Below are 57,175 nucleotides of genomic sequence, written 5' to 3'. Positions count from 1 at the left end.
GTCCGCCTCCCGCGCCCTCACCGCCGCTGCCCCTCCACCGTGAGGATCCGGTTCCCCTCGCCCACGGTCACGATGCGCGGGCGGTGCCGAGCGGCGGCTTCCTCCGGCACCAGCCCGTAGGTCAGCAGGATCACCCGGTCACCCGGCATGATGTGGCGCGCCGCGGCCCCGTTGGCAACCACCTCGCCGCTACCGCGGCGCCCTTCGATCAGGTACGTCGTCAGGCGCGCCCCGTTATGCAGGTTGAGGACGTCCACCGCCTCACCGGGCAGCATCCCCGCCGCCTCCAGCAGGTCCGGGTCGACGGTCAGGCTCCCCACGTAGTCCAGCCGGGCACCGGTCACCGTGGCGCCGTGGATCTTCGCCAGCAAGAAGCGTCGCCACATGCTCTCACCCCGCCTGGGGCCCGCCGGTGGCCTTTCGCGGCGCGGGCCGCGGGCGGATGCCCCGTCCTGTGGACGCCGGGCCCGTCGCGCCGCGCTCCGGCCCGGCCCTGCCCCATGGCTATGTCCGTCCGGAACTGGACGCAACAGGCACCGGGGTGAGCAATCGCCCAATTTGGACGGTTGACGAGAAGTCACCTGCCGGCTGAAGTCCCCCGCGCCTGGGACGCCACGGGTGCGCGGAAGGACTTTCGGGGCTATCGGGAACCGGGGCGCCGAGGCCGGGGCCGGGCGCTGGGAGGCAAGGCCGGTCCCAGGGGAACGGGGAGGTGGAACCAGAAGAACCAAATGGACAAGAGAACCTCTAATGAAGCGGAGTCTAATGAAGCGGAGAATCAACGAAGGGGCGCCCCCTTCACCAGGGGGCGCCCCACCACGGAGCTGGTGGCCGGACTCGAACCGGCGACCTGCGCATTACGAGTGCGCTGCTCTGCCTGCTGAGCTACACCAGCGTGCCGATGAGCCACAACCCATTCTAGGGCCGGCCCGCGGGGTCGTCAAGCTCGAAGGAGCCGGCGCCGAGGGCATCGTCGGGCTCCGCACCGGGCCCCTCTGAACTGCTGGCCGCCCGTCCCGCCTCCGGCCGCGACCCGCGCCGGCCGCCCACCGCCAGTCCCCCCGCCGGCCACCATCCGGACCCGCCCCCCGCTGGGGCCAGCGCCACCCGGCGCGCCCGCCAGTAACGCCAGCGCAACCAGAGGAACCCGCCCAGGTCGCCGGCCACCCGGCCGGCCACGTACAGCCCGCCCGCCACCCACAGGGCGTACTGCATGAGGGAGTAGGGGTATCCCCACAGGGGGACCCGCAGGCTGCGCCACGACACCCAGCCGGCGGCGACCGGCAGGAGCAACAGGGCCGGCAGGGCCGCCCAGGCCCAGCCGTCGCCGCGCCGTCCGACCCGCCACAGGGCCGCCCGCAGGCCCGCGAAGACCAGCCAGGTCACCACCAGCAGCCAGAAGACGTCCCGCCGGTCCGTCACCAGCCGGCCCCACATGCCCGCGGTGGCCGTGGCCGCCACATGGACCACGTCGGGCGGCGCGGTCCACTTGCCATAGGCATAGCGCCCCTGCGCGGCCGCTTCCCCCGCACCGGTGGAACCAGCCACGGCGGCGGCGAAACCCGGGGGCAGCGAGACGTGGACCTCCACGGGCCCAAAGGCGGGCCAGGCCGACGGGTGAACGGGGATCACCATCTGGTAGGCGGGCGACAGGTACCGCTGGTCGTCCCAGCCCAGGCCGATGCGCGGGAACCGCAGCAGCAGCTGGTGGACCTGGCCCGGGCGCATGGTGACGTCGGTCCCCAAGGCCTGGGCCGTGCCCAAGCGGGCCGCCTCCCGCACCGGATAGAACCGGCCCGTGAGGGGATCGAGCCAGAGGGTCTGGGCCAGGGTCTCCGCGCCCGGCGCCTGGGCCGCACCGAGTCCACCGGCGGCCCCGGCCCCTCGGGCGGCGTCCGCCACCGGCTCGCCACCCAGCGGGCCGCCGCCGGCGGCCGGTTCGTCCGACCCCGCCTCCCCTGGCGCTGCCGGGCTGGCTGGGGCGCCCGTTCCTTCCCCTGTCCCCGGCAGGCCGGGCAGGGCCGCGCTGCCCCCTGCGGCTGGCGTTGGTTCGGGACCCGGGTAGACCGTTGGATACAGGTCCACCGGGCGGCCGTCCCACTGGACGACGGTCTCCGCCGGCGCGAGGAAGCGCAGGGCGACCCGCTGGGGCTCGCGGGCGGAGCCGTCCAGGCGCAGGCTATAACGCGCCTCCAGGGCGGCGGTGACCCGGACCGGCAGGAGGGAGAGCTGGGCCTCTTCCGCCCGCACGTCGACCACCAGAACCAGGCGGGTCACCTCGACGGCGGGCGCGTCCTCTCCGGGGGCGGGCACCAGGCCGCCGGCGGCAATGCCGGCTACCACGTCGGGCGGCTTCGGCCCGGTTCCGGCCGCGCCCACGGGCACGGGGTCGAGCCAGGCAGCCGCCAGCAGGACGCCCACGGTGGTCCCCAGGACGGCGAGCACCGCCACCGCCAGGGCGACGGCGCGCCGGGCCGCGGCCGCCACGCCACCCCGATAGGCGGTCGCGCAGCGCGTGCGGACGCGCCGGCCCCCGCCGGGGACCGGCCCATTGCCCGGGAAATGCCCCGGTCGCCGAACGCCCGCGCCCATGGTCACCACCGCCGTTTCCCCTGCTGGCCGCCGGGCCCGCTCGTCAAGCCGCACCCAGGCTGGCCCATGCAGCCGCCAAGCCCACCAATGGCCTTCGGCGGGATGCCGTTCCGTTCCTGCCCGTCCACAGCGCCCGGGAGCAGGATTCGGGCCGATGGGGCCAAAGGGTGAAAAACGACGAAGCCCGGCTGCGGCCGGGCTTCGTCAGCGCGACGCGATTGTCCGCGCAACGCGATTGTTTAAAACCTTTGCCGTTTTGCCGCCCGCCCGTGCCCTTTGGCGGCGGACGGCCGGCGCGCGGCGGAGGCGACGGGGATCGAACCCGCGATCTCCGGCGTGACAGGCCGGTGTGTTAACCACTACACCACGCCTCCGCGCCCTCGGCGACCACCGGTGGAACGGCCCGGCGCCGCCGGACGCGATGGTCATTCTAGCACCGGTCGCGCCGGGGTGTCAACGCCCCCGCGGTTCGAGCCCGGGCGTGGGCCGCCGGTCAGCGGGGCCGCGGGACGAAGACGTCGGCCAGGCCCAGGGTCTGGGCCCGCTCGCGGCCGATGGACACCAGCGCCACCGGCACGCCGACCAGCTCGCTGATGCGCTCCAGGTAACGCCGGGCCGCCGCCGGCACGTCCTCCCAGCGGGTCAGGCCCGACAGGCCCTCCGGCCAGCCCGGCAGCTCTTCATAGATGGGCCGGCAGCGGGCCAGCCGCCCGGCGCCCGCCGGCAGGTCTTCGATCCGCTGGCCGTCCAGCTCGTAGGCCACGCAGATCTTCACCCGGTCGAGCCCGCCCAGGGTATCCAGGCGGGTGATGGCCAGGCCCGTCAGGCCCGAGACCCGCGCGGCGTAGCGCAGGACGACGGCGTCCAGCCATCCGCACCGGCGCGGCCGCCCCGTGGTGGTGCCGTACTCGTGGCCCCGCTCGCGGATCCAATCGCCGGTCTCGTCCAGGAGCTCCGTCGGGAAGGGCCCGTCGCCCACCCGGGACGTGTAGGCCTTGGCCACGCCGATCACCTGGTCGATGCGGGTGGGCCCGATCCCGGCACCGATGCAGGCCCCCGCCGCGGTGGGGTAGGAGGAGGTCACATACGGATAGGTGCCGTGGTCCAGATCCAGCATCGTGCCCTGGGCGCCCTCGAACAGCACCCGCTGCCCGGCGTCCACGGCGTCGTTGATCAGTCGCCAGGTGTCGGTGACGAAGGGCCGCAGCCGTTCGGCATAACCCAGGTACTCCTCCAGCACCTGGTCGTAGTCGTAGCCCTCGACCCCATAGACCCGTTCCAGCAGGCGGTTGACCTGGTCCAGGTTGCGGCGCAGCAGGCGCCGGAACTGGGCCTCGTCCAGCAAGTCCTCCACCCGGATCCCGGTGCGCGCCGCCTTGTCCCGGTAGGCGGGACCGATGCCCTGGCGGGTGGTGCCGATCCGGTCCTCCCCGCGGCCCGCCTCCTCCAGCTCATCCAGCCGCTTGTGGTACGGCATGATGACGTGGGCGGCGCTGCTGACCGCGATGGCGTCCACCGCGTGGCCGCGTTCTTCCAGATACTCGATCTCGCGCAAGAACACGGCCGGGTCCAGGACGACCCCGTTGCCGATCACACAGCGCTTGCCGTGCAGGATCCCCGAGGGAATGAGGTGGAGCCGGTATTCGGTGTCCCCGACCACCACGGTGTGGCCGGCGTTGGCCCCTCCCTGGTAGCGCACCACCATGTCGGCCTGTTCGGCCAGGTAGTCCGTGATCTTGCCCTTGCCCTCGTCGCCCCACTGGGCGCCGACGATGACCACCGTCGCCATGGGCCGTCTCCTTTCTGGGCCGGGCGCCGGCACCTACCCCGCCGCGTAACGGGTCTCCAGGTTGCCGAAGCGGCCGAACTCCTTCAGGAAGTATAGCTTGACCGAGCCCGTCGGGCCGTTCCGCTGCTTGGCCACGATGATCTCCACCACGTTCTCCGCCGCGTCCTCCGGGTTGTGGTAGATGAAGAGGACCACGTCGGCATCCTGCTCGATGGCGCCCGACTCGCGCAGGTCGGACAGCTGGGGGCGCCGGTCCTGGCGCTGTTCGACGGCCCGGCTGAGCTGGGACAGGGCCAGGACGGGCACCTTGAGCTCCCGGGCCAGGGCCTTCAAGGACCGGGAGATCTCCGAGATCTCCTGCTGGCGGCTCTCCGAGCGCCCGCGGGTGTGCATCAGCTGCAAGTAGTCGAGAACCAGGAGGCCGATGTCGTGTTCCGCCTTCATGCGCCGCGCCCGGGCGCGCACCTCCATGATGGACAGGTTGGGCGTGTCGTCGATGAACACGGGCAGCTCGCTGAGGCGGCCGATGGCATCCGTAAGCCGCGGCCAGTCGTCCTCGGCCAGCATGCCGGTGCGCAGGCGCTGCTGGTTGAGGCGCGCCTCGGCGGCCAGCAACCGCATGGCCAGCTGGTCCCGCGACATCTCCAGGCTGAAGATGCCCACCGGATAGCCGTGGGCGGCGGCGTGGGCCACCATGTTGAGGGCCAGGGTCGTCTTGCCCTGGGACGGCCGGGCCGCCAGGATGATCAGCTCCGACGGGTGCAGGCCAGCCAGCATGCTGTCCAGGTCGCGGAAGCCCGTGGGCACGCCGATGGTCTCGCCCTGGTGCAGGTAGAGCCGCTCGATGTGCTCGAAGGTGTCGACCAGCACGTCGCGGATCGCCGCGTAGCCCTGCCGGCGCCGGTCCTGGGCGATGGCGAAGATGGCCTGCTCCGCCGCATCCAGCTGTTCCTCCGCCGGGTCCTGGGCCTCGTAGGCGCGCCGGGCGATGTCGGTGGCCGCGGCCACCAGGCGCCGCAGGAGCGCCTTTTCCTCCACGATGCGGGCGTAGTGCTCGGCGTTGGCTGCCGTCGGCACGGCGTTGGCCAGGGCGGTCAGGTAGGTGAGCCCCCCCACCCGCTCCAGCCAACCCCGCTGGCGCAGGGCCTCGCTCAAGGTGATGGTGTCGACCGCCTCGCCCCGCTCGAAGAGCTCGGCCGCCACCTCGAAGATCCGCTGGTGCGCCTCCCGATAGAAGTGGCCCGGTTCCAGGATCTCCAGGACCCGAGCCAGCGCCTCACGGTCGATCAGGATGGCGCCCAGCACCGACTGCTCCGCCTCGACGTTTTGCGGCGGGACCCGGTCCGGGGGTGGCAGGGTGCTCACGGCCTCATGCCTCCGGGCGCACCACCACGGTGACGCGGCAGGTCACCTCGGGGTGGAGGCGCAACTGGACGGGGTACGACCCCAGCTGGCGCAGCGGTTCGGGCAATTCGACCCGCTTGCGGTCGACCTGGACGCCGAAGGCCCGCTGGAGGGCCTCGACGATGTCCTGGCTGGTGACCGACCCGAAGAGCCGGCCCCCCTCGCCGGCCCGCGCCCGCACCTCCACCGTCCGGCCCTCCAGGCGCGCGGCGATGGAGCGGGCCTGGTTCAACTCCTGCTGGGCGCGCCGCTGGCGGGCGGCCTCCTGTTGCTGGATCTGGTTCAGGACCTCCCGGGTCGCCTCCCGGGCCAGGCCCTTCGGCAGGAGGAAGTTGCGGGCGTAGCCGTCGGCCACGTCCTTGATGTCGCCCTTGCGGCCGAGCCCCTTGACGTCCTGCAGCAAGACCACCTTCATGCTGTCGCCCCCCTGCCATGGATGCCGTTCTCCGGCCGCCGGCCGGGACAGACGAACCGGTTCCTCCGGCGGCGCCCGCCTTTTGCCTTTTATGGAGCCGGGGCCGATCGCCCCCGGCGGTCCAGGTGCTGGCGGATGGCCGTCAGGTCGCCGAAGCGGTCCTCGAGATAATGGCCGCCCATCGCTTCCGCCGCCAGCCGCCGGATGACCTCGGCGTCCAGCTGCTCGAGGGAGATGCCCCAGCGGCGCGCCAGCGCGTAGACGGTGATCTGAAGGGCCGCCAGGGTCTCCAGCAACCGGCCCGGGTCCCGGGTGACGCCGGCGCGCAGGACCGCCCCGGCGGCACTCACCAGCTCCGCCTTGAGCCAGTCCAGGACCTGTAGGCTTTCGGTGATGTCGAGCCCCGGTGCCGGTTCGTCCACGACGGGCGCTCCTTCCTGGGCCCCTGTACGGCGCCCCCTGGTCGGCCTTCAATGCTTCGGCGGCGCGCCGCCCGTTCCCTTTGCCGCCCCGCAGCGGCGGGATCGGGGACAGCGACAGGCAAGGCCCGCCAGGGGCGGGCCTCGTCCGGTCTCGGGTTCGGGACGTCCACGCGCGGGCTTGAGACGTCCACGCTTGTTCGCGGGTTACTCGATGGTGAAGGGCAGCAGGGCCATGATGCGCGCCCGCTTGATCGCCCGGGTCAACTGGCGCTGGTGCCCCGCGCAGTTGCCGGTGATGCGGCGCGGCAGGATCTTGCCCCGCTCCGTCAGGAACTTGCGCAGGCGGGCGCTGTCCTTGTAGTCCACCACCGCGATGCGGTTGACGCAGAACTCGCAGACCTTGCGCCGCTTGCGCCGGTCACGGCGCCCCATGGGGTCTCCAACCTCCTTGCATGATCAGAACGGGATGTCGTCGTCGGGCAGTCCGGTGACGTCGCCGAAGTCGGCCAGGTCATCGCTGGCCGCCGGGCCGCCCGCCGCCGGGCCACCCGTGCCCCCGGGCGCCCGGTCCAGGAAGCGGACGTCGTCGGCCACCACTTCGGCGGCCCGCCGGCGCTGGCCGTCCTGGGTCTCGTAGCTGCGCACCTGCAGCCGCCCCCGCACGGCCACCAGCCGGCCCTTGCTCAGGTGATTGGCGCAGGTCTCGGCCAGCTTGCGCCAGACGACGATGTCGATGAAGTCCGTCTCGCGCTCGCCCTGCTGGTTGGTAAAGGGCCGGTCTACCGCCACGGTGAAGCGGCCCACCGCCACCCCGCTGGGCGTGTAGCGCAGCTCGGGGTCGCGCACCAGGCGGCCGATCAAGACCACCACATTCAACACGGGAGGTCCCTCCTCGCCCCGGTCCCGCTCCGGCCCCTCCGGAACGGCGCCGGGGTCTGGGCTCAACGGACGCCGGTCGACGCCCCTTGGGCACGCGCTGGCGGCGAACCCCCGACGTGTCAGGCCACCTTCTCGCGCAGCACGATGATGTGGCGGATGATGTCGTCGGTGATGCGGATCACCCGCTCCAGCTCGTGGGTCACCCCGGCCGGCGCCTGGAACTGGACGACGGTGTAGTGGCCCTCGCGGTAGCCGGCGATCTCGTAAGCCAGCCGGCGCCGGCCCCAGACGTCGACGTTCTCGACGTTGCCGCCACCGTCGGTGATGATCTTCTGCAGGCGGTCGAGGAGCGCCTTCTCCCCCTCCTCGTCCAGGTCGGGGCGGGTGATGTACATGAGCTCGTAGGCGCGCACGGCGGCACCTCCTTCCCTCGGGCGATGGCCCCCGCGCGGCGGCCGGGCGGCCCCGGCGGGAGCAGGAAGGCGTTTTCACGGAGCCTTGCGGGATACGGCCCGGGCTCCGGCCGGTTCGTCCACCGGCCGCAAGGCCGGTGCGTCCGCCGGCCCGCACCCGTGGCCGAACCTTGAGCGGCTCCGGGGCCCCGCTGAGGTGGCCGGGGCCAGGACCGCAGAACCCGGCACCAGGTGCCGGGCCACACGCCCACTCTAACCCCGGCGGCACGGCGTGTCAACGCCATGCGCCGGGCGGCGGCCCGAAGGGAGCCAGGCCTGACCTCCGGTCTCAGGGGGACGAACCGGCCCCTTGGGCCGGGCCGCCCTCCTGGAGCGGCCCCTCCTGGGGCGGCCGGTTCGGCCCGCCCAGGACCTGGCGGACCGCCCGCTCGAACTTGCGGCGGGGCATCATGACCAGGTGGCCGCAGCCCAGGCAGCGGATGCGGAAGTCCATCCCCACCCGCAGCACCTCCCACCGGTCGGAGCCGCAGGGATGGGTCTTGCGCATCCGGACGATGTCACCCAGGTAGAACTTCAGCGGTCCCGCCACGATGGGTTCCCCCCGTCAGGCCCCCCGGGACGCCGTCAAGGCGGGCCACAGGGCATCCCAGGCCCCCGTGAGCCAGGCAGCCAGCCGCGACTGGTCCAGGGCCTGCCACCAGCGCGGGTCGACCACCCCCGGCGCCAAGGCCGCCAGGTGGTGGGCCAGGACGAGCAAGCCGGCGGCCAGAAGCGCCCCTTCCAGCCCGCCTGCCACGAACCCCAGCAGGCGGTCCCCGGCGCCCCAGCCCCGGGCGTGGAGCAGCGCCGCCCCTCGCCGGGCCAGCAGCGAGAGGAGGAAGCCGGCGGCCAGGGGCAAGCCGTAGAGGGTCAAGTCGGCGACGACCCCCGAGGCCACCACCGTCGCCAGGAGGCTGCCCACGGTGGCATCGGGGCCCGCCGCCCGGGCCGCCTCGCGCAAGGCGGCCCACCACTCGTCCCGGACGCCGGCCGGCAGCGGCATGGCGTTCAGCACGTCCAGGAGGCGCAGCAGGTCGGCCGGCTGGACCGGAGCCCGGGCCACCTCCGGGGGGAGCCAGGCCGTGACCAGCGGTGCGATCAGGGCGGCCAGCCGCGCCAGCCAGCCGCTGCGGGCGGCCCAGGCCTGAATGTCGGCGGCCCGGGTCGCTACCAGCCAGGCCGTGGCCGCGAAGGTGGCCAGGCCGGCCACCGCCACCAGCCCGCCCCGGCGAGAGCCCTGCCAGGCCGCTGCCAGGAGCAGGACGGCCAGGCCGGCATCCAGCGCCCACGCCCCCGGCGGCGGCATGGCCCCCGACGCGGCCCCTCCGGTCATCCTGCTCCCCGCCTCCCATGACCGTTGCCCGTCTCCCGCGCCGTCCCCGCCGGACCGCACGCTTGCGGGTCGCGGGCGCCTGCCGGGGCCCGCAGGCCCGTGCCGGCGCCGGGCGGCCGCAAGTCGTGGCGTGGGGAACGGCTGCGCGGAACGGTGCGGGACCGGGTGCCCACGGGCCTAGGCGCCCAGATAGGCCGCCTGGACCCGGGGATCGTCGATCAGGCGAGCGGCGGGCCCCTCCAGCACCAGCCGCCCGCTCTCCAGCACGTAGGCCCGGTGGGCGATCTGCAGCGCCTGGTGGGCATTCTGCTCCACCAGGAGGATGGTGACCCCGTCCCGCCGGTTGATCTCTTTAATCGTAGCGAAGATCTCCCGGACCAACAAAGGGGCCAGGCCCAGGGACGGTTCGTCCAGGAGAAGCAGGCGCGGGCGGGTCATCAAGGCCCGGCCGATGGCCAGCATCTGCTGCTCGCCGCCGGACAGGGTGCCGGCCAGCTGGTGCTGGCGCTCCTCCAGGCGGGGGAACTTGGCGAAGACCTCCCGCATCCGGGCCTCCACGTCCGCCGGGTCCCGGACGGTGTAGGCGCCCAGCTCCAGGTTCTCCCGCACGGTGAGGGGCGCGAAGACCCGGCGGCCCTCGGGCACGTGGACCAGACCCGCCGCCACAATGCGGTGGGCCGGCCACTGGTTGATGACCTGCCCGTCGTAGACGATCCGGCCCGAGCGGGGCCGGATCAGCCCGCTGATGGTGCGCAGGGTCGTCGTCTTCCCCGCGCCGTTGGCCCCCAGCAGGGCGACGATCTCCCCCTCGCCCACCTGGAGGGAGAGGTCCTGCACGGCCTTGATGGCTCCGTACGCGACGTTCAGTCCCTCGATGGTCAGCAGCATCAGCCCGCCTCCTCCCCCAGGTATGCGGCGATGACCGCCGGATTCCGGCGGATCTCGTCGGGGGTGCCCGCGGCGATGGTGCGGCCGTAGTCCAGGACCACGACCCGCTCGCAGACGCTCATCACCACGTCCATGTGGTGTTCGATCAGCAGGGTCGTCAGCCCGAAGCGCCGGTGGACCTCTTCGATCAGGTCCCGCAGCTCCCGGGACTCGCTGGGGTTCATCCCCGCGGCCGGTTCGTCCAGCAGGAGGATGCGGGGACCGGTGGCCAGGGCCCGGGCGATCTCCAGCCGGCGCTGCTCGCCGTAGGGCAGGTTGCGGGCCAGCTCCTCGGCCCGGTGGCTGAGGCGCAGGGTCTCCAGCAGCTCCAGGGCCCGGCGGGTGACCGCCTGTTCCTCCGCGTGGAAGCCCCGGGTGCGCAGGATGGCCGGGAGCACACCCGTCCGGGTCCGGGCGTGGAAGGCCGTCCGCACGTTGTCCAGCACCGTCATGTTGCCGAACAGGCGGATGTTCTGGAAGGTGCGGGCCACGCCCAGCTGGGTGATGCGATGGGGCCGCAACCCCGTGATGGGCCGGTGGAACAACCGGATCTCGCCGCTGGTGGGCCGGTAGATGCCGGTGATCAGGTTGAACACGGTGGTCTTCCCGGCGCCGTTGGGGCCGATCAGCCCGACCAGCTCGCCCTGGCGCAGGGTCAGGTTGAAGTCCGAGAGGGCCACCAGCCCGCCGAAGCGGATGGTCACCTCCCGGCATTCCAGGACGACGGGCAGGGCCTCGGCCTCCAGCGGGCCGGAGCCGGCGGCCAGCCGGGAGCCGGTGGGAGCGGGTTCTCGCTGCAGGTCCATCACGCCGCACCCCCCTTGGCCACGCCCGGTCGCCGGCCGCCGCCGGTGAGCAGCCGCCCGGCCCGGGCCAGTTGCGCCCAGGTGAGCTCGACGCCGCCCAGCAGTCCCCGGGGCCGGAGTAGCATGACCAGGATCAGCAACAGGGAGAAGAGCACCATGCGCACCGCCGGCGGGTTGATGGACGCCGGCAGGTGGAGGGCCTGCATCCAGTTGGGCAAAGCGTCGTTGGTATAGGTGAAGAAGATGGCCGCCGCCACGGCCCCGGTGGTGCTGCCCATGCCGCCGATCACCACGATGACCAGAATGAAGACCGAGTTCATGAAGCCCGCCACGGCGGGGTTGAGATACAGGTACTGGTGGGCATAGAGCCCCCCCGCGACCCCGGCCAGCATGGCGCTCAGGGTGAAGGACAGGACCTTGTACCGGGTGGCGGGGATGCCCATGGCCTCGGCGGCCACCTCGTCCTCTCGGATGGCGATGCAGGCCCGGCCGTGGGTGGAGTGGACGAAGTGCCAGACCACCTTGATGGCCAGGACGGCCGCCACGTAGGTCCAGGCAAAGGTGGTGTGGCGGGGGATGCCGATCAGGCCCTGGGCGCCGCCGATGTCGATGACCCGGCTCCCCACGGGGACCTCGTCGATCAGCGACAGGAACACGCTGATGATCTCGCCGAAGCCCAGGGTGGCGATGGCCAGGTAGTCGCCCCGCAGCCGCAGGCTGGGCACGCCGACCAGCAGGCCGGCCACGCCGGCGGCCGCGGCCCCGGCCAGCAGGGCCAGGGCGAAGGGCACCTCGAAGAACTTGGTGAGGATGGCCGCCGCATAACCGCCCACGGCCATGAAACCGGCATGACCGATGGACAGCTGGCCCGTGTAACCCAGGATCAGGTTGAGGCTGACCGCCAGGATCACGTAGATGCCCGCCTGGGTCAGCACCACCTGCAGGTAGCGGTTCCCACCCATCCAGGCCACCAACAACTCGTAGATGCCGACGATGACCGCCAGCTGGAGCAGCCAGCGGCCCAGGACCACCGGCCACGGCGTGGCCCGCAAGGGTCCGGCTGTCGTTGCCGGTGCCAGCTCGCTCACCGCACGACCTCCTTCAGCGCTAGACCTTGTCGTAGACCCGCTCGCCCAAGAGGCCGGTGGGCTTGAACAACAGGACGATGATCAGGATCAGGAAGGCCACGGCGCCCGTCAGCTCGGACCGGACCGACGCGACGCCCACCTCGGCCATGCCCATCAAGAGCCCGCCCACCATGGCGCCGGGGATGTTGCCGATGCCGCCGAGCACCGCGGCGACGAAGGCCTTGAGGCCGGGGATGATGCCCATGAAGGGATCGATGCGCGCGTAGGTGACGCCGACCAGCACCCCGGCCGCTGCCGCCAGGGCCGAGCCCAGCATGAACACGGCCGCGATGACCCGGTTGACGTCGATCCCCATGAGCCGGGCCGCATCCAGGTCGAAGGCCACCGCCCGCATCGCCTTGCCCACCCGGGTTCGCATCACCAGGTACTGCAAGCCGGCCATCATCACCAGGGCGATGAGGAAGGCGACCCCGAAGCGGATGTTGATGACGATCCCGGCCAGGTCCAGCTGGCGCAGGGGGATCAAACCGGGAAAGGGCCGCGGGTTCGGGCCCGCAATGATCTGCATCAGGTTCTCCAGCAAGAGGGACACGCCGATGGCCGTGGTCAGCGCCGCCAGCCGGGGCTGGTTGCGCAGCGGACGGTAGGCCGTCCGCTCGATCAGGGCCCCCAGCAGGGCACAGCCGGCCATGGCCGCCACCATGCCGACGCCGAAGAGCAACAGGGCCTGGCCCGGCGTGATCTGACCCGCCGCGGCGGCTGCCGTCACCCCGAAGGCGACGTAGGCGCCGACCATGTACACATCCCCGTGGGCAAAGTTGATCATCTTGACCACGCCGTAGACCATGGTGTAGCCCACGGCGATCAGGGCGTAGATGGCGCCCAGCTGGAGCCCGTTGATCAGCTGCTGGACGCCGTACACGGCCACATACCCCGCCGTCAACAGCGCCAGCAGCGCCACCACGCCCCAGGGACGCCCTGCCCGCCCGCCGTGTTGAGCTGGTTGCGATGTCGTCTGCACCCTCGCCGACCCTCCCGACCGCCGGGAAGGTGGGCGCCGCCCGGTCCCGGGCGGCGCCGCCCCTCGCGGTCATCCTTTCTGCCGGCCCGCCGCGACGCGTTGGAGGCAGAGTCCTGGGCGCTCCGGCCCCGCGCCGCACCGGCCGGCGTCCCGCCCCAGGGTCACTGGGGCGAGACGGTGGTCACGTACTTGTGCCCGTTGGCGGTGGTCTGAAGGACCACGGCGTCCTTGATCGGGTTGTGGTTCTCGTCGAAGGAGATGGTCCCCGTCACACCCTTGAAGCCCTGGGTCTTCTCCAGCGCATCCCGGATCTGCTGCGGATCGGTGGGATCGCCGCCACTGTCGATCACCCGCTGGATCGCGTCCAGAAGCAGGTTCGCCGCGTCATAGCCCAGGGCCGCCAGGGCGCTGGGGTCCTCGCCGTACTCCTGGCGGAAGGCCTCGACGAAGGCCTTGGACTCGGGGTTCTCCTGCTCGATGGAGTAGTGGTTGGAGAAGTAGCCGTTCAGGATGGCCTCGCCGCCCAGCTCGTAGAGCTTGCTGTCGTCCCACCCGTCGGCCCCGAGCAGCGTGGCCTTGACGCCGACCTCCCGGGCTTGCTGGGCGATGACGCCCACCGGGTCGTAGTAGTCGGGGAGGAACAGGACGTCCGGGTTGGCCTGGGCGATGCTGGTCAACTGGGCGCGGAAGTCCTGGTCACCCGTGCGGTAGGAGTCGACCTTGACCACCTGGCCGCCCAGCTCCTGGAAGGCCGCCTCGAAGGACTTGTACAGGCCTTCGCTGTAGGGGTTCGCCATGTCGTAGAGGATGGCCGCCGTCTGGGCGTTGAGCTCCTCCCGGGCGAACTTGGCCATCACCTGGCCCTGGAACGAGTCGTAGAAGCAGGCCCGGAAGATCCACTTCTTGCCCGGCGTCAGCGAGTCAGCGGTGGAGGTGGGCGAGATCATCACGACGCCCTGCTGCTCCAGCACCTCGGACACCGGGATCGAAATGCGGGAGGACACCGAACCGATGACGGCGACCACCTGGTCCTCGGTGACCAGCTTCTGGACCCGCGCCACCGCCTCCGTCTCGGTGTTCTTGTCGTCCTCCACCACCGCGTTGATGGTGTAGTTCCCCACCTTGTTGCCCTTCTGCTTGAAGGCCAGCAGGGCGCCGTTGCGGGTCTGCTCGCCAAACTGGCTGATCTGCCCGGTCAGCGGCATCAAGAGACCGATGTTGATCGTGCCGCCGCCGGCGCTGCCGCCGCCACCGCCCTGCCCGCCGGAGCTGGGAGCGCCGCCGCCCCCTCCGCAGGCCGCCAGAAGGAGCGAGGCCGCGACCAGGCCGGCCAGGGCTGCCCGCCGCGGCCACCGCGAAGACCGTGCACCCACCCAACAATCCCCCCTGCAATCAGGTTTAAGCCCGTTGATTCAACGAAAAGGGGACAACTCCTTCCGGGACGGCGGGAATTTCGCAGGAAGATCCCGGTCTGTGACTGGTTTTCACCCATTTGCCGGGAATGGCGGGCGGTGCGGCGGGACCTCCCGGAGGCGGTGGCGACCGCCCGGGCCGGCCTGAATACCTTTTTCCGCCGCGGCCATATACTTCAGCGGTGTCCTCCGGCGAGGGAGCCACCCCCGCCTGCCCGCGGGACCGGCCAACCGGCCTGGCCTCCGCCGTCGCGGGCGGGGTCGCGGGGTCGGGCACAGCGGCCCGCCCGGCCCGCCCGGACCCACGGCCGTGGGTCGGGGGTTCGGCCATCGCAGGGCACCGGTCGTGGCGGGAGGGAGCCGGCGTGGCGCGACGGGAAGTCCCACAGGCCCAGGAGGGTCCGGCCCTGCCCCCGTTCCGGGCCGAGTTGCGGGTCCGGGCCGAGGACCCGCAGGGATGGCAATTGCTGGGCGAGACGCTGGCCACCTGGCTGCGGCAACGGGCCAGCCGCCGCCTGGCGGTGGTCTGCATCGGCACCGACCGGTCGACGGGGGACGCCTTGGGCCCCCTCGTCGGCACCTTGCTGGCGCGCAGCGGCGAGCTTCCGGCCGGCACGGTGACCCTGATGGGGACCCTGGAGGAACCGGTCCACGCGGGCAACCTGGACCAGGCCATCGCCCGCCTGGCGACCCTCGAGCCGGGCACCACCGTGCTGGCCGTGGACGCCTGCCTCGGGCGCAGCGAGAACGTGGGCAGCATCAGCGCGGGCCGCGGCGCCCTGCAGCCGGGGGCGGGCGTCAACAAGTCCCTTCCGGCCGTCGGTCATCTCTTCGTCACGGGGACGGTCAACGTCGGCGGGTTCATGGAGTACTTCGTCCTGCAGAACACCCGGCTGGGGCTCGTCCTGCGCATGGCGGAGGCCATCGCCGCCGGGATCGCCCTGGCCACCCGCCTGCACTTCGGGATCCGGGATCTGGGCCCGGGGGCCGCTGGCGCCCGGCCCTGGGCCGTGGGCGGCAGCCACGGGGAGCCGCCGGGCTCGCCGGTCGGGCCGGGGTTGGAGGTCGGCGACTCCCCGGGGTCCGGCAGGGGCGCCGGTGGGGAGGAGGAGCCCGGTTCCGGGTGGCCTGGCCGGGCGGCCCAGGGTGCCGGGACCGGCCCGGGCCGCAGGGGGTCGGCAGCGTATGCCCTTCCAGCTGACGCCAGCCGGCCTGTGGCGGCCTCCACCCCGGGGGCACCCGGCCGTTCCGGTGCTGCCGCGGCACCCGCAAGGGCCACGCCCCTCACCTTGCGCCTGGTCGCCGCCTCCCGCCGGTGGGAAACCGGGCAGGGCGGCTTCAACCGGGCCGAGGAGCCGGCGGCGGAGGACCTGGCCCCCGGCTCCGCCCACCTCCCTGAGCCTGCCCCCGGGTCGGGGGCCATGGGCTCGGAGGCGATGGGGTGACGGCACCGCCCCCTTGTCCGGCTCCGGTGCATCCGCCGCACTGGCCGGACGGAGGGCGGGCCCGCTCCCGACCCGGGTCCCACGGGGTGGAGGCCCGTCCCGGCCCTCGCACGGTCTCACCGGACGGGTCCGATCCGCGCGGTGTCGCTTCCGTGCCGCGGGTGCGTCCCGGTGCCCGGTTCGGGCCGGGTCTTCAGCCCCGGGGCGCTGGGGATTCGGCCGGGACGTCCGCGGGCGGAGCCCCGCTGGCCGGTTCGTCCGGCGGGGGCACCGGCGCCGCCGCCACCTGGCGCGCCGGGGCCGGTGGAACCAGCACCGTCATCCCGCCCGGGTAGTTGCGATAACGCACCGGGAGGTGCCCGGCCGGCTCGCCGTCGGCATGGACCGCCACCGGTTCCCGGCTGCGGATCTCGACCGTCGCGCCCCGCAGGCACGTGACCAGCCGGTGGTGGACGTGGGTGCCGCGGAAGACCTTGGGGAAGACCAGCAGCGTCTCCAGCTTGCCCAGATCCCCGATCAGCAGGATGTCGAAGTGGGCGTCGTCGGGCGTGGCCCCCGGCAGGATGTGCATGCCCCCGCCGTAGTAGGGGGAGTTGCCGACCACCGTCATCAATGCGACGTGGCGGTGGACCCGCCCGTCGACGTGGATTTCCATGGGGACGTTCCGGTAGCTCCGCAACGTGCGCAGCATGGAGAGGACGTAGGGGATGGCCCCCCGGCCAGGCCCCCCTTCCTCATAGACCCGGCGGGCCACCTCCGCGTCGAAGCCGGCCCCGCTGACGTTGACGAAGAAGCGGCCGCCGTCCGCCGTCTCGAGGTGGCCCAGGTCCAGGCGCCGCACCTGGCCCCGGGTGACCAGGTCGGCCACGGCCTCCGGTGTCGCCGCCACCTGGAGGCCGCGGGCCAGGTCGTTTCCCGTGCCCAGGGGCACGACGGCCAGGGCCGGCCCCCCGGGACCCAGGCCGTTGACCGCTTCGTGGACGGTCCCGTCGCCGCCGGTCACCAGCAGCAGGTCGACCCGGCGGTCCCGGGCCCGCCGCGCCATCTCGCGGGCGTCGCCCGGCGCCGTCGTATACCAGACCTCCAGGTTCACCCCACGCCGCCGCAGGACGGCCTCGAAGGCCGGCCATGTCCGGCCGGCCCGCCCGCGCCCGGCCACGGGGTTCACGATGGCCACGATCCCTGCCAAGCCCATCGACTCCTCTCGTGGGCCTCCGGTCACCCGGCCTGCCGCCACGGCGGTGCCGGCCCGGGAGCCCGGGCCAACGTCATGGCCGAACCGGCCGCCGGATTCCATTCAAGCCCCAGATCCCGCCCCTTCCCCGCAACCATGGTCCCCAGCGCCATAGTCCTTCGGACGCCGGTGGCCACTTCTGGAACGGTCCGTTCCGGAAGGGTGCCGCTGGAAGGACGCCGCCTTCGGATGGGGCGGTCGCCGTCCCGCGGGCGGGGCGGTCGCCCGGGCGGGCGCCCGCCGGTTGGGCCCGGATCGGGGGCTGGGTCAACCCTGAGGGGCGGCACCGCCGCCCCGCCCCTCCCCGGCGCTGGTTACCGTCCCGTCCGCGGTGCCGGCCGGCCGGCGGGTGTGCCCACGGCCGGTGCCGCCGGCTCTCCCGTCAGGGCACGGCGAATGGCCTCCCGCTCCTCCTCGCTGAGGAGGTAGGGTGAGCTGCCTCCCACGATGGGCTTGGCGTAGGTCCGGGATTCCTCCCGGCCCGCCAGGGTGGTCACCACGGCGCCGTTGCCCTCCGCGTCCAGCAGGGCCAGCGCGAAGCTTTGCTCCCCGCCGGTGTTGGGGAAGGCGTTGAACCGGACCACGGCCACATGGCGGACGCATCGGGCCAGTTCCTCCGCCATCGCTGCGACCCGCCGTCCGGTGTCGTCCTGGGCGACCTCCAGCCGGTGCAGCCGCGCCAGGACGTCGCCCAGGGCCGGTTCGTCCGGTTGGCGGGTGGCCGCCACGCCGTTGCGTCCCGGCGCCCGGAGCCAGCGCTCCAGGGCCTTGAGGCGCCGGTGGGCCGCCGCAGCCCGCCAAATGGCCCAGAGGGCGACCACCAGGGACGCCCCGGCCACCAGGCCGGGGCGCGCCGCCAGCGTCGTCAAGGCCTGCTGCAGGGCCGCCCAGTAGGATTGCCATGGTATGGTCCGCAGGATGTCCCCCATTGCCGTCTCCCCGCCATTCCTGCCTGGAAGTCCCGCCCGCTCCTGAGGGATGCGCCCTTCAGAAGGAGGCGGCGGCCGGCGATTCCAGCCGCGCCAGGATGCGCTCCAGGTCGTCCCAGCTGTAGTACTCGATGACGATCTGCCCCCGCGGCCCGCGGCCCCGTAGAGCCACCCGGGTATTCAGGGCCCGCTGCAGGCGGTCGATCAGGTCCTGGACGTCCGGTTCCGGTGGAGGCGGAGGGGCCGGGCGGCTCCGGCGCCGGCGCCCGCCGGCATCCGCCGTCACCAGCTGCTCCAGTTGCCGGACGGTCAACCCTTTGGAGAGGACCAGGGCGGCCAGCCGCCGCATCTCGGCCGGCGAGGCCACGCCCAGCAGCACCTTGGCATGGCCCGTACTCAACTTGCCCTCGGCGACCAGGCGGCGCAGGTCGTCGGGCAGGCTCAGGAGCCGCATCAGGTTGGCGATGTGGGAGCGGCTCTTGCCGACCCGCTGGCTGACCTGCTCCTGGGTCAGCCCCAGCTCCTCGCAAAGGAGCCGGTAGCCCTGGGCCTCCTCGATGGGGTTGAGATCCTCCCGCTGGAGGTTCTCCACCAGGGCGATCTCCATCATCTCGACGTCGGAGAATTCCCGGACGACGGCCGGCACGGTCTCCAGCCCCGCCGCCTGGGCGGCGCGCCAGCGGCGCTCCCCGGCCACCAGCCGGTAACCGTCGCCCTCCGGACGAACCAGCAAGGGCTGGACGATCCCGTGCTGGCGGATGGACTCCACCAGCTCGGCCAACGCCTCGGGGTCGAACTGGCGGCGCGGCTGGTAGGGGTTGGGCTGGATCCGGTCCACGGGCACCTGCTCCACCTGCTGCCCGGCGGCTCCGGGATCGGGCCGCACCCCCGGAAGCAGGGCATCCAGACCCTTGACGTCGATGCCTCTAGCCAGCCCGCGCTTGGTCTTCGACATAGTCCACCACTTCCTTGGCCAGCTCCATGTACACCTCGGCCCCCCGGGATCGGGCATCGTACAGGATGACCGGCTGGCCATGGCTGGGGGCCTCGGAGAGGCGCACATTGCGCGGGATGATGGTGCGAAAGACCTTGTCCCGGAAGAACCGCTTGACTTCCTCCACCACCTGGATCGACAGGTTCGTGCGGGCGTCGAACATGGTCAGGACGACCCCGTCCAGAACTAGGCCCGGGTTCAGGTGGGCCTGCACGGCCCGCAGGGTGTTGAGCAGCTGGCTCAACCCCTCCAGGGCGTAGTACTCGCACTGGATCGGAACCAGCAGGCCGTCGGCGGCCGCCATGGCGTTGAGGGTCAGCAGCCCCAGGGACGGCGGGCAGTCGATCAGCACGAAGTCATAGCCGTCCCGTACGCCCTCCAAGGCACGCCGCAGCCGCGTCTCCCGGCCAATCATGCCCACCAGCTCCAGCTCGGCCCCGGCCAGCTCGATGTTGGCGGGGACCAGGGACAGGCCGGCGATGGCGGTGGAACGCACCACCTCGCGCAGGCTGCGCTCGTCGATCAGCACGTCGTAGATGCTGCGACCGACCCGCCCCTTGTCCAACCCAAAGCCGCTGGTGGTGTTGGCCTGGGGATCGATGTCGATGACCAGCACCCGCCGGCCCAGGGCCGCCAGGCATGCCCCCAGATTGACGGTGGTGGTCGTCTTACCGACGCCACCCTTCTGATTGGCGATGGCGATGACCCGTCCCATCGGTGAGCCGCCTCCTCCCGGCCGGGGCGGTGGGCATCGTAATGTTCCACGTGGAACACGACCGGTTCCTGCCCGGGGGCCGGGCGAGAGCCATGGGAATTTGCACTACCCGCCGCCGGCCCGTCCGCCGCTCCGGCCCCCCGGCCCCACCCCGCGGCCCGCCGCCGCCCGGCCCGCCGCTGCCCCCTTGGGGATGCGGATCCGCACCTCGATCCACTGCTCCTGCTCCACTTGTTCCACCTCGGCGGGGAGACCCGCCCGCCGCAGGGTCTCCACACCCGCCCGGACCGTATTGAGCAGGATCCGCACGTCCTTGATCGCCCGCAGGCCCTCCAAGCGGGCCTTGCGCCGCCGGGCCGGAGCATCCGCCGGCTTGCCCCCGGCCAGCGCCTCCTCCACCGCCTCTTCCAGTTGCCGGACGCTCCATTGACCCGCGATCGCCTGCTCCAGCAGCCGCTCCTGCTCCGCCGCCGTTGGCAGCCGCAACAGCGCCCGGGCATGGCGCTCGCTCAACCCCGCCGCCACGATCCGCTGGCGCAGGGCGACGGGCAGGCGCAGGAGCCGCAGCTTGTTGGCAATGGTCGACTGCTGCCGGCCCAGCAAGGCGGCCAGCTGCTCTTGGGTGAGCCCAAACCGCTGCAGCACGTCCTGGTAGGCGGCGGCTTCCTCGAAGAAACCCAGATCCTCCCGTTGCAGGTTCTCGATCAGGGCCAGCACCGCCGCGTCCTGATCCGCCAGAGGGCGGACCACGGCCGGGACCTCGTCGAGCCCGGCCTGCCGCGCCGCGCGCCATCGCCGCTCCCCGGCCACCAGCTCGTATCCCCCGCCGGGCGCCGGCCGCACCAGCAACGGTTGCAGCAGGCCGACCCGCTTGATGGACTCGGCCAGCTCCGCCAGGGAGGCTTCGTCGAACTCCACCCGTGGCTGAAAGGGGTTGGGCCGGATCTCCGCCAGCCGGATGCGGCGGAGCACCCCTCCGCTGCCGTTCCCCGCCTCCTCGCGGCCTTCTCCGCCCCGGCCCTCATCCCTGTTTCCGCCCATCCATGCCAGCCACTGGCCCGCCCGCATCGCCGACCTCCTCCGCCCTCCGAACGCCATGCAACGCGGCCGCTCCTCGCGCCCACCGCCTCGAAGCCCCTCACCCCGCCGTTCCTGCCGCCCCGCGGTCCCGGGCGCGCCCCGGCGGCGGGGACGTATGCTGCACCGGCGTGCGGCCCCCGTCTGGCCGCCCCGGCGCGATGCGCAGCCATGGACGATGAACGGCTCAATGGCGACGCGACATCGCCCGGACCGGCCGCAACCGACAGCACGCCGCCTAGACGCCCAGCGGCCGCCGGGCCGGCAGGCCGGGCCGTCGCGGGTACGCAGGCGGGGTGGGTCCTTCCTTGACGATCTCCACCAGGACCCGGCGTCCCGCCCCGCCGGGGAGATCCAGATCCCGCCGGCCGGCCAGCCGCCCGCCCAGCAGCGGCGCCGCCCGCGCCGCCCCTGCCCATTCCTCCTCCACCCGGGGCCCCTTGTAGGCCCAGAGGCGCCCCCCGACCCGCAACAGCGGCAAACCATACTCCACGAGGACGTTCAGGGGTGCCACCGCCCGGGCCACCACCACGTCCGCCTGCTCGCGCCAGCGCTCGTCCCGGCCGGCCTCTTCCGCCCGCCGCGCCTCCACCGTGACCCGGTGGCCCAGCCCCAGTTCCGCCACCGCCGCCTCCAGAAAGGCGGCCTTCTTCCCTTGGGACTCCAGCAGCAGTCCCCGCCAGCCCGGACCCAGGGCGAGTAGCAGCGGGATCCCCGGGAAGCCCGCCCCGCTGCCGAGGTCGACCAGCAGCCCCGTCGCCGGCCAGGGGCCGCCGGCCGCCAGCAGCACCAGCGAGTCCAGGTAGTGCCGCACCAGCGCCTCTTGGTCGTCGCGGATGGCGGTGAGGTTGAACCGCCCGGCGGCCTCCTGGACCAGCTCCCAATGTTGCCCCAGGCCTGCGACGGCCTCCGCGGACAGCGCGACGCCCCAGGCGGCGGCCTGTTGGGCCAGTTCGTCCTGCCAGCGACGACGATCCATCGGGTTCCCTACCCCACCCCCGCCGGCTTTCCCGGCGGAAAAAACCGCCGGCCGGCCTCACGGCCGGCCGGTCGTCGTGACACCGCCGCCCCGACCCGGCCTTCGCGGTACGATGACGACCCGTCGGTACGGTTCCGTGCCCGTGCTCTCCGTTCGCACCTCAGGATGGTTCTGGAGGGCTAGGTGGATCACCCGCCGCTCGGCGGCCGGCATCGGCTCGAGGGCCACCGGCCGCCGGCTCCGCCGGGCCCGCTCCGCCATCCGCAGCGCCAGTCGCTCCAGGGACTGGCGGCGGCGTTCGCGATAACCCGCCACGTCCAGGATCACCCGGCGCCGCTCGTCGCTGACCCGGGTCGCGGCCACGTTGACCAGGTACTGCAACGCCTCCAGGGCGACTCCGTGCCGGCCGATCAGCGCGCCCAGTTCCGGACCGCCCTCCACCCGGGCCAGGATGTGGTCGGGCTGCTCTTCCACCTGGACCTGGGCGCTGAGACCTGCCGCCCGGGCCAGTTCCTCCAAAAAGGCCGCGGCGAAACGCGCCTTGGTGGGCCGCACCCGCGCCTGGACCACGGCGTCCCGCTGCCCCACCAGCCCCAGGAACCCGCGCGAGGGCTCAGCCACGACCCGCGCCTCCAGCTGATCCCGCGCCACCCCCAGCTGGCGCGCCGCGGCGTCCAGCGCCTCGTCCACCGTCCGCCCCCGGGCTTCGATCCAGGGCCCGGCGCCCGGGGTCTCATGAAACGCCGCGCTCATGCCCCGCCTTCCCCTTTCCCGCCGGTGCCGGTGCCGGCTGCCGGTTCATCAACACCTGCTGGACGATGGAGAACAGGTTGCTGGTCACCCAGTACAGCGCCAGGCCCGCCGGGAAGCTCCAGGCGAAGAAGGTCAACATCGCCGGCATCAGGATCAGCATGGTGCGCTGCTGGGGCTGGGCCGTCGTCATGGAGGTCTTCATTTGAAAGTACGTGGTGACGCCGGCCAGGATCGGCAGGACGAAGAAGGGATCGGGGTGCCGCAAGTCCGGGATCCACAGGAACGACCCGCTGCTGAAGGTCCGCAAGGCGAGGAACAGGGCGTACAGGATCGGGAACTGGATCAGCAGCGGCAGGCACCCGGAGGCGGGATTGACGTTGTTCTCCCGCCACAGCTTCATGATGGCCTCGTTGGCCTTTTGCGGGTTGTTCTTGTACTTCTTCTGGATGCGCTCCACCTCGGGCTGCAGCGCCTGCATGCGCTGCATGGAGCGCATCTGGGAGAAGGTCAGGGGCAAGAGCACCAGCCGCACCAGCACCGTGAACAGGATGATGGAGAGCCCGGCACTCCCGGTGGCCGCCCGGCTCCACTCCAGGCCCCGTTCGATCACGGCGACGAACCATTGCCAAAGCTGACTCAAACCGGGGCGCCTCCTTCTGCCGTCCCTGGGCCGGCCGCGACGGGATCCCCGCAGCCTGGCGCCACGCGGGCCGCGGTCTTCTCACAATCTTTTGCCAATTCGACCACGGGTATCCTGAATCCTTGCCCACCGGCCGCCGCAGGAGCCCCTGCGGCCCTAGTGCCGCCCGACCGACGTCCGGCTGCCCCAGGAGCCCCTGCGGCCCTAGAGCAGCCCGACCGACGCCCGGCCGCGCCAGCAGCCCCCGCGCCCCCGGCGCGGCCCGCCCCACGTCCCGCCGGCCGGCGCCCTCCCGTCCGACGCCCGTCCGACCGGCCACCCGCGCCCGGAGGACCCTTCACGGGACCGGATCGTAGCCCCCGCGGGCCCAGGGATGGCACCGCAGCACCCGCCGCACCGCCAGCCACCCGCCCCGCAGGGCGCCATACCGCAGGACCGCCTCCACGGCATAGGCGGAACACGTGGGCGTGTAGCGGCACGAGGGCGGCTTGAGCGGCGAGATCCACCGCCGGTAGAACCGGAGCACGAGCAGGACGGCCTGGGTCAACACCGCTCCCGCCCCCCTGGTTCCGCGCCGTCGCCCGCTTCCCGCCGGGACGGCGCGTGGGCGCCGCCTCCCCGCCCCCGCACCGGACGATCCGGCGCCAGGACACCGCCAGCCGGCCTTCCCGCGATGACCGGCCGGGCCCCGGGGGATCCGCCCGGGGGCCCGCCCTCCGGGAACGGGCGGGGATCGCCGGCATCGTGAAGGCCCCCTGGCGAAGGGGGCCTCAGGATCCGTGCCTTCCGCAGGACGTCTTCAAGGGCGCGAACCGCCGTCGGGTAATCGATGCCCGCCGACGCCTCCCGGGCGACCACGACGAGCCACCATCCGCCGGCGACCCGCGGCGCCAGGTGGCGGTAGGCCTCGGCCAGGACGCGGCGCACCCGGTTGCGCCGCACCGCCTTGCCGAGGCGGCGCCCCACCGTGATGCCGACCCGGGCCGGTTCCGCATCGGCCTGCCCGCCCGGCCGCCAGGCGAAGAGCACCACCCAACGGTTGGCCCAGGACCGGCCCTCCCGCCGGACCTGCCGGAACGCATCGCCGCGTTGGAGGCGCAACGGCCGTGGCAGGCTCACACCGGCTTCGCCTCACACCGTCAGGCGGTGGCGCCCCTTGCGGCGCCGCCGCGCCAGCACCTTGCGACCGCCCTTGGTCCGCATGCGCACCAGGAAGCCGTGGGTGCGATGGCGCCGTCGCCGGTTGGGCTGAAAGGTGCGCTTCATCCCCATCCACCCCGCTTTCCAAACCCTGCGGGCCCGTGCAAAAACCGCCGGAAACCAGACGACAAGCCCGTTCCGGCGGCCCGAAAAGCATGCCCATTATAGCGACGGGCCGGTCGCAGTGTCAACGCGACCGGGCGTCTCGCGGCGGCCCTTGCTTCCCCGTGGCGTCATTGTAGCGGCACCTGACCGGGCCCTTCCGCCCACGGCCACGGCCCACGGCCACAGGCGCCGCGGCCCGCGCTGCCGCGCCCCGGACCGCCTTCCCCTCGCTCAAGCGTTCCCGATTCTGGGGGCCGCCGGGGCTCTGCTATCATCTTGGCACCGGCCTCCAGCCACGCAGCCGCAGGGGCCGCCCCGGGGGTGGCCCGCCGGCCGGGCGACCTGACATCCTTTCTTATTCACACCCTGTGGATAGGCTGTTGATAGTTCGACAGGGCCCGGCACGGCTCGATCCCCTGCGCCGGCAGGAGTCCGGCGGGGGGAGGAGGAACTAAATCCGTCCCATCCTGGATGCCGCAAGGGGGCCGACAACCTTCGACCTTCCACCACCTACCGGGTGGTGGAAGGGTCTTTTTGCGTTAGGGGCTCTGTGGATAGGTTGTGGACGAACCGTGGACAGGCAGTGGGCATGTCCGCCGGCGGCGGCTGCCGAGGGCCCTCCGGCGGCCCATTCGGGCGGCCCGAGCCCGTCCCGACTTATCCACAATCCGGACCCACGCGTTAGGAGGACCGTGCCGTGGTAAAGGGCGAGCTGGCCGAGGTGTGGGCCGAGGCGCTCCAGCTCATCGAGCGCCAGCTGACCCGGCCGAGCTACGAGGCCTGGTTGCGCAACACGCGACCCGTATCGCTGGACGACGACCGCCTGGTCCTGGCGGTCCCCAACCAGTTTGCCCGGGACTGGGTGCTGGAGCGGTGTTCCACCGCCATCGTCGACTCCTTGCGGCGGGTGGTGGGCCATGACGTCCGCCTGGAGGTCGTGGTGGAACCCCAGCCGGCCGCGGGCGCCGCGCCGGTCGCCGCCACCACCGAGGCGCCCCTGGCTCCGCCCGCGCCGGCCGGCGCCGCGGCCGACGCCGGTTCTTCCTGGCGGACCCTGTCCCAGCCGTTGAATCCGAAGTACACCTTCGAGACCTTCGTCACCGGCTCGGGCAACCGGCTGGCCCACGCCGCGGCCCTGGCCGTGGCCGAGGCGCCGGCCCGGACCTACAACCCCCTTTTCATCTACGGGGGCGTGGGGCTGGGGAAGACCCACCTCATGCAGGCCGTCGCCCACCACGTGCTGCGCAAGCACGGCAGCCGGGTGGCCTACGTCTCCTGCGAGACCTTCACCAACGAGATGATCAACGCCATCCGCGACGGCAAGACCCTGGAGTTCCGCAACCGCTACCGGAACGTGGACGTGCTGCTGGTCGATGACATCCAGTTTCTGGCGGGGAAGGAGAGCACCCAGGAGGAGTTCTTCCACACCTTCAACGCCCTGCACGAGGCGAACCGCCAGATCGTGATCTCCAGCGACCGGCCGCCCAAGGAGATCCCCACCCTGGAGGAGCGGCTGCGCTCCCGCTTCGAGTGGGGGCTGATCTCCGACATCCAGCCCCCCGACTTCGAGACCCGGGTCGCCATCCTGCGCAAGAAGGCGCAACTGGAGAAGCTTCGCGTCCCGGACGACGTCATCGCCTTCATCGCCGAGCGCATCGACACCAACATCCGCGAGCTGGAGGGGGCCCTGATCCGGCTGGTCGCCTTCGCCTCGCTGACGAACCACGAGATCGACCTGGAGCTGGCGACGGAAGTCCTCAAGGACATCCTGCCGCCGCCCCGGGCCAACAAGGTCACCATCGCCCGCATCCAGGAGGTGGTGGCCGAGTACTACGGCGTCAAGGTGCGGGACCTGAAGGCGCGGCGCCGCACCCGGGCCATCGCCTTCCCCCGCCAGGTGGCCATGTACCTCTGCCGCGAGCTGACCGAGGCCTCCCTGCCCCGGATCGGCGAGGAGTTCGGCGGGCGGGACCATACCACCGTGCTCCACGCTTACGAGAAGATCAGCCAGGACTCGCGCAACGATCCCCAGCTGGCGCGCCAGGTCAAGGAGCTGATTGACCTGATCCGCAAGGGCTGAACGCCCCGGCGCGGCGGCCCCCCCAGGGGCGGAGCCGCCGCGCCGGGTGTGCACAAGGCGTGGACAACCGGCCCGGGATCTGGGGATGACCTGGGGAAGGGCGCCGGCAAGCCGGCAGGAGCACCCGCCCGGCAGGGGAATGTGTGGACAGGCGGGGAAGGTTGTCGACAGTTTATCCCCGTCTGCGACACCGTTCGACAACGGGGCGCGCCGGGCTTTTCCACACTGCCCACAGCCCCTACTACGGATACGACGAAGAGAAGACTCCATCCCTGAGGAGGAAGGCCACCTTGCGCCTGACCATCGAACAAAGCGACCTGCACGCCGCCCTGCAAGTGGCCAGCCGGGCCGTGGCGACCCGCTCGACCCTGGCCGCCCTCTCGGGCATCCTGCTGGTGGCCGAACCGGAACAGCTGCGCCTGGTGGCCACCGACCTGGAGATGACCGTCGAGGCCCTGGCGCCTGCCCGCGTCCAGGAGGAGGGCTCGGTCATCCTGCCGGGTCGCCATCTGGCCGAACTGGTCCGCCGGCTGCCCCCGGGCGAGGTGGAACTGGAGGTCGACGCGGGCTTCCGGGCCCGGCTGCTCCAGCACCGTTCCCGCTTCACCCTCCACGGCATGGATCCGGGCGCCTTCCCCGCCGTGCCGCGGGTGAGCGCGGGCAGCACGGTCCTCTTCGACAACGGGCAGCTGCGCAACGTGCTGCGCCGAACCACCTTCGCCGTTTCCGCCGACGACGCCCGGCCGATCCTGACCGGCGTCAGCTTCCGGGTCGAAGGCGACCGGCTGGAGGCCCTGGCCACCGACGGCTTCCGCATCGCCGCCTGCCGCGTCCAGCTGGAGCGCCCGGTGGAGGGCCAGCCCGTGGACGTGGTGATCCCGGGCCGCAGCCTGGCCGAGGTGGCGCGGCTTTTGCCGGACGACGGCATCGGGCGGCTCATCCTGGACGAGACCCAGGCGGGCTTCCAGCTGGGGGAGGTGCGGCTGATCTCGCGCCTGCTGGAGGGGACCTACCCGCGGGTCCTGGACCTGGTTCCGTCCCAGTACCCGACCCGCGTCCAGCTTCCCACCCGCGCCTTCCAGGAGGCGTGCGAGCGGGCGGCCTTGATGTCGGACACGCGCCAGGCGGCCCGCTGGCTCATCCGCCTGTCGGTGGAACCGGGACGCCTGGTGGTGACGGCCAGCGATCCCGAGCTGGGCGAGGCCCGGGAAGAGGTTCCGGCCCAGGTGGAGGGCGAGGGGATGACCATCGGCTTCAACGCCCGTTACCTGGTGGACGGGCTCAAGGCCGTGGAGACCGAGGAGGTCCTGTTCGAGCTGACCGATCCCCTCAAGGCCAGCCGCTTGCGGGGCCTGGGGGCCGACGACTTCTTCTACATCGTGTTGCCGGTCAAGATCTCGTAAGGCCGGTCCGGCCGCCTCGCTTGGGGAAGCCCCGGGCCCTTCGGCGGCGCGGGGCCTGGGCGGTGCGGGGCGCCGGCAAGCCATCGTGCCGGGCGGGGCCGCCGGCGCGGCCCGGGAGGGAAGGTCGTGGTCGTCCACCGGGTGGTGTTGCGACAGTTCCGCAGCTACGAGCAGGCCACCCTGGACCTGGAGCCCGGCCTGGTGCTGCTCACCGGCCCCAACGGCATCGGCAAGACGAACCTGCTGGAGGCGATCCACTTCGCCGCCACCGGCCGGTCGCCGCGCACGGCCCGGGATGCGGACCTGATCCGCCATGGCGCCCCACTGGCCTACGTGAGGGTGGAGTGGAGCGACCCGGTGGCGGGCCGGCGGCAGGTGGAGATGGCCGTTCATCGCCAGCAGGGCAAGGCCCTGCGGCTGGACGGGCGCAAGCGCCACCGGCTGGCCGACCTCCACGGGGCCCTGCCGGTGGTCTACTTCGCGCCCGAGAGCCTGGCCCTGGTCAAGGCCGGACCCGGCACCCGGCGGGCCTTCCTCGACGACCTGCTCCTCCAGGTGGAACCGGGCTACGGGCAGCTGCTGCAGGACTACCAGCGCGCCCTGGTCCAGCGCAACCAGTTGCTGCGGGAGATCCGCGCCGGCCGGGCGTCGCCGGCCCTGCTGGCCATCTGGGACGAGCCCCTGTACCGGCACGGGCAGGAAGTGCGCCAGCGGCGCCGCCGGTTGCTGGACGAACTGGCCCCCCGGGCCGCGGCCGCCGCCCGCCGGGTAGAGGCGGGCGGCGCGCTGGGTCCGGGGGAGCTGCAGCTGGCCTACCGGACCGGCGACCCGCCGCTCGCCGGGGCGCCGGTGGAGGCCGCCTCACCGGCGGACCTGGAAGCCTTCCACCCGGACGAGGTGGCCCGGGGCGTCACCCTCTGGGGTCCCCAGCGGGACGACTTCAGCCTGTGCCTGGATGGCCAGGAGGCCCGGGCCTTCGCCTCCCAGGGGCAGCAGCGGGCCCTGGCCCTGGCCCTGACCCTGGCCGAGGTCGACCTGATCCGGGCCCGGCTGGGACACTGGCCCGTGCTGCTGCTGGACGACGTCCTCTCGGAGCTGGACGCCCGGCGCCGGCGGCACCTGCTCCAGGCCGTGGCCCCGCTGCCTCAGGTGATCCTGACGGCCACCGACGAACCAGAGTGGCCGGAGGGCGTGGCGGCCCGGGTCATCCGGCTGCCCCTGGAGGAGGTCCACCCGTGAGGGGCGAGGACGCAGGACAGGCCGAGGCCTGGCGATCCGGCCCGGCCGGGGACGAACCGGCCCGGCGCCCGCGGGGCGGCCGGGAGGGTGGGGCCCGTGCCGCCGGCTGGGCCTTGGCCCCGGCCGGCTCGGCCGCTGCGCCCCGGACGGGCCCGGCCACCACGACGGCGGCGAGCGGCGCCCGGGACCGGCCAAAACACCGCGACCCGGCCACCGCGAAACCCGGGGCGGGCAAGGCCGCCCAGGCCCTGGGCCCCGTGCTGGAGGTCCTGCTCCAGCGCCTGGGCCTGGCGACCCAGGCCAAGCGTCATGCCGTGCTGCTGCGGTGGCCCCAGGTGGTCGGTCCCGTCATTGCCGCACGGGCCCGCCCGTACCGGCTTTCCGGCGACGTGCTCTGGGTGGCGGTCAGCCATCCCGGCTGGGCCCAGGAACTGGCCTTCCTCAAGGGGAAGATCCTCGCCGATCTCAACGCCGCCACCGGCGCTCCCGTGGTGCGGGACATCCGCTTCACCGCCGGGCCGCGCCGGGGTGGTACCGCGGGGCGGCACCAGGGGAAACCGGCGTTGGGCGGTACCCCCGCGGGGACTCGACCGGCGGGCGGCGGCGCCGTCGGCCTCGAAGGGCCGGCCGCCGGGGCCACGGAGGCGGTGGCGATGCGGGCCGCCCCGCCCGCGCCGGGGGGAACCGGCGCCGGCGCGCCCGTCGCCGCCGGATCCGGGGGCCGAGCGTCCCGGCTTGAGGCCAAGCCTGCCGGCCTCCCGGCGGGATCCGGAGGCGACCCCGACCTGCGGGCGGCCCTGGCCCGGTGGCAGGCCGCCGCCCGGCGGCGCCGGCGGTGGGCCCTGGAGCGGGGCTGGAAGCCCTGCGCCGGGTGCGGAACCCTCTATCCCCCGGTTCCGGCCGAGGACGCCGTATCCGAGCCGTCGGGGCAGGCCGCCGCCGGCCGCCCTGAGCCTGGACCCCGTGGGGCCGGTGCCCCGACCCGGCTGCTCCAGCCGGAGCCGCCGGGGTCCGGTGGCCTTCAACCGCCGGCGGGCCGGCGGGCGGGGCTGGTGGCCGGTTCCTCCGCCTCCGCCGGGCAGGGAGGGCTTTGCCCGGCGTGCCGGGCCGCGGCCGAAGAGCAGCTGCGCCAGCGGGTCCGCAGCCTGCTGGAGCGGGACCCCTGGCTCTCCTGCCTTCAGGTGGCCGCGGCCACGGGCCGCCCGCCGGCGGCGGTCGCCCGCCTGTACCGGGAGGAACGGGCGACGCTGCAGGACCAGTGGCGAGCCCGCCTGCGCTTTTGGGCCGCCCGGTGGCGAAGGGGGGACCCCTTGCCCCCGGAGGCCCGCTCCTTGCTGTTGCGCTATGCCTTGCTGCGGACGGGGCGGGAGCCGGGGGAGCTCGACCCCACCACGGCCCGGGAAGCCGTGGGGAGCCGGCTGCAGCCGCTGTGGGACGCCTGTTTCGGCCCGCCGGGTGCGGTACCTTAAAGTCGGGGGGTCGGCCGTGTTCCTCCACATCGGTTCGGACGTGATCTTGCCGTACCGGGAGATTGTCGCCATCCTGGACGCCGGGCTGTTGCGCCACTCGGCGGCCCTGCGGGACCTGATCGCCCTCCAGCAGCTGGAGAAGCGGGTCACCGACCTGTCGGCCGGGCAACCCCGCTCCATCGTGGTGGCCGATCGGGGCGTGTTCCTCTCGCCCATCTCGGTGCTGACCCTGCGGCGGCGGGGCGCTGCCTTCCTGGAGGAGCCGCCGCCCTCCTGAGGGAGCCCGGCCGGGGGCCAGCGGAAACCGGCGGTTGACCCTGGCAGCCGTTTCCCGGGCGGCCAGGGTGTTCATGGTATAATCAACGCCGTGTCTACCCGCTGGAAGACCCGGCCCGGCGGCCGGCTCCCGGCGCGGCAGGGGCAGCCGGGGTCTTGGGTGGCGGCCGGTCCGCTGGCGGGAGCGCGGGTTCTTCCAATTCCTTCTATCCCCACCGGCGACGAGGAGGCTTGGGCGTGGCGCGCACGGGTTACGACGAGAGCCAGATTCAGGTCCTGGAGGGCCTGGAGGCCGTCCGGCGCCGGCCGGGCATGTACATCGGCTCGACGGGGCCGCGGGGTCTCCACCACCTGATCTGGGAGGTGGTGGACAACGCCGTCGATGAGGCCCTGGCCGGCCGGTGCACGGCCATCACCGTCACGCTCCACGCCGACGGCAGCTGCAGCGTGCGCGACAACGGCGGCGGCATCCCGGTGGGGATCCACCCCAAGGTCGGCAAGCCGACGGTGGAAGTCGTCCTGACCATGCTCCACGCCGGCGGCAAGTTCGACGGCCAGGCCTACAAGGTCTCCGGCGGCCTCCACGGCGTGGGCGTGTCGGTGGTCAACGCCCTGTCCGAGTGGCTGGAGGTGGAGGTCCGCCGGGAGGGCCGGATCCACCGCCAGCGCTACCGCCGCGGCCAGCCCGAGACGGGCCTGGAGGTGGTGGGGACCACCGCCGCCGACGACACGGGCACCTACGTCCGGTTCAAGCCCGATCCCGAGATCTTCGAGGAGACCGAGTTCAAGTACGACGTGGTGGTCGGCCGGTTGCGGGAGATCGCCCTGCTGAATTCCGGCCTGTTCATCGAGCTGCGGGACGAGCGCACCGGCGAGCGGAACCTGTTCCAGTTCATGGGCGGGCTCCGGTCCTTCGTCGCCCTGCTCAACCGGACCAAGGAGCCGCTGCACCCCGAACCCATCAGCTACAAGGCCGAGCGGGACGGCGTCGAGGTGGAGATGGCCCTGCAGTGGACCACCTCCTACGTCGAGACGCTGTATTCCTTCGCCAACACGATCCACACCCACGAGGGCGGCACCCACGAGGCCGGGTTCAAGATGGCCCTGACCCGGGTCGTCAACGACTACGCCCGCAAGGCCAACCTGCTCAAGAACGGCGACGAGAACCTGGCCGGCGACGACATCCGCGAGGGTCTGACGGCGGTGATCAGCGTCAAGCTGCCCGAGCCCCAGTTCGAGGGCCAGACCAAGACCAAGCTGGGTAACTCGGAGGTCCGGGGCGTGGTCGACTCGGTCACCGGCGAGGCCCTGGCCACCTACTTCGAGGAGAACCCCCAGGTGGCGCGGCGCGTCGTCGAGAAGGCCGTCACCGCCATGCGCGCCCGGGAGGCGGCCCGCAAGGCCCGGGAACTGACCCGGCGCAAGTCGGCCCTGGAGGTCACCGCCCTGCCGGGCAAGCTCACCGACTGTACGGTTCGCGATCCGGCGATGGCCGAGCTGTTCATCGTCGAGGGCGACTCGGCCGGCGGGTCGGCCAAGCAGGGCCGGGACCGGCGGTTCCAGGCGGTCCTGCCCCTGCGGGGCAAGATTCTGAACGTGGAGAAGGCGCGGCTGGATAAGATCCTGGCCCACGACGAGATCCGCGCCCTGATCACCGCCATCGGCACCGGCATCGGCGACGAGTTCGACATCCACCGGGCTCGCTACCACAAGATCATCCTGATGACCGATGCCGACGTGGACGGGGCCCACATCCGCACCCTGCTGCTGACCTTCTTCTTCCGGTACATGCGACCGCTGATCGAGGCGGGTTACGTGTACATCGCCCAGCCGCCCCTGTATCTGGTCCGGCAGGGCAAGGAGGAACACTATTTCTACGACGACGAGCAGCTGGAGGCGTTCTTCCGCCAGATCGGCAAGCGGATGCCGGCCCAGCGCTTCAAGGGTCTGGGCGAGATGAACGCCGAACAGCTGTGGGAGACGACGATGAACCCCGAGACCCGGACGCTGCTTCAGGTCACCCTGGAGGACGCCATGGCGGCCGACCAGATCTTCTCCATCCTGATGGGCAGCCGGGTCGAGCCGCGGCGGGAGTTCATCGAGCAGCACGCGCGCAAGGTCCGGTTCCTGGACACCATCGGCTGAACGCCAGCGGCGGACGAACCGGCCCCGCCCCGGGCCACACCCGCGGGCGCCCCCGCCGGGCGAGCCCAGGGGCCGCCGGGGCCGGAGGGCCCGCGCCCGGCACGGAGCACGGAGGACGAGGAGCGACGCGATGGCTGAGTATACCCACGGCAAGATCCTCCCCATCGACATCGAGGAGGAGATGAAGCAGTCCTACATCGATTACGCCATGAGCGTCATCGTGAACCGGGCCTTGCCCGACGTGCGGGACGGGCTCAAGCCGGTTCACCGGCGGATCCTGTACGCCATGCGGGAAGGGGGCAACACCCCCGACAAGCCCTTCAAGAAGTCCGCCCGCACCGTGGGTGACGTGCTGGGCAAGTACCATCCCCACGGCGACGCCGCGGTCTACGACGCCCTGGTGCGCATGGCCCAGGACTTCTCCATGCGCTACCCGCTGATCGAGGGGCACGGCAACTTCGGCTCCATCGACGGCGACCCGCCGGCGGCCATGCGCTACACCGAGGCGCGCCTGAGCCCCCTGGCCATGGAGCTCATGCGCGACCTGGACAAGGACACGGTGGACTTCGTCCCCAACTTCGACGAGACGGAACAGGAGCCGGCGGTCCTGCCGGCCCGCTTCCCCAACCTGCTGGTCAACGGGGCAGCGGGCATCGCCGTGGGCATGGCGACCAACATCCCGCCCCACAACCTGCGGGAGGCCATCGACGGCGTCATCCACCTGATCGACCACCCCGACGCCAGCGACCGTGACCTGATGAAGGTGATCAAGGGCCCGGACTTCCCCACGGGCGGCATCATCGTCGGGCGGGAGGGGATCCGGCAGGCCTACACCACCGGCCGGGGCATCATCACCATCCGGGCCCATGCCCAGATCGAGACGGCGGCCAGCGGCAAGGCGCGCATCGTCATCACCGAGATCCCCTACGAGGTGACCAAGAGCAAGATCATCGAGAAGATCGCCGAGCTGGTCCAGGAGCGGCGGATCGAGGGCATCACCGACCTGCGCGACGAGACGGACCGTTCGGGGCTGCGGGTGGTGGTGGAGCTGGCCCGGGGCGCCAACCCCAACGTGATCCTCAACCAGCTCTACAAGTTCACCCCCATGCAGGTCAGCTACGGCATCATCCTGCTGGCGCTGGTCGACGGCCAGCCGCGGGTCCTCACCCTGAAGCAGCTGCTGCGCCACTACATCGACCACCAGAAGGACGTGATCCTGCGGCGGACGCGGCACGACCTGGAGAAGGCGGAGGCCCGCGCCCACATCCTGGAGGGCCTGCGCATCGCCCTGGACCACATTGACGCCGTCATCACCCTGATCCGCCAGTCCCGCACCGTGGACGAGGCCCGCACCGGGCTGATGCAGAACTTCAACCTGACGGAGAAGCAGGCCCAGGCGATCCTGGACATGCGCCTGCAGCGGCTGACTGGTCTAGAGCGGGAGAAGGTGGAGGAGGAGTACCAGGAGCTGCTCAAGGAGATCGAATACCTGCGGGCGGTCCTGAACTCCGAGAAGATGGTGCTGGACATCATCAAGCAGGAGCTGGGCGAGATCCGCGACCGTTTCGGCGACGACCGGCGGACCAAGATCGTGGCCGGGGCCGCGGAGTTCGAGGTGGAGGACCTGATCGCCGAGGAGGATGTGGTCATCACCCTGACCCACCGGGGCTATATCAAGCGCCTGCCGGTGGACACCTACCGCAGCCAGCGCCGGGGCGGGCGGGGCGTGACGGGCATCCAGACCCGGGAGGAGGACTTCGTCTCCCAGCTGTTCATCGCCACCACCCACGAGAACCTGCTGTTCTTCACCAACCGGGGCAAGGTCTACCACCGCCGGGTCCACGAGGTGCCCGAGGCCAGCCGCACCGCCCGGGGGACGGCCGTGGTCAACCTGATCGAGATCGACCGGGACGAACAGGTCACCGCCGTCATCCCGGTGCGGGACTTCGGCGAGGACCGGGATCTGCTCATGTGCACGCGGCGCGGGGTGGTCAAGCGGACGGCCCTGGCGGAGTTCAGCCACATCCGCCGCGGCGGCCTGATCGCCCTGGCCCTGGATCCCGGCGACGAGCTGGTCGCGGTGGAACTGACCGACGGCCGTGGCGACGTGCTGCTGGTCACCCGCCAGGGCCAGGCCATCCGCTTCCCCGTGGCCGAGGTCCGGACCATGGGCCGCGCAGCCCGCGGCGTCATCGGCATCCGCCTGGACGAGGGCGACGAGGTGGTCGGCATGGAGGTGGCCGATGACGAGGCCCACCTGCTGGTGATCACCGACCGGGGCTTCGGCAAGCGGACGCCGATCCGCGAGTTCCGGGCCCAGGGGCGGGGCGGCAAGGGGATCCGGGCCATCAGCCTGACGGCGCGCAACGGCCAGGTGGCCGGCTTTGAGGTGGTGCGGCCCGGCGAGGAGGTCATGTTGATCTCCCAGGGCGGCATCGTCCTGCGCGTTCCCGTCGACCAGGTCTCCGTCCAGGGGCGGGCGGCCCAAGGGGTCACGGTGATGCGCCTCGAGCCCGGCGACCGGGTGTCGGCGGTGGCGACGGTCGCCCAGAAGGGCGACTGACGGGGCGCGCGGGGCGGGCCGCCACTGCACGCTGGGAAGCGGCCGTGCGCCGCCAGGCCGGGCGGGTCGCCGGCCGGCGGCTGCTACCCGCCCGTCGCGTGGGTGCCGTGGGCCAATCGCCGCCGCCGGTCCGCCGCACCGACCGGGGCCCGATCGGCGGAGGTGGGGGAGAGGCGATGGAGCCGCAGGCAGGGAAGGCAGGCCGGCCGGCCACGCCCGAGCCACCGGCCGGGGCCGCAGGGGCCGCAACCGGTGGGGACGAACCGGCCCGCCGGCCGGACGCGGCGGGCCCGGGGCGGGAAGCCGCCGGCCCGTTGCCGGAGGGCAAGCTGCCGCCCGATTTGCTGGAGCGCCTGGTCCTCCCGCGGACCGGCGTCCAGCGCCGGGAGGTGGTGTTGGCCGCCGCCCCCGGGGAGGATGCCGCCGCCCTGGATCTGGGCGGCGATCTCTGCGTGGCGGCCAGCGACCCCATCACCGGCGCGGGCCACCATGCCGGCTGGCTGGCCGTCCACGTCAACTGCAACGACGTGGCGGCCACGGGGGCCGAACCGGTAGCCGTCCTGCTGACGATCCTGCTGCCGCCCGGCTCGCCGGCGGCGGTCCTGGAGGACCTGATGGCCGGCGCCCACGCCGCCGCCCGGGAGGTCGGCTGCCAGATCGCCGGCGGCCACACCGAGGTGACGCCCGGCCTGGGCCAGCCGCTGGTGGTGGCCACGGCCCTGGGGCGCGCACCGGCGGGGGGCGTGCTGCCCAGCGGCGGCGCCCGGCCGGGCGACCTGCTCCTGCTGACCAAATGGGCCGGGCTGGAAGGGACGGCCATCCTGGCCACCGACTGTCGCCAGGCCCTGCTAGACCGGGGGGTGGCCGCGGCGCTGCTGGACGCGGCGGCGGGCCTGGGCCGCTGGCTGAGCATCGTGCCCGAGGCCCGGGTGGCCGCCCGGCGAGGTGCCCATGCCATGCACGACGTCACCGAAGGCGGCGTCCTGGGGGCCGTCTGGGAGATGATCGCGGCCGCCCGCCGCCTGGGCGGCGAGACGGTCGGCGCCGTGGTCGAGGCCGCCGCCATCCCCGTGCGGGAGGAGACCCGGGCCATCTGCGCCGCGGCAGGCATCGATCCGTTGCAGCTGATCGGCTCGGGGGCCCTCCTGGTGGCCGCCCCGCCCGATACGGCGGCCGGCCTGCGGGCGGCCTGGGAGGAAGCGGGCATCCCGGCGGCGGTCATCGGCCGGGTGACGGCCGACGGCCGGCTGCGGCAGGTCGACCCCGGCGGCCGGGAGGCCGAGCTGCAGCCGCCGGGCACCGATGCCCTGTGGGCGGCGCGGGCGCGCCTGAGCTGAGGCGAGGCGCCGGGCGCGGCGGGGCAGGCCGCTGGGGACCGCGGTCCGGGGCGGGGCGCCGGCGCGGCCGCCGGGCGGGAAACGGACCGGTTGCGGACGCCCATGGGGGAGCGAAGGGGGATCGCTCGTTGCTGGATCTTCGTTTCGTCCGACAACATCCCGAGGTGGTGCGGGAGGCCTTGCGCCGCCGGCGGCTGGACGAGGCCGACCTGGATGCGCTCCTTGAGGCCGACGCCCGCTGGCGGGAGCACCTCCAACGGCTGGAGGAGCTGCGCGCCCGGCGGAACGAGACGTCGGAGACCATCGGCCGCCTGCGCCGGGAAGGCGCCGACGCGTCGGAGCTCATCGCCGCCATGCGCCAGGTCGGTGACACCATTAAGGAGCTGGAGGAGCAGGTGCGCCGGTTGGAACAGGAGATCCAGGACCGGCTGCTGCGCCTGCCCATGATCCCCGACCCGGAGGTGCCCGACGGCGACGACGCCGAGGACAACGTGGAGGTCCGGCGCTGGGGCTCACCGCCGCCATTCGCCTTCGAGCCCAAGGCCCACTGGGATCTGGGGCCGGCCCTGGGCATCCTGGACTTCGAGCGGGCCGCCAAGATCACCGGCGCGCGCTTCACGGTGTTCCGCGACCACGGTGCGCGGCTGGTGCGCGGTCTCATCCAGCTGATGCTGGACCTGCACACCCGGGAGCACGGTTACACCGAGGTGCTGCCGCCCTTCCTGGTCCACCGCCAGAGCATGGTCGGCACCGGCCAGCTGCCCAAGTTCGAAGAGGACGCCTTTCGCGTCGCCGACACCGAGTTCTTCCTGGTGCCGACGGCCGAGGTACCGGTGACCAACCTGTACCGGGACGAGATCCTGGATGGGGCGCAGCTGCCCATCTACCACGTGGCGTACACGCCCTGCTTCCGGGCGGAGGCCGGCTCGGCCGGCCGCGACACCCGCGGGTTGATCCGGCAGCACCAGTTCGACAAGGTGGAGATGGTCAAGTTCGTCCATCCCGACCGTTCGGCGGAGGAGCACGAGAAGCTGGTGGCCGACGCCGAGGCCGTGCTGCAGCGGCTGGGCCTTCCGTACCGGGTCGTCCTGATCTGCACGGGGGACATGGGCTTCGCCCAGGCCAAGCAGTACGACCTGGAGGTCTGGATGCCCAGCTACGGCCGCTACGTGGAGATCTCCTCGTGCAGCAACTACCGGGACTACCAGGCGCGCCGGGCCAACATCCGCTTCCGGCCCGAACCGGGCGCGCGGCCCCAGTTCGTCCACACCCTCAACGGCTCGGGCCTGGCCGTCGGCCGCACCCTGGCCGCCCTGCTGGAGAACTACCAGCAGGAGGACGGCAGCGTCGTCATCCCCGAGGCGCTCCGGCCCTACGTGGGGATCGACGTCCTGCGGCCGTGACGGCCCGTGGTACAATTCATGGTGTCCGGAAGGGTGGCGGAGTGGTTGAACGCGGCGGTCTTGAAAACCGCAGTGGGCCGCGGGCCCACCGTGGGTTCGAATCCCACCCCTTCCGCAGGCGCGCCGTCTTAGCCGACGCGGGTGCCGATCAGGATCAAGGCGACGCCGCCCAGGATGAGGCCCAGCTTCAGCGGCGGCAGGGAGCCGGCGAGCCCGGCCAGGCCGATGGCCGTGGCCAGCATCATGGCCAGCGGGCCCGCGCCGGCCAGGAGCGCGTTGATCTCAAGGGCGCGGTCGACCCGGCCGTAGCGCCAGATCAGGACGGCGGCCAGCACCTCCAGGCTGCCGGAGAGCAGGCGGGTCAGGGCCATGCCCGCCACATAGGGGTTCGGGGGCTCCAAGGTCCTCGCCTCCGTTCCGTGTTCACCCTACGCGGGCGGCCGGGCGGCCATGAGCGCCACGCGGACCGGTCTTTCCAAGCCGCCGGGCGCGCCCGGGACGGCCGCCGGGCACGGGGTCGTGACCGGACGGGCCGCGGGACGGGCCGCGGGCCGTGACCCATCCACGCCTCAAGGACGGGATCCGCCCGGGTCGGGACCGGGCCCCGCGCCCGGGCCGGGCTTCACGCCCCGGCCGGGTCCCGCGCCCGGGCCAGGCCCCGCGCCCCGGCCGGAAGAGCCTGGCTCATCGGGCCCGTCGGGCCGCGGCGCACCCCGGTCGCCGGGGCGAGAACCGCGGGCGGGCTCCAGGGAGGCGGCCCGCGCGGCCCCCGGCCAGCGCTGCTGGCCCGGTCCGGCGGGAAGGGCCGCCGCCGCGGCGGGAGAGGGGCCGTCGGGTTGCACCGCCCGCGCGCCTGTGCTAACATTGGGGCTGTCGCCGGGAAGGGTGCCTGAGAGGTCGAAAGGAGCCGCCTGCTAAGCGGTTGAGGGGCCTTTAAAGCTCCTCCGAGGGTTCGAATCCCTCCCCTTCCGCTGTGCGCCAAAGCAGTCGTGCGCCGTTAGCTCAGTCCGGATAGAGCGGCTGACTACGGATCAGCAGGTCGGGGGTTCAAATCCTCCACGGCGCACCGAAGAAAGCCGCACCACACAAGGCGAAGGGGGGCCATACCCGGTAAGGGTATGGCCCCTATCCTTTTCAAATCGGGCCACGAATCCTGCAACCCGTGGACCACAACCCGTGGACGGCAACCCGAACCGACGGGCGCGCCTCCTCCTCTACCGGACCGCCCTCCCGCGACGCGCCCTCCCACCCACCTGTGGGCACCATGCGGCATGGCACCGTGACATCCCCGTCAACCTAAGCCTGGCGGGCCGAGGAAGCGACGGCGCCGCGCCGGTCGCCGTGACGGTGCAGGCCGGCCGCCGAAGGCGGGGTGCCCCGGCGCCCCGCTTCGAAAGGCCGGGGCTGGTCCGGGGTGTCCGGGGCCCGGTCCTTACGACGGGTGGCGACGGCATCGGGCTTCATCCGGCCCGCGGGGGTGGACCATGCCGCTGTTCTACCGGCCGGGTCCCTGGTACCAGAAGCCGGGGGGCCAGGCCAAGCCGTGGCGACATCTGGAGGGATCCCTGCGCCACCTGGAGACGAGCCTTGACGATTTGCGCTCGACCCTGGACCGGACGCTGCTCCTCGACCGGCGGGGTCTGACGGGCCGCCTGCAGGAGGACGTGGGGCTCTTTCGCCGCGCCCTGGCCCGGGTGGACGACCTGGTGGTGCGCCGGCTCCGGCTGCGCAACGGGACGGGCGTCGCCCTGCTCTTCATCGAGGGATTGGTCGACGCCCGCTCCGTCCAGGAGTACATCCTGGCGCCCCTGCTACGCCTGCGGGACGCCCGGCTGCCCCAGGGCCGGCGGCTGCAGCGGCTGCTGGCCCGCGCGGTCCTCCCGACCACGGGCAACATGCCGACCCGGTCGGTGGACGGGCTCCTCAAGGGGCTGCTCTCGGGCAGCGTGGTGCTTCTGATCGACGGCTGCAGCGAAGCCCTCAACATCGACGTCCGCAAGCTGCCCGAGCGGTCGGTGGAGGAACCGACGGTTGAAGCGGTCATCCGCGGCCCCCGGGATGGCTTCACCGAAGACCTGCGCACCAACGTCAGCCTGGTGCGCCGGCGCCTGGCCGACGTCCGGTTCAAGGTGGAGAACATGCGGGTCGGCCACGTCACCCACACCCAGATCGCCGTCTGCTACCTGCAGGGCATCGTCAACCCCCACCTGGTCACCGAGGTGAAGAGCCGGCTCAATCGGATCGACGCCGACGCCGTGCTGGAGAGCGGTTACATCGAGGAATGGATCGAGGACGCGCCCAACTCCATCTTCCCCCAGGTCCTGCACACCGAACGGCCCGACGTGGTGGCCGGCTCGCTCCTGGAAGGCCGCGTGGCCCTGATCGTCGATGGCACCCCCTTCGCCCTAGTCGTGCCCACCTCCCTGTGGTCACTGATGCAGACGGCGGAGGACTACAACGAGCGCTACATCGTCACCACGGCCCTGCGCTGGCTGCGCTACCTGTTCGCCCTGGTCGCCCTGGTGCTGCCTTCCCTCTACGTCGCCGTGACCACCTACCATCCCGAGATGCTGCCGACGCCGCTGCTAATGACCGTGGCGGCCAGCCGTGAAGGGATCCCCTTCCCCGCCATGGTGGAGGCGCTGCTGGTGGAGGTGATCTTCGAGGCGCTGCGGGAGGCGGGGGTGCGCCTGCCCCGCACCATCGGCCAGGCCGTCAGCATCGTGGGCGCCATCGTCATCGGCGAGGCGGCGGTGATGGCCGGCATCGTGTCGGCCCCCATGGTGATCATCGTGGCCGTCACAGGCATTGCCAACTTCACCATCGCCCGCTTCAACCTGGCCTTTGCCATCCGGCTCTTGCGGTTCCCGCTGATGTTCCTGGCGGGCCTCTTCGGCCTGTACGGCATCATCCTGGGGCTCATGGCCATCGTCATCCACCTGGCGGGGCTGCGCTCCTTCGGCTATCCCTACCTCTCGCCCATGGCGCCCCTCAATGCGCCCGACCTGCGCGACGTGGCGATCCGGGCGCCGCGCTGGGCGCTCCTTCGGCGGCCCACCCACCTGGCGCGGCGCAACTGGCGCCGGGCCTTGCCGGGGCAGCGCCCCAGCGCCCGCCGCTGGCCCGGGCTGGGGGGAGAACCGTGAGCGGGGGACGCGACACCACCGGCCGGCGCCACCGGGTGGGCCGGGCGGGCCAGGTGGCCGCAGCGCTGGTGGTGCTGGCCGCGTTCCTCCTGACCGGGTGCTGGGACCGCATCGAGATCAACGATCGGGCCATCGTGCTGGGCATGGCCATCGACCGGGACGAACGCGGCCAGTTCCTGGTCACCCTGAGCGTGGCCGATCCCGCCCGCTTCCCGCGCCCGGGCCAGCAAGGGGGATCCCAGGTGGGGCAGAAGCCGGTGAACTATGTGCAGGGGCAGGGGCGGACCCTGGCCGACGCCCTCTCGTTGATCCAGGAGGTGGAGCCCCGCCGGTTCTTCTACTCCCACCTCAAATCCGTGCTGATCGGGGAGGAGGCAGCGCGCCGCGGCATCGGGCCACTGCTGGACTTCTTGGCCCGCGATGCCCAGCCCCGCCTGGAGCTGCTGGTGGCCGTCACGCCCGGGAAGGCCGGGCCCGTGCTGATGGCGGCGTCCCCGCCCCTGGAGTCTTTGCCGGCCGACGCGCTGCGGGAGCTGATCCAGCTGCGCCTGGGGGTGGTGGTGCCCCTGCACCGCGTCCTGCGCGCCCTGTACGAGCCCGGGGAGGAGCCCGTCCTGCCCCGGGTCGAGCTGTATCCGGTGGTCAACGACGGCACGCCCGTTCAAGGGTGGCGGATCAACGGTGCCGGGGTCTTCCAGGGCGACCGGCTGGTGGGATGGCTGGACAACGGGCAGGTGCGGGGTCTGATGTGGCTGCGGGGGGAGATCCAGCGGGGGACGCTGACCGTCGACATGCAGGGCGGCGCGGTGAGCCTGCGGCTCTTGCGGGCCGACACCCACCTGCGCCCCCTGGTCGAGGGCGACCGGGTGGTGATGGAGGTGCGGATCCGCACCGAGGACGACCTGGTGGACAATCCCGAGGGCATCGAGGTGACCTCGCCTGCCGCCATCCGCCAGATCGAACGGCTGGCGGCCCAGGAGATCGTGGAACGGGCGGAAGGGGCGCGGCGGGTGGTCCAGCAGCGCCTGCGAGCCGACGTCCTGGGCTTCGGCGCCGTCCTGCGCCGGCAGGCTCCCGCCGCCTGGGCGCAGCTGGGCCCGTCCTGGTCCGAGGTCTTCCCCCGGGTGGAGGTCCGCTACGACGTGGAGGTGTTCGTCCGCCGGCCCGGCCTGACCACGGGGGCGCCCGCCCGTTCGCGCTAGGCGGGGTCGAACCGGCGGAGGGCGGGCGGCGGCCGCCCCGGCGGGGACGAACCCGGCCCGTCGGGGCGCCGCAGCGGGCGGCGCCGGACCCATGGGAGGGACGCCGGTACGATGTGGATCGCCCTTGTGGCCGCCCTGGCCGTGGTGCTCTGGCTGGAGCTGCCGCCGGTATGGCGTCTCGGCTCCCGGCGGTTGGTGGTGGTTTACCTTCTTCTGCTGGCCACGGCGGGCCTCCTGGGCTTTCTGCAGGTGATGGCGCTGCGCACGCCCACGCTCACCGACCTGCTCAACGGGCTGCTGGCGCCGGCCCGCTGGTGGATGACGCCGCCGCGGCCGTAAACGGGGCGTGCCGACGGTCCGCAAGCCCACGCCAGGCCATCGGCCGGGCGACGCCGCGCCGCCGGTCGGACCCCTGCACCGCGCCAGGCGACGCCGCGCCGCCGGTCGGACCCCCGCACCGCCGTCTCGACCGGCATCCAGGGCAACACTAGAAGCATGGTCCCGTTCGAGCCGCGCAGCGAACAAGTCTCACCCTGGCAGCTTTTCGTGCTGCTGTTCTTCACCATCTCGCCGACCACCGTGCTGGCCTTGCCGGCCTTCATCGGCCGCTACGCCGGGCATGACGCCTGGCTGTCCGTCGCTTTGGTGACGGCGGTGGGGGTGCCGGTGGTGCGGCTTCATCTGTCCTTGGCGCGGCGTTTCCCGGGGCAGGGTTGGACGGACATCCACCGCACCGTCCTGGGCCCGTACCTGGGGGGCCTCCTGAACCTGCTGCTGTGGGTCTGGTTGGCCCACACGGCGGGCGTCATCGTCCGCGAGTTTGGCGAGTTCGTGGTGGCCACGGTCCTGCCGTTGACGCCGCTGGTGGTCATCCAGGGCACTGCCCTGATGCTGGCCATGGTCGCCGCCCGCGGGGGCATCGAGGTGCTGGCTCGGACGGCCGAGATGATCTTCCCCGTGGTGGCCGCTTCCTTTGTGCTGATCCTGGTGCTGCTGATCCCCAACATGGACGCGCGCAGCCTGCTGCCGCTGCTGGAGAGCGGCTGGTTCAACCTGGTCCGCGGCGGCATCCCGCCCCTGGCGTGGCTGGGGGAGACGGTGCTGGCCCTGGTCATCCTGCCCTCCCTGGCCCACTGGGATGGCGCCACCCGGGCGGGCCAGGCGGCGGTGCTGGCGGTGGGCGGGCTGCTGACCGGCCTCACCCTGGCCACCATCCTGGTGCTGGGGGACACGGCGGCCCTTTACACCTTCCCCCTGTTCGCCGCCACCCGAACGGTCACCATCGCTGACTTCTTGGAGCGGCTGGAACCGGTGATCACCGCCATCTGGGTTGGCGGCCTGGTGATCAAGATGGGCATCTGGCTCTACGCGGCCACCGTGGTGGGGGCGGGGGCCTTTGGGATCGCCGACTACCGGCCGCTGGTCACGCCCATGGCGGCCCTGATCCTCGCCCTGTCCATCTGGTCCTTCCGGAACAGCAGCGAGATGGCCGACTTCCTCACCCGTGCGTGGCCGTTCTACGCCCTGTTCTTCCAGGTCGTCATCCCCGCGGGCGTCGGCCTGGTGGCCGCCCTCCGCCGGCTCCCGGCGCACGGCGGCGGCTGGCCGCCCGGCGAGCCTTCCGGCGACGGCACCGCGGCGGCCGGGGGCGGGGGTGGAAGCGGCGGCCGTGGGGGGCAAGGCTGAGCCCCAGCGGGCCGGACGCCGCTGCGGACCGGCTGCCAGCGCGGGCCGGATGCCAGTGCGGACCGCATGCCACTGGGGGGTCGGATGCCGGTGCGGACCGGCTGCCAGAGCGGGCGCCATGCCAGTGCGCACCCGATGCTGGTGCGGACCGGAGACCAGCGCGGGCCGGATGCCAAGGATGACCCGATCCCAGGGATGGCCGCTGGAGGGGTTTGGTGCCGAACCAGACTCCCTCGCCCAAGGAAGGGGCCGCGCACCCTGGCCCAAGGGGAGGGGTGGCACCCCTTGGCCAAGAGGGGGGAAGCCGCCTACAGGCCGCCGCGCCGGCGCAGGATCTGCACCAGCGGATAACCCAGGAGGAACACCACCCCCGCCTCACCCAGGGCGATCCACGCCAGCCAGGGCAGGTAGGGCGTGTGGGTCAAATAGGCAAGGTAGCCGCCCACCAGCACCGCGTTGAAGACCACGGGTGCCAGGTATCCGATGGGGTGGAACCGCCAGCGCCGGGTGACCAGCGCAGCCGCCAGCGTCACCAGGGAGCCCCCCACCACGTCCCAGAGGCCGAAGGGACTCTGCAGGTTGGCCAAGGCGACGCCCACGAAGAGCCCCGGAACCGCTTCGGGCCACAGCATGGGCAGCAAGGTCAAGGCCTCGCTGACCCGAAACTGGATCTGGCCGAAGGAGATGGGCTGGAAGAGCAGCGTCAACACCACGTACAGGGCGGCGATCATGCCCGCCCGCAGCCAGCGGCGTAGCTCCACGGCATCCCCATCCTCCCCGCTGGGATTGGCCCGCCCGGCGGCGGCCGACGCGCTTGGTGCCCCGGATCCCCGGGGAAAGCCCGGCCCGTCGCCGTTTCCGGGTGCGCCGGCGGCCCGCGGCCCCACGGCGCCCGTCGCCCCTGGTGGCGCGCGGCTTCACGGTCCCGCATGGCCCCGCCCGTGGCCGGTTCCACGGCCCCGGCCGGCCGTACCGGCGGTCCGTGGTTCCATGGCCCCGCGGCCTGGGTCCATGTTAGAATAACCGCGAGGCGCCGGGCAGCCTGCCCAGCCGCTCGGGCGGCCCACGGGCCTTGATGGTTTGTGCGCTTGTAGCTCAATTCGTGCGCCCGTAGCTCAGGTGGAAGAGCGCTTCCGTCCTAAGGAAGGCGTCGGGGGTTCGAGTCCTCCCGGGCGCACACGGCGATGAGCCGGGGGAGCAGACGGGCGGCGTCCAGCGGGATGCCGCTGCGGCGAAGGTGGGGCCGTGCCGGCGGCAGCCGCGGCCTTGCCAGTCGCCATCCCGCGGGCCGCCGGCGCCGTTGGGCGTCCCGCCTGGCGGGCGCGAAACGGACCGCGGGGCGGAAAGGGCCGCGGGCTTGAAGGACCGCGCGGGAGAAGGAGCCGGGCCGCAAAGGTCCCGGCTCTTTCGTCACCGGGCACGGCGGTCCGGCCGCGCCGTGCAGAGCGATCGGGCCGCGCCGTGGGGTCCGCCCGGGAGCGGTCCGTGGTGCCGATGCGGCCGCCCGCCCCGGTGGGTGACCCGTTCCTCCGGGGCAGGGCGGGCTTGACCGCTGTGCCGCCGCCTTGGCCCGCACGCGACCGGGCCGTTGCCGCGCGGCGGGCCTTCCGGCCTCACGGAACGGGCACCCGCACCGGTCGAAGCCTCGGGGATCGCGCACCGCGGGCCGTCCATCCCGGCCCGGGGGTGGGAGCGTGGAGGGGCGGGTTCTTCCGGACGAACCGGCTCAAGGCGCCGGCTCCGGCGACGGCCTTGCCGTCGGCCGGGCGCCCGTGCCCTCTGGGCTTGTCGCGTCGCCCGGGTCGCCGGGGCCCGCCGGCGACGGGGACGGCGACGACCCGGATATCCGTTTCATGGCCGAAGCGCTGGCCGAGGCCCGGCGCGCCCTGGACGTGGGGGAGGTCCCCGTGGGGGCGGTGGCCGTCCACCAGGGGCAGGTCATCGCCCGCGGCCACAATCTGCGGGAACGCCTGGGCGATCCGACGGCCCACGCCGAGATCCTGGTCCTCCGCCAGGCGGCCGCGCGGCTCGGCGGCTGGCGGCTGGAAGGGGTGACCCTCTACGTCACCCTTGAGCCCTGTCCCATGTGCGCCGGTGCCATCGTCCTGGCGCGCATCCCGCGCCTGGTCTACGGCGCGCCGGACCCCAAGGCCGGCGCCGCCGGCAGCTTGATGAACCTGGTGCAACATGATAGACTGAATCACCGAGTCGAGCTGCGCGCCGGCGTGCTGGCCGAGGCCAGCGCCGCTTTGTTGCGGGGCTTCTTCCGGCAACTCCGCCAGCCGGTGGCGGGTGCGACGGCCCCCGGTGCGGCGGCCCCCGGTTCGCCCGGTGCCGGTTCGTCCGGTGAGGATGGCGGCGGGGGCTGAAACGGGCGGCGGGCGCGCGGGCTCACTCACGCGGGCTCACTCACTCAATGGAAGGGTGCCGGAGTGGTTGAACGGGGCGGTCTCGAAAACCGTTGTGGGCGCAAGCCCACCGTGGGTTCGAATCCCACCCCTTCCGCAGTGACCCGGCCCGCGGGCCGGGCTCCCGCCGGCCTCCGGCAGCCATGACCGCCCGCCCGTCGCGCCGCCGTCGCGGCTGGACCGGTCCACCAGCCTGGCCGGATCACGGCAAGGCCGGGGGCGAGGGCGGTCCCGGGGCGGCGCCGGCGGCTCTGCAACGACAGCTTCATCCTTCAAACCCGAAGACCGTTGACGGCGAGGAAGGGTGGCCGAGCGGTTTAAGGCACACGCCTGGAGAGCGTGTGTGGGCGCAAGCCCACCGTGGGTTCGAATCCCACCCCTTCCGCCCTTTTTGTCTTTACAAAGCGCCCAGTTTTCAGCACCCGGCGGATGCCGGGAGAGCTTTGGCCGTGCTAGACGGGGAGGTAGCGGTGCCCTGTACCCGCAATCCGCTATAGCGGGGTCGAATTCCCGTCCGAGGCCCTCGCGGTCGGGGCCAGCACCGGACACGGGGCGTTGAAGGCCGGGTCCCGCGCAACGCGGACTCGTGAACCCCGCCAGGCCCGGAAGGGAGCAACGGTAAGCGAGCCACCGCGTGTGCCGCGGGGGAGCCGGGCCGGAGCCCACGGTCCGGCCAGCGCCCGGGTGCGGGTGTCGACGACGGGTGCACGGCCATCCTTTGCGGGAGGGGCGACGGCGGAACCGCTACCGCCGTCGCCCCTTCTTCCTTTCCAGGGGGGTTTCGGTTGAGCCAGCCGTACCAGGCCCTCTACCGCAGCTGGCGGCCCCAGCGCTTCGACGCCGTGGTGGGCCAGGAGCACGTGATCCGGACCCTGGGCAACGCCCTGCGCACGGGCCGGGTGGCCCACGCCTACCTCTTCGCGGGCCCGCGCGGCACCGGCAAGACCTCCGTGGCCAAGTTGCTGGCCAAGGCGGTCAATTGCGCGTCGCCCGACGGCATCGAGCCCTGCAACCGCTGCGATTTGTGCCGGGAGATCAACGACGGTTCCACCATGGACGTCCTGGAGATCGACGCCGCATCCAACCGGGGCATCGACGAGATCCGGGAGCTCCGGGAACGGGTGCGCTATGCCCCGGCCCGCGGGCGGTACAAGGTCTACATCATCGACGAGGTCCACATGCTGACCACCGAGGCGTTCAACGCCCTGCTCAAGACCCTGGAGGAACCGCCGGCCCACGCCCTCTTCATCCTGGCCACCACCGAACCCCACCGGCTGCCGGCGACCATCGTCTCCCGATGCCAGCGGTTCGACTTCCACCGGCTCGCCCCGGAGCAGATCGTGCAGCGGCTGGAGGCGGTGTGCACCGCCATGGGGGTCCAGGCGGACCCCGAAGCCCTGCGCCTGCTGGCCCGGCTGGCGGACGGCGGCCTGCGCGATGCCCTGAGCCTGCTGGACCAGTGCCTGGCCATGGCGGGTGAGCGGCTGGACGCCCAGGTGGTGGTCGACCTTCTGGGCCTGGCGCCCGGAGAGGGCATCCTGGCCCTGACCCGGGCCGTGGTCGAAGGCGACGTGGGGGCAGGGCTGCGCGCCGTGGCCGACCTCTCGGCCCAGGGGGTCGACCTGGCCCAAACCTTGCGCGACTGGGTGGCCTGCTGGCGCGACCTTCTGGCCTTGCGCTCCGGTCTCGGTTCCCATCACCTGCTCTACGCCGGCGAGGAACTGGCGGCCCAGTTGCAGCCCCTGGCCCGCGCCCTGGACGAGGCCAGCGCCCTGGCGTGCTTCGACGCCCTGGCCGAAGGGGAGAGCCTGTTGCGCTGGAGCGGCCAGCCGCGCCTGGCCCTGGAAGCGGCCCTGATCCGGGCCGTCGGCGAGCGCCGGATGCGGGCGGGTGGAACGGTCGCGGCGCGTGGGGCCGAGGCGGCGGGCACGGCCGGCGGCCCCGAACCGGCGGCCGCGCCGGCGCCGGCGGCCCCTCCGGGACCGGCGGGCTCCCCAACGGGCCCGGTGGGGAGCGGCCTGGTCGCCCGGCCCGAGGGACGCGGCGGGCGGCAGAGTCCGTCGGCCGCGGTGCCGGGCGGCCAACCGGGATCGGATCCGGCCGCCGGCGTCACGGGCACGCCGGCATCGTCCGACAGCGAGCCGGCTGGGCCTGCCCCCGAGGCCGCCGGTGTGCCCGTTCCCTCCGGGTCCGCCGGTGCGCCCACTCCCGCCGGGGCTGCCGGTGGGCCCACGCCCGCGGGGATCGCCGGCCCGCCCGCCCCTGCCGGCGCCGGGGGACCTGCCCCGGCCGCGGCCCTCGTGCAACAATGGGAGCGGTTCCTGCAGGCGCTGCGCCGGCGGCGGGAGTGGACGGCTCTCCACGCCCTTCTGCGGGCCGCGGGCGCGCCGCGGGCGGTGGGGGACGAGGTGGAGATCCCCTTTGCCCAGCCGGGCATGGCGCGTACCGCGGAGGTGAAGCTGCCCCAGCTGCGGCGGGCCATCGAGGCGTTCCTGGGCTCGCCGGTGCCGGTGCGGATCGCCGTGGATGGCGGCCACGGGGGACCGCCCGCCCCGCCGCCGGGGACCGGTCCGGCCGCGAGCCTTCACGGAGGAGCGCCCGGGGGCGCCCGCGCCCCCGCCACCCCTCCGGCTGCTCCAGCGCGGGGGCCGGCGGCGGAGGTCGCCGGCGAGACCGCCGCGGCAGGGGACGTGGGACTGGCCCCGCGCCCGCTGGAGGCCGATCCGGGGGACGGCGATCCTCCGGCCCCGGGCCGCGGGTCGCTTCTCCCGGAGGCCCGTTCCGGGGAGCCCGGGGGGCCCGGAGGGCCTGGGGGGCCCGGGACGGTAGGCGGCCCGGCGCCGGAAAGACCGCCAGGGCAGGCTCCGGGGCGGGCGGGCGCCGCGGTGGGCGGCCACGGCAGCCCCCCTGCCCGGGCTACAGCGGGCCGGGGGCAGCGGCCGGTTCGTCCCGCGGACGAACCGGCTGCGGGGGACCCGGACGGAGACGCTCCAGCCGGGGACCCGCAGGCGCTGGACCCACCGGGGTCCCCCGGCCCTGACGGTGCCGGGCGGGGCCCCGGCGGCGCGCCGGCCCCCGGCGCGCCCGTCGCCGGCGCCCGTCCGGCGGCCGGGATGGCGGCCGCGCCGGGGGCGGGCCCCACCGTCCCTGGCGGGCCGGCGGTAGGGGAAGGCGGGCCGGATCCCTCGACGCCGGGCGCACCGCCGGATCCCCTGGATCCCGGCGCCGCCGGCGAGGCGCCGCCACCGGGTCTCGACGCGGTGCAGAAGGCGGCCTGGGAGCTCTTCGGCGGGCAATGGATCCCCGTGAAGGAGGAGTGGCAGCGTGAGCTTCGGCCCCATGGGCAAGATGCTGAAACAGCTTGAGAAGATGCAGCAGGAGATGGCCCGCCTGCAGGAGGAACTGGCCCAGCGGGAAGTGGAGGCCACCGCCGGCGGCGGGATGGTCAAGGCGGTGGTCAACGGGCGCCAGGAACTCTTGCGCCTGGAGATCGCCCGGGAGGCCGTCGACCCCGACGACGTGGAGCTGCTCCAGGACATGATCGTGGCGGCGGTCAACGAGGCGAACCGCAAGGCTCAGGACATGGTGCAGGCGGAGATGGCGCGGGTGACCGGCGGGCTCAAGCTGCCCAAGCTGCCGGGCTTCCCCGGGCTGTGAGGAGCCGGGAGCGGCCGTGGAACACGCCCCCGCCTTTGCGCGGCTGATCGCCGAGCTGGAGAAGCTGCCCGGGATCGGGCCGAAGACCGCCCAGCGCCTGGCCTACCACCTCCTCTTCAGGCCGCAGGAGGAGGTGCGCAGCCTGGCGGAGGCGATGGTCCAGGCCCGGGCCAGCGTGCGGTACTGCAGCATCTGCGCCAACCTGACCGATCGGGATCCATGTCCCATCTGCAGGGACCCGGGCCGCGACGGCCGGGTGATCTGCGTGGTCGAACAGCCCCGGGACGTGGTGGCCATGGAGCGGACCCGGGAGTTTCGCGGCCTCTACCACGTGCTGCACGGCGTGATCTCGCCCATGGACGGGGTGGGACCGGAGCAGTTGCGGGTGCGGGAGCTGCTGGCCCGGCTGCGCCAGGAGCCGCCGGTGGAGGAGGTCATCCTGGCGACGAACCCGACGGTGGAGGGCGAGGCCACCGCCCTCTATCTGGCCCGCCTGATCAAGCCGCTGGGCATCCGGGTGACCCGCATTGCTCGCGGGGTACCGGAGGGCGGCGACCTGGAGTACGTCGACGAGCTCACCCTGACCCGGGCCCTGCAAGGCCGTCAGGCCCTGTGACCCGGGCCGCCCACGGCGCGGGTAAGGGCAAGCGCGCCCGCCCGTGCCCGGGGCCCGCCGCGCACCTGCATCGCGCACCTCCATTTAGCATAAATCCCCCGCTTTGGGTGCATCTTCCCCCATGCCGGCCGGTGACGCCGGTTCAACCGGCGTGCCGTCCCGCATACCCATAGGACAGGGTTGCCGCACGGCCGGGACCCGGAGGCCGGCAAGGGGCGTGGAGTTCATGAGCGCGGAACGGGTGCGGAACTGGCTGGGGCGCTGGCGCCTGCCATGGCCGCGGAGCCGGGGCGCCACCTGGCCGGGCGACGCAGGGGCCGGCTCGGTTCCCTTGCTCCGCGGACCCCAGGGTTCCCTGGGGGAGCGCGGGGCGCGGACGGCCGACGCCCGCCTGGCTGCGGCCGAGGGTGCCGGGCACGCCGGGCGGCAGCCGGGCGGCCGGTTCGTCCTGCGCGGATCCTGGAGTCCCCGTCCCCGGGGTGCCGTTCCTGCCCCGGCCGATCCCGACGACTTCGACTGGGTCGGCGCCGTGGAGCAGGCCCGCCGGGACTGGGAGCAGGCCAGGCTGTACTTCGAATCGGTGACCGACCGCGACCTGGTCGACCAGGCGATCCACCTGGTGCTGGCGGCGGAGAAGCGGTACGCATACCTGCTCAAACAAGCCCGCCGGCGTGGCATTCAGGGGTTGCCCGCCCATCCCGGTGAGGGGGCGGGGCGGCAGGCGGCGCCTTGAAAGGCGGGGTGATGGCCATCGCCGGGGAAGGGGCCTGGGCAACCGTGGCGCTGGCGGCGGTGGTCGTGGGGGCCGTCGTCTGGCGCGCCGCCACGGCGGCCTCGGCGGGGGAAGCCCTGGCCCGTCTGGCGGCCGACCTGGTCATCGGATCCGGGTGGGTGCTGGCCCTCAACCTGCTGCTGGCGCCGCTGGGCGCCCACGTGGGGTGGAACCCGGCCACCGCCTGGCTGGCCGGGAGCCTGGGCCTGCCCGGGGCGGTGGCCCTTGCCCTGCTGGCCGTGATGGCGCGCTGGCAGCCGTGAGCCGCAGCCGTGAGTCCCGGAAAGGGTCGATGGGGAGCGGCTGGCACCGTTCCTTGACGCTGCCAGACCGCTCTGTTACGATACCGCCGCCCTGGGGAACCGCGGCGCGCCGGCGCCCGCGGCGTCTCCGGGGCGGGCGCGCTGCGGCGGTCTTTCACGGCCCGCGCTACGGTCCTCCGACGACGGGGGCCGCCTCGGCCGGCAGCGGGCGGGCGGCGCTGCGCGCCGGGCCGGTTCGTCCGGCACCACATCGCGGTCGCAAGGAGGCAACCCCATGTCCCAGCCGGTGCGGGTCCGGTATGCGCCGTCGCCGACGGGATACCTGCACATCGGCGGCGTCCGCACCATCCTCTTCAACTGGCTCTTCGCGCGCAAGCATGGGGGGCGGTTCGTCCTGCGTTTCGAGGACACCGACCCCGAGCGCTCCCGGGACGAGTTGATCGAGCCCATGCTGGAGAGCATCCGCTGGCTGGGCTTGGACTGGGATGAGGGGCCGGACGTGGGCGGCCCCTACGGGCCGTACCGGCAATCCCAGCGGCTCGACCTCTACCGGGAGGCCCTGGACCGCTTGCTGGCCGAGGGCAAGGCGTACCCCTGTTACTGCACCGTGGAAGAGCTCAACGCCGAGCGGGAAGCGGCGCGGGCGGCGGGCAAGCCCGCGGTCTACAGCGGCCGGTGCCGCCACCTGACGGACGCGGAGCGCCGGCGGCTGGAGGCGGAGGGGCGGCGCCCGGCCGTACGGCTCCGGGTGCCCGACACCGGGACGGTGACCGTCCACGACCTGGTCAAGGGCGAGGTCGCCTTCGACGTGGCCCAGATCGGCGACTTCATCATCGCCCGTCCGGACGGGATGCCGCTCTACAACTTCGCCGCCGTGGTCGACGACCACCACATGGCGATGAGCCACGTGATCCGCGGGGACGAGCACCTGTCCAATACGCCCAAGCAGCTGCTGATCTACCAGGCGCTGGGCTGGGAGCCGCCCCAGTTCGCCCACGTGCCGATGATCCTGGCGCCCGACCGGTCCAAGCTGAGCAAGCGTCATGGCGCCGTGGCCGTGGATGAATACCGGCGGCAAGGGTTCCTGCCCGAGGCGATCCTCAATTACGTGGCCCTCTTGGGCTGGTCGCCCGGCGACGACCGCGAGATCCTCTCCCTGGACGAGATGATCGAAGCCTTCGACCTGGACCGGGTCTCCCACACGGCGGCCATCTATGACGTCGAGAAGATGGCCTGGATGAACGGTCACTACCTGCGGGAGACGGACCTGGACCGGGTGGTGGAACTGGTCATCCCGCGCCTCCAGGCCGCGGGGCTCTTGATGGACGAACCCCAGGGGGCCGAGCGGCGGCGGCTGCGCGCCATCGTGGATGCCGTGCGCCAGCGGGTGCGGACCTTGGAGGAACTGGTCGAGGCCAGCCGCTATTTCTTTGCCGACTTCGAGGGGTACGACGAGACCGGGGTGCGCAAGCACTTCGACCGGGACGACGCCATTCCCATCCTGGAGGCGGTGGCCGAGACCCTGGCCCAGGTGGAGCCGTGGAGCCAGGCGGCCATCGAACAGGCCCTGCGCGGGTTGGCCGAGCGCGTTGGCGTCGGCACGGGGCGGATCTTCCATCCCACCCGCCTGGCTGTTTCGGGGCGCACCGTGGGGCCGGGCGTCTTCGACGTGATCTGCTGGGTCGGGCGGGAGCGGTGCCTGGAACGCATCCAGCGGGCCATCGAGTGGATCCGGCGGCGGCGCGCCGATCGGGCCGTCCATGGCGCGGCGACGCCGGCGGCACGGAGCGGCGAGGCCACCGGCCAGGGATGACCTGGCGTGGTCCGGCCTGGGGCGCCTGCCCCGGGCCGGGAGGGCCGGCAAACCAGGGCCGGGCGTAGGCCGGCCTGGGTCGCGGAGCCTGCGCCGCCGGCGAAGGGGCCGACCGGCTTGGGCGGCCATCGGCTTAGGGGGCCGAGCGGTAGGGTGCGCGCGGCCGCCACGAGGGGTGCACCGCCGGGGCGGCGCGGTCCCGGCCCGGCGGTTGCCCCGGCGCTGCAGATGGGTATAATGAGGGGCGGCCCGCAGGCGGCGGTCCGCGACGCGCCGCGGCCGGTCACCGGGCGCGGGCGCCGGGTTCTTCCGTCGCGTCCCGGCCGGCGCGTGGACCGGCTGGCGCAGGAGACAGCCAGCCACGCGGCCACGGCACACCGTAGCCAGTTGACGGCAGTGGGTGATGACCGCCGCCGGGCCACCGGCCGCAAGCCACGGGCGCCGATTCCACGGCGCAACGCGCGCCGGGGCGAGCCGCCGGGGGTGGCCGCCTTTCCAGGGCGGGCGGCGTCAGGCGGTGGGCGCCCGGTCCCATGGGGTGCCGGGCGACCCGCAGGGGCGCCAGCGGCCCCAGACCCTGGCGGTCACCGGTGGTCGCGGCGGTGGTTGTAGCGGTCCGGAGGCCGTGCTATAATCCGTGTTGCGCCCGCGGGGCGCCGGTTCGACGGTCTTGACAGGCCGCCGGATCGAGACAACATGATGGGGATTGGGGTAACGGCAGCCCGCCAGGTTCTGGCCCTGGTAGTCCAGGTTCGAATCCTGGATCCCCAGCAGTGCCCCGTTCGTCTAGCGGCCTAGGATACCGCCCTCTCACGGCGGAGACACCGGTTCGAGTCCGGTACGGGGCACATCGGCACCCGGGAGCTCGCTTCCGGGTGCTGCTTCTGCAGCGGCCTACCGGCCCTGAGGCGTTCGGCATGCCGGCGCCGCGGGGTGTTGACAGAGCGAAAGACCGCTGCTAAGATGACAAACCGTCGGCGCCACGAGCGCCGGGCGAAACGACTGGTCCTTGAAAACGGAGCAGCGCGTGGAGAGGCAGGCCTTGCGAGCCTGAGGGGTTGCCGAGCCTGGGGCGATGGTTCTGGGTGAGGCGACCGGGCAACGCGAGAGCGCGAGCCGCGAGAGGACTCTCTTGCGGGATGGAAAGATTCCGGAGGAGAGTTTGATCCTGGCTCAGGACGAACGCTGGCGGCGTGCCTAAGACATGCAAGTCGAGCGGGGAGGCTGGGGAGCTTGCTCTCTGGTCTTCCAGCGGCGGACGGGTGAGTAACACGTGGGCAACCTGCCCGGCAGTGGGGGATAACCCTGGGAAACTGGGGCTAATACCGCATACGGTCCGCGTCCCGCATGGGGCGTGGAAGAAAGGCCGTCGGAAGGCGGTCGCTGCCGGAGGGGCCCGCGGCCCATCAGCTGGTTGGTGGGGTAACGGCCCACCAAGGCGACGACGGGTAGCCGGCCTGAGAGGGTGGCCGGCCACACTGGGACTGAGACACGGCCCAGACTCCTACGGGAGGCAGCAGTCGGGAATCTTGCGCAATGGGCGAAAGCCTGACGCAGCGACGCCGCGTGGGGGAGGAAGCCCTTCGGGGTGTAAACCCCTGTCGTCCGGGACGAAGGCTGGGGGCTGAAAGGCTCTTAGCTGACGGTACCGGAGGAGGAAGCCCCGGCTAACTACGTGCCAGCAGCCGCGGTAAGACGTAGGGGGCGAGCGTTGTCCGGAATCACTGGGCGTAAAGGGCGCGTAGGCGGCCTGGCAAGTCGGATGTGAAAGGTCCCGGCTCAACCGGGGAGGTGCATTCGAAACTGCCGGGCTTGAGGGCAGGAGAGGGCAGCGGAATTCCCGGTGGAGCGGTGAAATGCGTAGAGATCGGGAGGAACACCAGTGGCGAAGGCGGCTGCCTGGCCTGGCCCTGACGCTGAGGCGCGACAGCGTGGGGAGCGAACGGGATTAGATACCCCGGTAGTCCACGCCGTAAACGATGGGTGCTAGGTGTGGGAGGTATCGACCCCTTCCGTGCCGGAGCTAACGCACTAAGCACCCCGCCTGGGGAGTACGGCCGCAAGGCTGAAACTCAAAGGAATTGACGGGGGCCCGCACAAGCGGTGGAGCATGTGGTTTAATTCGAAGCAACGCGAAGAACCTTACCTGGGCTTGACATCACCGCGAACCTGGCCGAAAGGCTGGGGTGCCCTTCGGGGAGCGCGGTGACAGGTGCTGCATGGTTGTCGTCAGCTCGTGTCGTGAGATGTTGGGTTAAGTCCCGCAACGAGCGCAACCCCCGCCCTGTGTTGCCAGCGGTTTGGCCGGGCACTCACAGGGGACTGCCGGTGACAAACCGGAGGAAGGTGGGGATGACGTCAAATCATCATGGCCCTTATGCCCAGGGCTACACACGTGCTACAATGGCCGGTACAACGGGTTGCGAACCCGCGAGGGGGAGCCAATCCCGAAAAGCCGGTCCCAGTTCGGATCGCAGGCTGCAACTCGCCTGCGTGAAGCCGGAATCGCTAGTAATCGCGGATCAGAATGCCGCGGTGAATACGTTCCCGGGCCTTGTACACACCGCCCGTCACACCACGGGAGCTGGCAACACCCGAAGCCGGTGGCCCAACCCGTAAGGGAGGGAGCCGTCGAAGGTGGGGCCGGTGACTGGGGTGAAGTCGTAACAAGGTAGCCCTACGGGAACGTGGGGCTGGATCACCTCCTTTCTAAGGAGTGCGTGACTGGTGCACGGCACCGGTCCACTCCAGGTCGATCCTGCCTCGACGAAGCGCGCTGCTCGGTTTTCAAGGACCGGGTCGCCCGGTGCGGGCGCCCTGGGTTTTGCACCTTGACAGCAGCATAGGGAGAGAGCGAGGCGAAGCGGGAAGAGCCGGAGTGCGCGCTTAGGCGCACCTGCTCGCGGGGCAGCGGTTGGCGCTGCGGCGGGCGGGTGGGCGAAGCGGGAGAAGGTAGGAAGGGCACACGGTGGATGCCTCGGCGCGAAGGGCCGATGAAGGGCGTGGTAAGCTGCGAAAAGCCTCGGGGAGCCGCAAGCAGGCGTTGATCCGGGGATGCCCGAATGGGGAAACCCGGCGGGGGGAAT

50 protein-coding genes, 10 tRNA genes, 2 rRNA genes and 1 other RNA gene are annotated in these 57,175 nt (G+C 72.7%); 32 read left to right on the top strand and 31 right to left on the bottom strand.

What is annotated here, in order from left to right; all coding sequences use genetic code 11:
• Window positions 1-17 precede the first annotated feature (17 nt).
• The 18 genes from panD to ACYQ02_RS10545 all read right to left on the bottom strand — a co-directional run bounded on the left by panD (window position 18) and on the right by ACYQ02_RS10545 (window position 14,501).
• Window positions 18-386 carry an aspartate 1-decarboxylase gene (gene panD / locus ACYQ02_RS10630; RefSeq protein WP_460040393.1) on the bottom strand — a complete coding sequence of 123 codons (369 nt, stop codon included), beginning with the start codon at window positions 384-386 and terminating at the stop codon, window positions 18-20.
• A gap of 436 nt (window positions 387-822) precedes the next feature.
• Window positions 823-895, bottom strand: a tRNA-Thr gene (locus tag ACYQ02_RS10625).
• 23 nt (window positions 896-918) lie between these two features.
• Window positions 919-2,487 carry a hypothetical protein gene (locus ACYQ02_RS10620; protein WP_460040392.1) on the bottom strand — a complete coding sequence of 523 codons (1,569 nt, stop codon included), beginning with the start codon at window positions 2,485-2,487 and terminating at the stop codon, window positions 919-921.
• A 406-nt stretch (window positions 2,488-2,893) separates the two neighbouring features.
• Window positions 2,894-2,966 (bottom strand) — tRNA-Asp (locus tag ACYQ02_RS10615).
• A gap of 119 nt (window positions 2,967-3,085) precedes the next feature.
• A complete protein-coding gene (locus ACYQ02_RS10610; protein ID WP_460040391.1) occupies window positions 3,086-4,381 on the bottom strand; it encodes an adenylosuccinate synthase in 1,296 nt (431 codons plus the stop codon).
• A 33-nt stretch (window positions 4,382-4,414) separates the two neighbouring features.
• Window positions 4,415-5,746: a replicative DNA helicase gene (gene dnaB / locus ACYQ02_RS10605; RefSeq protein WP_460040390.1), complete on the bottom strand. Its 1,332-nt coding sequence runs from the start codon at window positions 5,744-5,746 to the stop codon at window positions 4,415-4,417.
• Between the two features lie 4 nt (window positions 5,747-5,750).
• Window positions 5,751-6,200, bottom strand: a complete 450-nt coding sequence (gene rplI, locus ACYQ02_RS10600) for a 50S ribosomal protein L9 (RefSeq protein WP_460040389.1) — start codon at window positions 6,198-6,200, stop codon at window positions 5,751-5,753.
• 89 nt (window positions 6,201-6,289) lie between these two features.
• The gene (locus tag ACYQ02_RS10595) at window positions 6,290-6,622 is read right to left on the bottom strand and encodes a MazG-like family protein (protein ID WP_460040388.1); all 333 of its coding nucleotides are present in this window, start codon (window positions 6,620-6,622) and stop codon (window positions 6,290-6,292) included.
• Window positions 6,623-6,826: 204 nt separating this feature from the next.
• Window positions 6,827-7,054 carry a 30S ribosomal protein S18 gene (rpsR, locus tag ACYQ02_RS10590; protein WP_006902773.1) on the bottom strand — a complete coding sequence of 76 codons (228 nt, stop codon included), beginning with the start codon at window positions 7,052-7,054 and terminating at the stop codon, window positions 6,827-6,829.
• A gap of 24 nt (window positions 7,055-7,078) precedes the next feature.
• Complete coding sequence (locus ACYQ02_RS10585) at window positions 7,079-7,501, bottom strand: single-stranded DNA-binding protein (protein WP_460040387.1); 423 nt, start codon at window positions 7,499-7,501, stop codon at window positions 7,079-7,081.
• A 119-nt stretch (window positions 7,502-7,620) separates the two neighbouring features.
• Window positions 7,621-7,914, bottom strand: coding sequence for a 30S ribosomal protein S6 (gene rpsF, locus ACYQ02_RS10580; RefSeq protein WP_460040386.1), 294 nt, complete (start codon window positions 7,912-7,914; stop codon window positions 7,621-7,623).
• A gap of 328 nt (window positions 7,915-8,242) precedes the next feature.
• Window positions 8,243-8,503 (bottom strand): DUF951 domain-containing protein, encoded by a 261-nt coding sequence (locus ACYQ02_RS10575; RefSeq protein ID WP_460040385.1) that lies wholly within the window; start codon window positions 8,501-8,503, stop codon window positions 8,243-8,245.
• A gap of 15 nt (window positions 8,504-8,518) precedes the next feature.
• Complete coding sequence (locus tag ACYQ02_RS10570; protein ID WP_460040384.1) at window positions 8,519-9,286, bottom strand: CvpA family protein; 768 nt, start codon at window positions 9,284-9,286, stop codon at window positions 8,519-8,521.
• Window positions 9,287-9,463: 177 nt separating this feature from the next.
• Complete coding sequence (locus ACYQ02_RS10565; protein ID WP_460040383.1) at window positions 9,464-10,174, bottom strand: ABC transporter ATP-binding protein; 711 nt, start codon at window positions 10,172-10,174, stop codon at window positions 9,464-9,466.
• The gene (locus ACYQ02_RS10560) at window positions 10,174-11,019 is read right to left on the bottom strand and encodes an ABC transporter ATP-binding protein (protein WP_460040382.1); all 846 of its coding nucleotides are present in this window, start codon (window positions 11,017-11,019) and stop codon (window positions 10,174-10,176) included. Before ACYQ02_RS10560 ends, ACYQ02_RS10565 begins: the two co-directional genes overlap by 1 nt.
• Window positions 11,019-12,107: a branched-chain amino acid ABC transporter permease gene (locus ACYQ02_RS10555; RefSeq protein WP_460040381.1), complete on the bottom strand. Its 1,089-nt coding sequence runs from the start codon at window positions 12,105-12,107 to the stop codon at window positions 11,019-11,021. Before ACYQ02_RS10555 ends, ACYQ02_RS10560 begins: the two co-directional genes overlap by 1 nt.
• A 19-nt stretch (window positions 12,108-12,126) precedes the next feature.
• On the bottom strand, window positions 12,127-13,029 hold the full coding sequence (locus ACYQ02_RS10550) for a branched-chain amino acid ABC transporter permease (protein WP_460040414.1): 903 nt from the start codon (window positions 13,027-13,029) through the stop codon (window positions 12,127-12,129).
• A gap of 260 nt (window positions 13,030-13,289) precedes the next feature.
• Entirely contained in the window at window positions 13,290-14,501 is a 1,212-nt protein-coding gene (locus ACYQ02_RS10545) for an ABC transporter substrate-binding protein (protein ID WP_460040380.1), read from the bottom strand.
• Window positions 14,502-14,905: 404 nt separating this feature from the next.
• Between ACYQ02_RS10545 and yyaC the strand changes: the two genes are divergently transcribed.
• On the top strand, window positions 14,906-15,985 hold the full coding sequence (gene yyaC, locus ACYQ02_RS10540) for a spore protease YyaC (RefSeq protein WP_460040379.1): 1,080 nt from the start codon (window positions 14,906-14,908) through the stop codon (window positions 15,983-15,985).
• A gap of 193 nt (window positions 15,986-16,178) precedes the next feature.
• Here the strand turns inward: yyaC and ACYQ02_RS10535 are convergent, their stop codons facing one another.
• From ACYQ02_RS10535 to rpmH, 11 genes are all read right to left on the bottom strand, one after another.
• Window positions 16,179-17,174 carry a diacylglycerol/lipid kinase family protein gene (locus ACYQ02_RS10535; RefSeq protein ID WP_460040378.1) on the bottom strand — a complete coding sequence of 332 codons (996 nt, stop codon included), beginning with the start codon at window positions 17,172-17,174 and terminating at the stop codon, window positions 16,179-16,181.
• A gap of 359 nt (window positions 17,175-17,533) precedes the next feature.
• Window positions 17,534-18,148, bottom strand: a complete 615-nt coding sequence (locus ACYQ02_RS10530; RefSeq protein WP_460040377.1) for a DUF4446 family protein — start codon at window positions 18,146-18,148, stop codon at window positions 17,534-17,536.
• 58 nt (window positions 18,149-18,206) lie between these two features.
• Window positions 18,207-19,103 carry a ParB/RepB/Spo0J family partition protein gene (locus ACYQ02_RS10525; protein WP_460040376.1) on the bottom strand — a complete coding sequence of 299 codons (897 nt, stop codon included), beginning with the start codon at window positions 19,101-19,103 and terminating at the stop codon, window positions 18,207-18,209.
• On the bottom strand, window positions 19,075-19,857 hold the full coding sequence (locus ACYQ02_RS10520; protein WP_460040375.1) for a ParA family protein: 783 nt from the start codon (window positions 19,855-19,857) through the stop codon (window positions 19,075-19,077). Before ACYQ02_RS10520 ends, ACYQ02_RS10525 begins: the two co-directional genes overlap by 29 nt.
• A 105-nt stretch (window positions 19,858-19,962) precedes the next feature.
• Window positions 19,963-20,925, bottom strand: a complete 963-nt coding sequence (locus ACYQ02_RS10515) for a ParB/RepB/Spo0J family partition protein (RefSeq protein ID WP_460040374.1) — start codon at window positions 20,923-20,925, stop codon at window positions 19,963-19,965.
• A 247-nt stretch (window positions 20,926-21,172) separates the two neighbouring features.
• Entirely contained in the window at window positions 21,173-21,913 is a 741-nt protein-coding gene (gene rsmG / locus ACYQ02_RS10510; protein WP_460040373.1) for a 16S rRNA (guanine(527)-N(7))-methyltransferase RsmG, read from the bottom strand.
• Window positions 21,914-21,970: 57 nt separating this feature from the next.
• Window positions 21,971-22,666, bottom strand: a complete 696-nt coding sequence (gene jag, locus ACYQ02_RS10505; RefSeq protein ID WP_460040372.1) for an RNA-binding cell elongation regulator Jag/EloR — start codon at window positions 22,664-22,666, stop codon at window positions 21,971-21,973.
• Window positions 22,647-23,306 (bottom strand): YidC/Oxa1 family membrane protein insertase, encoded by a 660-nt coding sequence (locus ACYQ02_RS10500; protein ID WP_460040371.1) that lies wholly within the window; start codon window positions 23,304-23,306, stop codon window positions 22,647-22,649. Before ACYQ02_RS10500 ends, jag begins: the two co-directional genes overlap by 20 nt.
• A 337-nt stretch (window positions 23,307-23,643) precedes the next feature.
• Window positions 23,644-23,856 (bottom strand): membrane protein insertion efficiency factor YidD, encoded by a 213-nt coding sequence (gene yidD / locus ACYQ02_RS10495; RefSeq protein WP_460040370.1) that lies wholly within the window; start codon window positions 23,854-23,856, stop codon window positions 23,644-23,646.
• Window positions 23,850-24,425 (bottom strand): ribonuclease P protein component, encoded by a 576-nt coding sequence (rnpA, locus tag ACYQ02_RS10490; RefSeq protein WP_460040369.1) that lies wholly within the window; start codon window positions 24,423-24,425, stop codon window positions 23,850-23,852. Before rnpA ends, yidD begins: the two co-directional genes overlap by 7 nt.
• A gap of 12 nt (window positions 24,426-24,437) precedes the next feature.
• Window positions 24,438-24,572 carry a 50S ribosomal protein L34 gene (gene rpmH / locus ACYQ02_RS10485; RefSeq protein ID WP_460040368.1) on the bottom strand — a complete coding sequence of 45 codons (135 nt, stop codon included), beginning with the start codon at window positions 24,570-24,572 and terminating at the stop codon, window positions 24,438-24,440.
• Between the two features lie 736 nt (window positions 24,573-25,308).
• Here rpmH and dnaA point away from each other — a divergent pair.
• The 10 genes from dnaA (at window position 25,309) to ACYQ02_RS10435 (ending at window position 38,641) form a co-directional block, all read left to right on the top strand.
• Window positions 25,309-26,691, top strand: a complete 1,383-nt coding sequence (dnaA, locus tag ACYQ02_RS10480; protein ID WP_460040367.1) for a chromosomal replication initiator protein DnaA — start codon at window positions 25,309-25,311, stop codon at window positions 26,689-26,691.
• A 290-nt stretch (window positions 26,692-26,981) separates the two neighbouring features.
• Window positions 26,982-28,094, top strand: coding sequence for a DNA polymerase III subunit beta (dnaN, locus tag ACYQ02_RS10475; RefSeq protein ID WP_460040366.1), 1,113 nt, complete (start codon window positions 26,982-26,984; stop codon window positions 28,092-28,094).
• Between the two features lie 126 nt (window positions 28,095-28,220).
• Window positions 28,221-29,333 (top strand): DNA replication/repair protein RecF, encoded by a 1,113-nt coding sequence (gene recF / locus ACYQ02_RS10470; protein ID WP_460040365.1) that lies wholly within the window; start codon window positions 28,221-28,223, stop codon window positions 29,331-29,333.
• Window positions 29,330-30,802: a DciA family protein gene (locus ACYQ02_RS10465; RefSeq protein WP_460040364.1), complete on the top strand. Its 1,473-nt coding sequence runs from the start codon at window positions 29,330-29,332 to the stop codon at window positions 30,800-30,802. Before recF ends, ACYQ02_RS10465 begins: the two co-directional genes overlap by 4 nt.
• Window positions 30,803-30,818: 16 nt before the next feature.
• Window positions 30,819-31,079, top strand: coding sequence for an extracellular matrix regulator RemB (gene remB, locus ACYQ02_RS10460; protein WP_460040363.1), 261 nt, complete (start codon window positions 30,819-30,821; stop codon window positions 31,077-31,079).
• Between the two features lie 236 nt (window positions 31,080-31,315).
• Window positions 31,316-33,223: a DNA topoisomerase (ATP-hydrolyzing) subunit B gene (gyrB, locus tag ACYQ02_RS10455; protein WP_460040362.1), complete on the top strand. Its 1,908-nt coding sequence runs from the start codon at window positions 31,316-31,318 to the stop codon at window positions 33,221-33,223.
• Between the two features lie 130 nt (window positions 33,224-33,353).
• Entirely contained in the window at window positions 33,354-35,786 is a 2,433-nt protein-coding gene (gene gyrA, locus ACYQ02_RS10450; RefSeq protein WP_460040361.1) for a DNA gyrase subunit A, read from the top strand.
• A gap of 176 nt (window positions 35,787-35,962) precedes the next feature.
• Entirely contained in the window at window positions 35,963-37,123 is a 1,161-nt protein-coding gene (locus ACYQ02_RS10445) for an AIR synthase family protein (RefSeq protein ID WP_460040360.1), read from the top strand.
• A 128-nt stretch (window positions 37,124-37,251) separates the two neighbouring features.
• Window positions 37,252-38,526 (top strand): serine--tRNA ligase, encoded by a 1,275-nt coding sequence (gene serS / locus ACYQ02_RS10440; protein ID WP_460040359.1) that lies wholly within the window; start codon window positions 37,252-37,254, stop codon window positions 38,524-38,526.
• Between the two features lie 27 nt (window positions 38,527-38,553).
• A tRNA-Ser gene (locus ACYQ02_RS10435) sits at window positions 38,554-38,641 on the top strand.
• Between the two features lie 13 nt (window positions 38,642-38,654).
• On the opposite strand, the gene ACYQ02_RS10430 is transcribed toward ACYQ02_RS10435, so the two are convergent.
• A complete protein-coding gene (locus ACYQ02_RS10430; protein WP_460040358.1) occupies window positions 38,655-38,927 on the bottom strand; it encodes a YqhV family protein in 273 nt (90 codons plus the stop codon).
• A gap of 478 nt (window positions 38,928-39,405) precedes the next feature.
• Between ACYQ02_RS10430 and ACYQ02_RS10425 the strand changes: the two genes are divergently transcribed.
• From ACYQ02_RS10425 to ACYQ02_RS10400, 6 genes are all read left to right on the top strand, one after another.
• Window positions 39,406-39,497 (top strand) — tRNA-Ser (locus ACYQ02_RS10425).
• A gap of 20 nt (window positions 39,498-39,517) precedes the next feature.
• Window positions 39,518-39,592, top strand: a tRNA-Arg gene (locus ACYQ02_RS10420).
• Between the two features lie 418 nt (window positions 39,593-40,010).
• Entirely contained in the window at window positions 40,011-41,672 is a 1,662-nt protein-coding gene (locus ACYQ02_RS10415) for a spore germination protein (protein ID WP_460040357.1), read from the top strand.
• On the top strand, window positions 41,669-42,874 hold the full coding sequence (locus ACYQ02_RS10410; RefSeq protein WP_460040356.1) for a Ger(x)C family spore germination protein: 1,206 nt from the start codon (window positions 41,669-41,671) through the stop codon (window positions 42,872-42,874). The genes ACYQ02_RS10415 and ACYQ02_RS10410 overlap by 4 nt, the downstream gene beginning before the upstream one ends.
• Window positions 42,875-42,985: 111 nt before the next feature.
• Window positions 42,986-43,213: a hypothetical protein gene (locus ACYQ02_RS10405; protein WP_460040355.1), complete on the top strand. Its 228-nt coding sequence runs from the start codon at window positions 42,986-42,988 to the stop codon at window positions 43,211-43,213.
• Window positions 43,214-43,369: 156 nt separating this feature from the next.
• Complete coding sequence (locus ACYQ02_RS10400; RefSeq protein ID WP_460040354.1) at window positions 43,370-44,560, top strand: GerAB/ArcD/ProY family transporter; 1,191 nt, start codon at window positions 43,370-43,372, stop codon at window positions 44,558-44,560.
• 308 nt (window positions 44,561-44,868) lie between these two features.
• Here the strand turns inward: ACYQ02_RS10400 and ACYQ02_RS10395 are convergent, their stop codons facing one another.
• Window positions 44,869-45,321: a QueT transporter family protein gene (locus ACYQ02_RS10395; protein WP_460040353.1), complete on the bottom strand. Its 453-nt coding sequence runs from the start codon at window positions 45,319-45,321 to the stop codon at window positions 44,869-44,871.
• A gap of 343 nt (window positions 45,322-45,664) precedes the next feature.
• Here ACYQ02_RS10395 and ACYQ02_RS10390 point away from each other — a divergent pair.
• The 15 genes from ACYQ02_RS10390 to ACYQ02_RS10320 form a co-directional block, all read left to right on the top strand.
• Window positions 45,665-45,737 (top strand) — tRNA-Arg (locus ACYQ02_RS10390).
• Window positions 45,738-46,254: 517 nt separating this feature from the next.
• The gene (tadA, locus tag ACYQ02_RS10385) at window positions 46,255-46,929 is read left to right on the top strand and encodes a tRNA adenosine(34) deaminase TadA (protein ID WP_460040352.1); all 675 of its coding nucleotides are present in this window, start codon (window positions 46,255-46,257) and stop codon (window positions 46,927-46,929) included.
• A 49-nt stretch (window positions 46,930-46,978) separates the two neighbouring features.
• A tRNA-Ser gene (locus tag ACYQ02_RS10380) sits at window positions 46,979-47,065 on the top strand.
• Window positions 47,066-47,266: 201 nt separating this feature from the next.
• Window positions 47,267-47,353, top strand: a tRNA-Ser gene (locus tag ACYQ02_RS10375).
• 62 nt (window positions 47,354-47,415) lie between these two features.
• Window positions 47,416-47,679, top strand: an RNA gene (ffs, locus tag ACYQ02_RS10370) — signal recognition particle sRNA large type.
• Window positions 47,680-47,753: 74 nt separating this feature from the next.
• On the top strand, window positions 47,754-50,333 hold the full coding sequence (dnaX, locus tag ACYQ02_RS10365; protein ID WP_460040351.1) for a DNA polymerase III subunit gamma/tau: 2,580 nt from the start codon (window positions 47,754-47,756) through the stop codon (window positions 50,331-50,333).
• Window positions 50,293-50,625: a YbaB/EbfC family nucleoid-associated protein gene (locus ACYQ02_RS10360; RefSeq protein WP_460040350.1), complete on the top strand. Its 333-nt coding sequence runs from the start codon at window positions 50,293-50,295 to the stop codon at window positions 50,623-50,625. Before dnaX ends, ACYQ02_RS10360 begins: the two co-directional genes overlap by 41 nt.
• A 16-nt stretch (window positions 50,626-50,641) precedes the next feature.
• Window positions 50,642-51,241, top strand: a complete 600-nt coding sequence (recR, locus tag ACYQ02_RS10355; protein WP_460040349.1) for a recombination mediator RecR — start codon at window positions 50,642-50,644, stop codon at window positions 51,239-51,241.
• A gap of 226 nt (window positions 51,242-51,467) precedes the next feature.
• A complete protein-coding gene (locus tag ACYQ02_RS10350; RefSeq protein WP_460040348.1) occupies window positions 51,468-51,974 on the top strand; it encodes a YaaL family protein in 507 nt (168 codons plus the stop codon).
• Window positions 51,971-52,276 (top strand): pro-sigmaK processing inhibitor BofA family protein, encoded by a 306-nt coding sequence (locus ACYQ02_RS10345; protein ID WP_460040347.1) that lies wholly within the window; start codon window positions 51,971-51,973, stop codon window positions 52,274-52,276. Before ACYQ02_RS10350 ends, ACYQ02_RS10345 begins: the two co-directional genes overlap by 4 nt.
• Window positions 52,277-52,550: 274 nt before the next feature.
• Window positions 52,551-54,089 carry a glutamate--tRNA ligase gene (gltX, locus tag ACYQ02_RS10340; protein ID WP_460040346.1) on the top strand — a complete coding sequence of 513 codons (1,539 nt, stop codon included), beginning with the start codon at window positions 52,551-52,553 and terminating at the stop codon, window positions 54,087-54,089.
• Window positions 54,090-54,789: 700 nt separating this feature from the next.
• Window positions 54,790-54,860: transfer RNA gene (locus ACYQ02_RS10335), tRNA-Gln, on the top strand.
• Between the two features lie 4 nt (window positions 54,861-54,864).
• Window positions 54,865-54,937: transfer RNA gene (locus tag ACYQ02_RS10330), tRNA-Glu, on the top strand.
• Window positions 54,938-55,239: 302 nt separating this feature from the next.
• Window positions 55,240-56,798 (top strand): 16S ribosomal RNA (locus ACYQ02_RS10325).
• Window positions 56,799-57,034: 236 nt separating this feature from the next.
• Window positions 57,035-57,175: ribosomal RNA gene (locus ACYQ02_RS10320) — 23S ribosomal RNA — on the top strand; the annotation flags it as partial.

The organism is Thermaerobacter litoralis (assembly GCF_054654595.1).
The sequence above is the reverse complement of the archived record's forward strand: the minus strand, read 5'-3'. Positions and strand labels throughout refer to the sequence as shown.

Coding starts and splice junctions, on each gene's coding strand:
- rplI (WP_460040389.1), bottom strand. CDS start 6,200: ATGAAGGTGGTCTTGCTGCAGGACGTCAAGGGGCTCGGCCGCAAGGGC.
- rpsR (WP_006902773.1), bottom strand. CDS start 7,054: ATGGGGCGCCGTGACCGGCGCAAGCGGCGCAAGGTCTGCGAGTTCTGC.
- ACYQ02_RS10515 (WP_460040374.1), bottom strand. CDS start 20,925: ATGCGGGCGGGCCAGTGGCTGGCATGGATGGGCGGAAACAGGGATGAG.
- rsmG (WP_460040373.1), bottom strand. CDS start 21,913: ATGGATCGTCGTCGCTGGCAGGACGAACTGGCCCAACAGGCCGCCGCC.
- ACYQ02_RS10570 (WP_460040384.1), bottom strand. CDS start 9,286: ATGACCGGAGGGGCCGCGTCGGGGGCCATGCCGCCGCCGGGGGCGTGG.
- ACYQ02_RS10350 (WP_460040348.1), top strand. CDS start 51,468: ATGAGCGCGGAACGGGTGCGGAACTGGCTGGGGCGCTGGCGCCTGCCA.
- ACYQ02_RS10565 (WP_460040383.1), bottom strand. CDS start 10,174: ATGCTGCTGACCATCGAGGGACTGAACGTCGCGTACGGAGCCATCAAG.
- ACYQ02_RS10405 (WP_460040355.1), top strand. CDS start 42,986: ATGTGGATCGCCCTTGTGGCCGCCCTGGCCGTGGTGCTCTGGCTGGAG.
- ACYQ02_RS10525 (WP_460040376.1), bottom strand. CDS start 19,103: ATGTCGAAGACCAAGCGCGGGCTGGCTAGAGGCATCGACGTCAAGGGT.
- panD (WP_460040393.1), bottom strand. CDS start 386: ATGTGGCGACGCTTCTTGCTGGCGAAGATCCACGGCGCCACGGTGACC.
- rpmH (WP_460040368.1), bottom strand. CDS start 24,572: ATGAAGCGCACCTTTCAGCCCAACCGGCGACGGCGCCATCGCACCCAC.
- ACYQ02_RS10520 (WP_460040375.1), bottom strand. CDS start 19,857: ATGGGACGGGTCATCGCCATCGCCAATCAGAAGGGTGGCGTCGGTAAG.
- ACYQ02_RS10400 (WP_460040354.1), top strand. CDS start 43,370: ATGGTCCCGTTCGAGCCGCGCAGCGAACAAGTCTCACCCTGGCAGCTT.
- gltX (WP_460040346.1), top strand. CDS start 52,551: ATGTCCCAGCCGGTGCGGGTCCGGTATGCGCCGTCGCCGACGGGATAC.
- gyrA (WP_460040361.1), top strand. CDS start 33,354: ATGGCTGAGTATACCCACGGCAAGATCCTCCCCATCGACATCGAGGAG.
- ACYQ02_RS10415 (WP_460040357.1), top strand. CDS start 40,011: ATGCCGCTGTTCTACCGGCCGGGTCCCTGGTACCAGAAGCCGGGGGGC.
- ACYQ02_RS10530 (WP_460040377.1), bottom strand. CDS start 18,148: ATGGGGGACATCCTGCGGACCATACCATGGCAATCCTACTGGGCGGCC.
- ACYQ02_RS10445 (WP_460040360.1), top strand. CDS start 35,963: ATGGAGCCGCAGGCAGGGAAGGCAGGCCGGCCGGCCACGCCCGAGCCA.
- ACYQ02_RS10560 (WP_460040382.1), bottom strand. CDS start 11,019: ATGGACCTGCAGCGAGAACCCGCTCCCACCGGCTCCCGGCTGGCCGCC.
- jag (WP_460040372.1), bottom strand. CDS start 22,666: ATGAGCGCGGCGTTTCATGAGACCCCGGGCGCCGGGCCCTGGATCGAA.
- ACYQ02_RS10610 (WP_460040391.1), bottom strand. CDS start 4,381: ATGGCGACGGTGGTCATCGTCGGCGCCCAGTGGGGCGACGAGGGCAAG.